General features: G+C 44.7%; 47 protein-coding genes (1 of these 47 running past the window's edge). 19 read left to right on the plus strand and 28 right to left on the minus strand.

Going from position 1 to position 57,671, the window contains the following annotated elements:
• Nucleotides 1–61: 61 nt before the first annotated feature.
• Nucleotides 62–1,459, plus strand: a complete 1,398-nt coding sequence (locus tag K339_RS0112580; protein WP_028523895.1) for an MBL fold metallo-hydrolase RNA specificity domain-containing protein — start codon at nt 62–64, stop codon at nt 1,457–1,459.
• 68 nt (nt 1,460–1,527) lie between these two features.
• Here the strand turns inward: K339_RS0112580 and K339_RS0112585 are convergent, their stop codons facing one another.
• The 11 genes from K339_RS0112585 to K339_RS0112635 form a co-directional block, all read right to left on the minus strand.
• A complete protein-coding gene (locus K339_RS0112585; RefSeq protein ID WP_028523896.1) occupies nt 1,528–1,824 on the minus strand; it encodes a DUF952 domain-containing protein in 297 nt (98 codons plus the stop codon).
• Nucleotides 1,821–2,891 carry a TerC/Alx family metal homeostasis membrane protein gene (locus K339_RS0112590; protein ID WP_028523897.1) on the minus strand — a complete coding sequence of 357 codons (1,071 nt, stop codon included), beginning with the start codon at nt 2,889–2,891 and terminating at the stop codon, nt 1,821–1,823. The genes K339_RS0112585 and K339_RS0112590 overlap by 4 nt, the downstream gene beginning before the upstream one ends.
• A gap of 133 nt (nt 2,892–3,024) precedes the next feature.
• Nucleotides 3,025–3,744, minus strand: coding sequence for an alpha/beta fold hydrolase (locus K339_RS0112595; protein ID WP_028523898.1), 720 nt, complete (start codon nt 3,742–3,744; stop codon nt 3,025–3,027).
• A complete protein-coding gene (clpX, locus tag K339_RS0112600; protein WP_028523899.1) occupies nt 3,744–4,982 on the minus strand; it encodes an ATP-dependent Clp protease ATP-binding subunit ClpX in 1,239 nt (412 codons plus the stop codon). Before clpX ends, K339_RS0112595 begins: the two co-directional genes overlap by 1 nt.
• 141 nt (nt 4,983–5,123) lie before the next feature.
• Nucleotides 5,124–6,413, minus strand: a complete 1,290-nt coding sequence (locus K339_RS0112605; protein ID WP_028523900.1) for an HlyD family secretion protein — start codon at nt 6,411–6,413, stop codon at nt 5,124–5,126.
• Between the two features lie 2 nt (nt 6,414–6,415).
• The gene (locus tag K339_RS0112610; protein ID WP_028523901.1) at nt 6,416–8,713 is read right to left on the minus strand and encodes a peptidase domain-containing ABC transporter; all 2,298 of its coding nucleotides are present in this window, start codon (nt 8,711–8,713) and stop codon (nt 6,416–6,418) included.
• Nucleotides 8,710–9,762, minus strand: a complete 1,053-nt coding sequence (gene gwsS / locus K339_RS0112615; RefSeq protein WP_084332197.1) for a grasp-with-spasm system SPASM domain peptide maturase — start codon at nt 9,760–9,762, stop codon at nt 8,710–8,712. Before gwsS ends, K339_RS0112610 begins: the two co-directional genes overlap by 4 nt.
• A gap of 1 nt (nt 9,763) precedes the next feature.
• Nucleotides 9,764–9,964, minus strand: coding sequence for a hypothetical protein (locus K339_RS0112620; protein WP_028523903.1), 201 nt, complete (start codon nt 9,962–9,964; stop codon nt 9,764–9,766).
• Nucleotides 9,961–10,863 carry a grasp-with-spasm system ATP-grasp peptide maturase gene (gene gwsG, locus K339_RS0112625; RefSeq protein ID WP_028523904.1) on the minus strand — a complete coding sequence of 301 codons (903 nt, stop codon included), beginning with the start codon at nt 10,861–10,863 and terminating at the stop codon, nt 9,961–9,963. The genes K339_RS0112620 and gwsG overlap by 4 nt, the downstream gene beginning before the upstream one ends.
• 35 nt (nt 10,864–10,898) lie before the next feature.
• On the minus strand, nt 10,899–11,942 hold the full coding sequence (locus tag K339_RS0112630) for a hypothetical protein (protein ID WP_157607575.1): 1,044 nt from the start codon (nt 11,940–11,942) through the stop codon (nt 10,899–10,901).
• Nucleotides 11,943–12,117: 175 nt separating this feature from the next.
• The gene (locus K339_RS0112635; RefSeq protein ID WP_028523906.1) at nt 12,118–12,363 is read right to left on the minus strand and encodes a hypothetical protein; all 246 of its coding nucleotides are present in this window, start codon (nt 12,361–12,363) and stop codon (nt 12,118–12,120) included.
• 206 nt (nt 12,364–12,569) lie between these two features.
• Here K339_RS0112635 and K339_RS33555 point away from each other — a divergent pair, with 206 nt between their 5' ends.
• Nucleotides 12,570–12,956, plus strand: coding sequence for a helix-turn-helix domain-containing protein (locus K339_RS33555; RefSeq protein ID WP_037300252.1), 387 nt, complete (start codon nt 12,570–12,572; stop codon nt 12,954–12,956).
• Between the two features lie 129 nt (nt 12,957–13,085).
• Here the strand turns inward: K339_RS33555 and K339_RS0112650 are convergent, their stop codons facing one another.
• The 3 genes from K339_RS0112650 to acpP form a co-directional block, all read right to left on the minus strand.
• Nucleotides 13,086–13,691 carry a superoxide dismutase gene (locus K339_RS0112650; protein ID WP_028523907.1) on the minus strand — a complete coding sequence of 202 codons (606 nt, stop codon included), beginning with the start codon at nt 13,689–13,691 and terminating at the stop codon, nt 13,086–13,088.
• Between the two features lie 64 nt (nt 13,692–13,755).
• Nucleotides 13,756–14,202: a nucleoside deaminase gene (locus K339_RS0112655; protein WP_028523908.1), complete on the minus strand. Its 447-nt coding sequence runs from the start codon at nt 14,200–14,202 to the stop codon at nt 13,756–13,758.
• Nucleotides 14,203–14,289: 87 nt separating this feature from the next.
• Entirely contained in the window at nt 14,290–14,529 is a 240-nt protein-coding gene (acpP, locus tag K339_RS0112660; protein WP_028523909.1) for an acyl carrier protein, read from the minus strand.
• Between the two features lie 492 nt (nt 14,530–15,021).
• On the opposite strand from acpP, the gene K339_RS33560 reads away from it, so the two are divergent.
• Together K339_RS33560 and K339_RS0112670 are read left to right on the plus strand one after the other, a co-directional pair.
• Nucleotides 15,022–16,521 (plus strand): glycoside hydrolase family 32 protein, encoded by a 1,500-nt coding sequence (locus tag K339_RS33560; RefSeq protein ID WP_037300255.1) that lies wholly within the window; start codon nt 15,022–15,024, stop codon nt 16,519–16,521.
• 51 nt (nt 16,522–16,572) lie between these two features.
• Nucleotides 16,573–17,502, plus strand: a complete 930-nt coding sequence (locus tag K339_RS0112670) for a carbohydrate kinase family protein (RefSeq protein ID WP_084332198.1) — start codon at nt 16,573–16,575, stop codon at nt 17,500–17,502.
• 122 nt (nt 17,503–17,624) lie between these two features.
• On the opposite strand, the gene K339_RS33565 is transcribed toward K339_RS0112670, so the two are convergent.
• The 6 genes from K339_RS33565 to K339_RS0112700 form a co-directional block, all read right to left on the minus strand.
• Nucleotides 17,625–18,905, minus strand: a complete 1,281-nt coding sequence (locus tag K339_RS33565) for a monooxygenase (protein WP_051397985.1) — start codon at nt 18,903–18,905, stop codon at nt 17,625–17,627.
• Nucleotides 18,905–19,573: a hypothetical protein gene (locus K339_RS0112680; protein ID WP_028523911.1), complete on the minus strand. Its 669-nt coding sequence runs from the start codon at nt 19,571–19,573 to the stop codon at nt 18,905–18,907. The genes K339_RS33565 and K339_RS0112680 overlap by 1 nt, the downstream gene beginning before the upstream one ends.
• 107 nt (nt 19,574–19,680) lie before the next feature.
• Nucleotides 19,681–20,358, minus strand: coding sequence for a hypothetical protein (locus K339_RS0112685; protein WP_028523912.1), 678 nt, complete (start codon nt 20,356–20,358; stop codon nt 19,681–19,683).
• 80 nt (nt 20,359–20,438) lie between these two features.
• Nucleotides 20,439–22,163, minus strand: coding sequence for a SusD/RagB family nutrient-binding outer membrane lipoprotein (locus tag K339_RS0112690; RefSeq protein ID WP_028523913.1), 1,725 nt, complete (start codon nt 22,161–22,163; stop codon nt 20,439–20,441).
• A gap of 40 nt (nt 22,164–22,203) precedes the next feature.
• A complete protein-coding gene (locus K339_RS0112695) occupies nt 22,204–25,494 on the minus strand; it encodes a SusC/RagA family TonB-linked outer membrane protein (RefSeq protein ID WP_028523914.1) in 3,291 nt (1,096 codons plus the stop codon).
• Between the two features lie 671 nt (nt 25,495–26,165).
• On the minus strand, nt 26,166–26,930 hold the full coding sequence (locus K339_RS0112700; RefSeq protein ID WP_028523915.1) for a patatin-like phospholipase family protein: 765 nt from the start codon (nt 26,928–26,930) through the stop codon (nt 26,166–26,168).
• Between the two features lie 87 nt (nt 26,931–27,017).
• Here K339_RS0112700 and nspC point away from each other — a divergent pair, with 87 nt between their 5' ends.
• From nspC to K339_RS0112725, 5 genes are all read left to right on the plus strand, one after another.
• On the plus strand, nt 27,018–28,175 hold the full coding sequence (nspC, locus tag K339_RS0112705) for a carboxynorspermidine decarboxylase (RefSeq protein ID WP_028523916.1): 1,158 nt from the start codon (nt 27,018–27,020) through the stop codon (nt 28,173–28,175).
• 145 nt (nt 28,176–28,320) lie between these two features.
• A complete protein-coding gene (locus K339_RS0112710; protein WP_028523917.1) occupies nt 28,321–28,731 on the plus strand; it encodes an RrF2 family transcriptional regulator in 411 nt (136 codons plus the stop codon).
• A 71-nt stretch (nt 28,732–28,802) separates the two neighbouring features.
• On the plus strand, nt 28,803–29,216 hold the full coding sequence (locus K339_RS0112715; protein WP_028523918.1) for a hypothetical protein: 414 nt from the start codon (nt 28,803–28,805) through the stop codon (nt 29,214–29,216).
• 181 nt (nt 29,217–29,397) lie between these two features.
• The gene (locus K339_RS0112720) at nt 29,398–30,147 is read left to right on the plus strand and encodes a hypothetical protein (protein WP_028523919.1); all 750 of its coding nucleotides are present in this window, start codon (nt 29,398–29,400) and stop codon (nt 30,145–30,147) included.
• A 12-nt stretch (nt 30,148–30,159) separates the two neighbouring features.
• Nucleotides 30,160–31,305: a M28 family metallopeptidase gene (locus K339_RS0112725; RefSeq protein WP_028523920.1), complete on the plus strand. Its 1,146-nt coding sequence runs from the start codon at nt 30,160–30,162 to the stop codon at nt 31,303–31,305.
• A 9-nt stretch (nt 31,306–31,314) separates the two neighbouring features.
• Here K339_RS0112725 and pnuC read toward each other — a convergent pair whose 3' ends face one another.
• Entirely contained in the window at nt 31,315–31,971 is a 657-nt protein-coding gene (pnuC, locus tag K339_RS0112730; RefSeq protein WP_028523921.1) for a nicotinamide riboside transporter PnuC, read from the minus strand.
• A gap of 141 nt (nt 31,972–32,112) precedes the next feature.
• On the opposite strand from pnuC, the gene glgB reads away from it, so the two are divergent.
• Nucleotides 32,113–34,146 carry a 1,4-alpha-glucan branching protein GlgB gene (gene glgB / locus K339_RS0112735; RefSeq protein ID WP_028523922.1) on the plus strand — a complete coding sequence of 678 codons (2,034 nt, stop codon included), beginning with the start codon at nt 32,113–32,115 and terminating at the stop codon, nt 34,144–34,146.
• Between the two features lie 79 nt (nt 34,147–34,225).
• Here the strand turns inward: glgB and K339_RS0112740 are convergent, their stop codons facing one another.
• Nucleotides 34,226–34,957 (minus strand): hypothetical protein, encoded by a 732-nt coding sequence (locus K339_RS0112740; RefSeq protein ID WP_028523923.1) that lies wholly within the window; start codon nt 34,955–34,957, stop codon nt 34,226–34,228.
• Between the two features lie 101 nt (nt 34,958–35,058).
• On the opposite strand from K339_RS0112740, the gene K339_RS0112745 reads away from it, so the two are divergent.
• Nucleotides 35,059–36,201 (plus strand): hypothetical protein, encoded by a 1,143-nt coding sequence (locus K339_RS0112745; protein WP_229598736.1) that lies wholly within the window; start codon nt 35,059–35,061, stop codon nt 36,199–36,201.
• 49 nt (nt 36,202–36,250) lie between these two features.
• Here K339_RS0112745 and K339_RS0112750 read toward each other — a convergent pair whose 3' ends face one another.
• Nucleotides 36,251–38,839, minus strand: coding sequence for a TonB-dependent receptor (locus K339_RS0112750; protein WP_037300261.1), 2,589 nt, complete (start codon nt 38,837–38,839; stop codon nt 36,251–36,253).
• 211 nt (nt 38,840–39,050) lie between these two features.
• Between K339_RS0112750 and K339_RS0112755 the strand changes: the two genes are divergently transcribed.
• The 5 genes from K339_RS0112755 (at nt 39,051) to K339_RS0112775 (ending at nt 48,771) form a co-directional block, all read left to right on the plus strand.
• Nucleotides 39,051–42,896: a PVC-type heme-binding CxxCH protein gene (locus K339_RS0112755; protein ID WP_037300264.1), complete on the plus strand. Its 3,846-nt coding sequence runs from the start codon at nt 39,051–39,053 to the stop codon at nt 42,894–42,896.
• Between the two features lie 68 nt (nt 42,897–42,964).
• A complete protein-coding gene (locus tag K339_RS0112760; protein WP_028523927.1) occupies nt 42,965–45,361 on the plus strand; it encodes a TonB-dependent receptor in 2,397 nt (798 codons plus the stop codon).
• A gap of 132 nt (nt 45,362–45,493) precedes the next feature.
• The gene (locus K339_RS0112765; protein ID WP_051397987.1) at nt 45,494–46,078 is read left to right on the plus strand and encodes a Crp/Fnr family transcriptional regulator; all 585 of its coding nucleotides are present in this window, start codon (nt 45,494–45,496) and stop codon (nt 46,076–46,078) included.
• Nucleotides 46,079–46,317: 239 nt separating this feature from the next.
• Entirely contained in the window at nt 46,318–47,604 is a 1,287-nt protein-coding gene (locus K339_RS33570; RefSeq protein ID WP_037300267.1) for a parallel beta-helix domain-containing protein, read from the plus strand.
• 66 nt (nt 47,605–47,670) lie between these two features.
• Nucleotides 47,671–48,771, plus strand: coding sequence for an SO2930 family diheme c-type cytochrome (locus K339_RS0112775; RefSeq protein WP_028523929.1), 1,101 nt, complete (start codon nt 47,671–47,673; stop codon nt 48,769–48,771).
• A 133-nt stretch (nt 48,772–48,904) separates the two neighbouring features.
• On the opposite strand, the gene uvrA is transcribed toward K339_RS0112775, so the two are convergent.
• The 5 genes from uvrA to K339_RS0112800 all read right to left on the minus strand — a co-directional run bounded on the left by uvrA (nt 48,905) and on the right by K339_RS0112800 (nt 56,712).
• Nucleotides 48,905–51,757, minus strand: coding sequence for an excinuclease ABC subunit UvrA (gene uvrA / locus K339_RS0112780; protein WP_028523930.1), 2,853 nt, complete (start codon nt 51,755–51,757; stop codon nt 48,905–48,907).
• Nucleotides 51,758–51,796: 39 nt separating this feature from the next.
• Nucleotides 51,797–52,183, minus strand: coding sequence for a hypothetical protein (locus K339_RS0112785; RefSeq protein ID WP_028523931.1), 387 nt, complete (start codon nt 52,181–52,183; stop codon nt 51,797–51,799).
• 2 nt (nt 52,184–52,185) lie between these two features.
• Nucleotides 52,186–52,731, minus strand: coding sequence for an ADP-ribosyltransferase (locus tag K339_RS0112790; protein WP_028523932.1), 546 nt, complete (start codon nt 52,729–52,731; stop codon nt 52,186–52,188).
• 79 nt (nt 52,732–52,810) lie between these two features.
• On the minus strand, nt 52,811–56,056 hold the full coding sequence (locus K339_RS0112795) for a S41 family peptidase (RefSeq protein WP_028523933.1): 3,246 nt from the start codon (nt 56,054–56,056) through the stop codon (nt 52,811–52,813).
• 14 nt (nt 56,057–56,070) lie between these two features.
• Nucleotides 56,071–56,712, minus strand: coding sequence for a hypothetical protein (locus K339_RS0112800; RefSeq protein ID WP_157607577.1), 642 nt, complete (start codon nt 56,710–56,712; stop codon nt 56,071–56,073).
• Between the two features lie 449 nt (nt 56,713–57,161).
• Between K339_RS0112800 and K339_RS0112805 the strand changes: the two genes are divergently transcribed.
• The 3 genes in view from K339_RS0112805 to K339_RS0112815 are tightly spaced (at most 20 nt apart) and all read left to right on the plus strand, a layout consistent with a single transcriptional unit that may run on beyond the window.
• Nucleotides 57,162–57,380, plus strand: a complete 219-nt coding sequence (locus K339_RS0112805) for a type II toxin-antitoxin system Phd/YefM family antitoxin (protein WP_157607578.1) — start codon at nt 57,162–57,164, stop codon at nt 57,378–57,380.
• Nucleotides 57,377–57,631 carry a Txe/YoeB family addiction module toxin gene (locus K339_RS0112810; protein ID WP_028523936.1) on the plus strand — a complete coding sequence of 85 codons (255 nt, stop codon included), beginning with the start codon at nt 57,377–57,379 and terminating at the stop codon, nt 57,629–57,631. Before K339_RS0112805 ends, K339_RS0112810 begins: the two co-directional genes overlap by 4 nt.
• Before the next feature lie 20 nt (nt 57,632–57,651).
• Nucleotides 57,652–57,671: the 5' portion of an alpha/beta hydrolase family protein gene (locus tag K339_RS0112815; protein WP_028523937.1), read on the plus strand. 1,249 nt of this gene lie beyond the right edge of the window; only the first 20 of its 1,269 coding nucleotides appear in the window; the start codon lies at nt 57,652–57,654; its stop codon lies beyond the right edge, outside the window.

Below are 57,671 nucleotides of genomic sequence, written 5' to 3' on the forward strand. Positions count from 1 at the left end.
CGAATGCAGATGGGGCTGCCCAATCCGTGTTCTATAAAATGCAGAATAAACTAAAAATTAGATGAAAATACAATTCTTTGGCGCGGCGCGCCGTGTGACAGGTTCGAAGCACCTGATTACGACCGAAAAAGGAACAAAAGTGTTGCTTGATTGTGGGATGTTTCAAGGAATTAATACCCAAGATCTCAATCAAAACTTTGGCTTTAAAGCCGATGAAATTGATTTTGTGGTGCTCTCCCACGCCCACATCGACCACACGGGGTTGCTACCTCGCTTGGTTCGTAAGGGCTTTAACGGCCCCATTTATTGTACACCACCTACGGCCGACTTGTGTAATATTATGTTGCTCGACAGCGCTTTTATCCAACAAAAAGACTTGGAGCGAATCAACGAGCGTCGCAAAAAGCGTGGTGACGAAGAGTTGGAGTTGTTGTACGACGAAAACGACGTGCGCAAAACCCTCGAATTGCTGGTGACAGTCGATTATCACCAAGATTTTTGGCTCAATACCGACGAGATAAAAGTACGCTTTACCGATACGGGGCATATTTTGGGAAGTGCAGCGGTGCATTTGACCATCAAAGACCAAGGCATTGACAAGCAAATTACGTTTTCGGGGGATGTAGGTCGTCCTGATGATAAAATCTTGCGCAGCCCCGAGGCATTCCCGCAAGCCCAAGTGATTATTTGTGAGTCAACCTACGGAAATCGTCAGCACGAACCTGAACCTGACATGAAGGCGCACTTGCTTCGGGTGGTTCGCGATACGTGCGTAACGCGAGGAGGAAAATTGATTATCCCTGCCTTTGCCATTGACCGCACCCAAGAACTCATTTATGCCCTCGACCAATTGGCCAACGAAGGACTTTTACCCCGTCTGAAAGTATTTATTGATAGTCCGTTGGCCATCAAGGCAACCTCTATCATGCGCAAGCATGATGAATACTTTAATCCTGATATTTTGGAATATATCGAGAAAGACGGCGATGCGTTTAACTTCCCTAACTTGCACTATGTGTCTGATGTACAGGAGTCGAAGGCCATCAACGACCTCAAAGAGCCTTGTGTAATTATTTCGGCATCTGGGATGGCTGAAGCGGGACGGATTAAACACCACATCAGAAACAATATCCTCAACCCTGATAACACAATCATGTTGGTAGGCTACTGTTCTCCTGATAGTCTTGGTGGAGCGCTAAAACGCGGTGATTCGGAAGTGCGAATTTTTGGAGAGACGTACCAAGTGAAGGCGAGGGTAGAGGTGATGGATTCGTTTTCAGCGCACGCCGATTACAACGAATTGATTCAGTTTTTGAAATGCCAAGACCCCGCGCAAGTGAAGACGCTATTTTTGGTACACGGGGAGTATGACAACCAAATCGCTTTTAAACATCGCCTCGAAGCGGAAGGCTTCCGACACATCGAGATTCCAGACCAGTATATGGTTTTTGAGGTGTAAAACTGAAAACTCCCCGAAAGTTCACACCTTCCCGAAAGTTTTAAACTTTCGGGAAGGTGTTTTATTAACTACGAAACAGGGGTTACTTCCACCACAGCTTCGCGATTGATACCACCGTAAATGTGCGGGAACAACTCTCCGTTGTGCGGAGCAGGTTCATAAAGCAGCGTTGAGGTAAGCTTTGACTCGTCGATGTGCAGCAAAACCAAGCCCGTGGCGCCCACATAATACCGCTCCAAGACACCCGCAATCTGCTCTTGTAAGCTACAATGGATGAATGTTTCAGCGTCGAATGTTTCACTGAAATAAGCCGCTTTATCTTCAAATTCAGCCCAATAAGCCGAGGAAACGATGTGATAAATCATGCTTTAGCGGGTGTTTTTTCTTTAGGGGGAAATAACAACGAAGCAATGACCGCCACGGCTAAAATTCCCACAATGATGTACAACGAGTACACCGTTTTGAAGCCCCATTTTTCCAAATAGCTGTGGGCAATCATCTTGGTTCCAATGAACGAAAGCAAGATGCCCAAGCCAGGCTTGAGGTAGTGGAACTTATCCATGATGCTCGACAAGAAAAAGAACATCGAACGTAGCCCCATGATGGCAAATACGTTGGAAAAGAAGACGATGTACGGGTCTTTGGTGATGGAGAAAATCGCGGGAATAGAATCCACGGCAAAAATCAAATCGGTGAAAGCAATCACAATTACCACCACAAAAATAGGTGTGATGTACCATTTTTTGAACCGCTTGTGATAGACAAAAAAGTGGTCGATGACGTTGCGTTTATACACATTGAAGTATTTTGAGGCAAACTTCACCGCGATGTGATCGTTGGGATTCATTTGTTCGTCTTCTTCTTTTTCGAACAAAATTTTCACCCCAGTGTAAACCAAAAAACCACCAAAAATGTAGATAATCCATTCAAATTGTTGGAGCAAGGCCGAGCCTACAAAAATGAAGATAAAACGAAGCACAACAGCACCCGAAATTCCCCAAATCAAGACTTTTTTGTAGAACTTTTCGTGGACACCAAACGAATTGAAAATCAGGATAAAGACAAAAATATTGTCGGCCGACAGCGAATATTCCACCAAATAACCTGTGATGTACTCCAGGGCCATGTTGTTTTCAAAGATTTGGAGACTTGCTTCAAAGTTATCGGGAACAAGGACAAGATGTTTGGCGTATTTATCTACAATTTCTTGTAAATGAGCCATATCCGACACGTCGTGGATGAGGTAGCCGTATTGTTTGATAAAGAAATAGAAGGCAACCGACAGCGCCACCCAAATGGCACTCCAGATACCTGCTTCTTTAAAACTAACAATGTGACTTTTTTTCTTGGAAAACACACCAAGGTCGATGAGCATTACGAAAATGACAAAAATCGTAAACGCTCCAAAAAATAGAGTTTCGTTCGAGAGCATATTTGTTTAGTGGGTAAAATAGCTTGAAAACATCCGCACGGAGGCTTTCGCAGGCACCGTTTCTAGGGGTAGAAGCGAGAACTGTTGGTCAAAGTTCCATAGATTCTTTCAGAAAGCCAAGAATAGCAGTCCCTTATTCGATATTTTTCAAAAACTCCGCCAACGCATTTGCGCAGGCTTCGGGCGCTTCAAACATACCCATGTGGCCTACTTCGGCCAGCACGAGCGTCTGCGCATTTTGGGAAAGTTCACTGAGCCCGATGTTCTTTTCAAAAGGAATAAATTTATCTTCTTTCCCAAAAATGAATAAAACAGGAAGGGATGTCGTCTCCAAAACTGCCGTACGGTCGGGGCGATTCATGATGGCTTTGAAGCCCGCAATCACCGCATTAGTAGGCAATTGGGAGTACGTTTGAACATGATTTGAAAGCGCCTCTGGATTCTTTTCGAGGTAGCTTTCAGCATACATGTTGGGAGAGGCCTGTTTAATAAACGCCGCCGCTCCGTGGGTTTCCATGAAACGGAGTGTTTTGAGGCGTTGCTCGCGCTTGGCGTCATCGTCGGCGTAAGCGGTGGAGTGAAACAACCCAAATCCAGCCAACAATTCAGGGTATTTTTCGGCAAAAGCCAACGCAATGTAGCCACCCATCGAATGCCCAACCAGCACACAGCGCTCAATGCCTTGCTCCAACAACCACTCTCGAAGCCCTGCGGCGTAGTCTTCGATGCTCACAAAGCGAGTTTCGGAGGCAAGTTCAGGGGTAAAAATAGGGTATTTGGGAAGGTATTTCTTGATGCCTTCCCAAATTGAACTATCAATACCGTGGCCGTGAAGAAGTACGAGCGGTGTCATTAGGCAACTGATTTAAGTACGTGCATAGAAGAGCGCTCAAACTTCTCGCGGGCGTAATCGAGCGTAAGGGTAAACTCGGTAACGTCTTTGTTGGATGGCAAATCGAACATTGCATCGGTCATAATGGCTTCGCAGATGGAGCGCAGACCACGGGCACCGAGTTTGTACGCCAACGCTTGGTCAACAATGTATTCGAGTACGTCGTTGTCGAAATGGAGCTTGATGCCTTCCATTGAAAACAATTTTTTGTATTGTTTCGTCAACGCATTTTTAGGCTCAGTCAAAATCTGACGAAGTGCATCGCGGTCGAGCGGATTGAGGTACGTCAACGCTGGAAGACGGCCGATAAGCTCAGGAATCAATCCAAACGACTTGAGATCTTGGGCTGCTACGTAGCGGAGCAAGTTGCCTTTGTCGAAAATTTCACCCAAACGACGGTCGGTTGTAAACCCAATCGGGCGCGAGTTGATACGTTTGGCAATGTGGCGGTCAATACCATCAAAAGCCCCTCCGCAGATAAACAAAATGTTTTCGGTATTAAGCGGAATGAGTTTTTGGTCGGGGTGTTTACGACCTCCTTGCGGCGGTACGTTTACCACTGAGCCTTCCAACAATTTAAGAAGCGCTTGTTGAACCCCCTCGCCACTCACATCGCGGGTGATGGAAGGGTTATCACTTTTGCGCGCAATTTTGTCAATTTCATCAATAAACACGATGCCGCGTTCGGCAGCTTCGGCATTGTAATCGGCCGCTTGGAGGAGACGCGTCAAGATGGTTTCTACGTCTTCGCCTACATAACCTGCTTCGGTCACGACGGTCGCATCCGCGATACAGAAAGGCACTTGGAGCATTTTGGCAATGGTACGGGCCAAATACGTTTTCCCCGTTCCTGTTTCCCCCACCATGATGATGTTCGATTTCTCAATCTGCACATCATCGTTTGATTTTGGCTGCATCAACCGCTTGTAGTGGTTATAAACTGCCACCGAAAGCGTCCGTTTGGCCTCGTCCTGACCAATGATGTATTGGTCGAGGTAGCGCTTCATTTCCAGTGGTTTAACGAGGTTAAACTTCGGGGTAGAAGGCTTTTCTTTTTTCTTTTTTGGGTACAACTCTTCTTGCACTACCCCGTATCCTTGTTCGATACAGAAGTTACAAATATGGGCATCGATGCCCGAAAGCAGGAGCTGAACCTCGTTCTTGCGTCTGCCGCAAAATGAGCAATTAATTGCAGCCATGGAAGGTGTCAAAATAGGCGAAGTATGATTTTAATATGCAAAGGTAGATGATAACAACCACAATCGCGAATAAGTTTATTTTGTACCTTTCAAATACGCAATAGAAGCGAAAATTGTTGCAGTGAAGAAAGAACGTAAAAACTACCTTTTTAACATTTTTCGGAAGTCGTAAAAAAGCCGTTCAATGAGACGTAAATCATCAGTTACGATTTCGCCAGTAGCCATCATTCCGTTGCGAAATGGAATTTTTCGTTTTGAAGAGGTAGCTAACCCTTTTGGAAAGCTGATTTTGAGTAAGTAGGTGCTATCTTGGGGTAATTCGGAAATGCTTTTAACTTGTCCAAGCACTGTGCCAAACTCTTGAAAAGGATAACTGGGTAATTTTATAATTACTTCTTGCCCTTGTTTTACTTTCCCAAAATTGTACTGTCCCAGATACATCTCTGCATGAAAGCCCGAGCTTTGGGGAAGTATATAAAACAAATCTTGGTTGGCTTTGAGGGTTTGACCTTCTTGGAGGGGTAACAAAAGGGAAACTTTACCCATCACTGGCGCACTCACTACATAGCGCTGTTTCCAAGCTTCGATGTCGCTTTTTAGGGTATTTATGGCCTGAAAAAGGCTGTTATATTGCTCAATCCGCGTTTTTTCTAAGTCCAGCAACTCTTGCCTTTTTTGATTTTGTGCCATTCCGTTGTTGTTGAAGGCCGTCTTGGCTTGGTCAAGTACCTGTTTTTTAGAAATAAAAATACTTTGCGAACGTCGTACTTCTACGTCAGCTACTACTTTTTCTTTTTGCAATTTTTGATTCATTTGGAGGTCTGTCTCGGACAGTTCTAAATCGCTTTTATGGTTGATAATCTGGGTATTAAGGTTGTCTTCGAGTATCGAAAGTTGCGAGAGATCGTTTTGTAATGCTGCTTTTTTTTGGTCAAAACTCCCCCCTTTCAAGAGTGCCTTGGAACGAACATAGTTTTCTTGAAACACCTGAAAAGATTTTTGTAATTCGCCCAATTGAAAATAAAAAGGTATAGATAACTGATACATTTTATGCAAATCATTGCGTTGGCTATCAATTACTAACGAATCCACAACGGCTGCCAAAGCAAGTACTTCTTCTGGGTCGGCGGTACTTTCCAAAAAAGCCAAATGTTGCCCTTTCTGAACAAAGTCGGCTTCTTTTGCGAAGAGTTTAACCAGTTTTCCATCAAGCTTGGCATTGACTGACTTAGGATAATTATCGCTTACGATGCGTAAATTGCCAGTTACTAAATCGGGATATTTGACAAACCATCCTATCAATACCAGTATTAGCAGTACAAAGAAAAATACAGTAATGCCCCACCGAACCAACCACGCAGGCGGCAGGCTCAAAATTTCATCTACTTCGCTACTCCGCAGGTGAATAGGGTTTTGTGGCTGATTTGGCATGATTAATTTCCCAATTCCAACTGATTTTTGACTAATTCGTAATACTTACCACGGCGGTTTGTGAGGGTGGTATGTGTGCCTACTTCTACTATTTCTCCTTTTTCCATTACGATGATTTGGTCGGCATTCTTGACCGTACTCAACCGATGGGCTACGACCACGACAGTTCGCTGACCTGCTGGTCCACTCTTGAAAAAATCCTCTAAGTTTTCCATAATCACCCGCTCATTGTTAGCATCAAGGGCATTAGTAGCCTCATCAAAAAACAAGAAAGCAGGGTCTTTATACACGGCACGGGCGATGAGCAAGCGTTGCCGTTGACCCTGACTAATACCATTTCCTTCTGCCCCTATTTTGGTATTGAAACCTAAAGGCAATGAATTGATAAAGTCTTGGATATTAGCTACTTTTACAGCATATAAAAGCCGAGAAATGTTCGGAGTTTCGTCGCCTACGGCAATGTTGTTGGCGATGGTATCTGAGAAAATAAACCCGTCTTGTAGTACTGTTCCGCACTGACTCCGCCAAAAACGAGCAGCTAAAGCCTGTAAGTCGCCGAAAGGAGTGGAAATAGTTCCAGTAGCGATAGGATAAAATTTCAATAGCAGTTTAAGAAGGGTTGTTTTGCCACTCCCGCTTGTACCCACAATGGCCGTAATCTTTCCTTCTGGAATAAATAGATTAACATCCTTCAAAACAGGCTCGTTGCCCGCCCCTGGGTAGGTAAAAGAAAGATTCTGTAGCAACAATCCAGCCCCCAAACCCCCAGTGGGGGCTTTAAAAATGGTATTGAAGCCCCCATTGGGGGTTTGGGGGCTTTCATCCTCCACCTCATGTATTTCATTTAATCGCTCCAAGCTTATCTTAGCATCTTGCCAATGTTGCATAAACTGGATCATTTGCTCCACGGGGCTGTTCATTTGCCCCACGATGTACTGCAAAGCCATCATTGCCCCAAGCGTAAGCTGCCCGTTGACTACTGCCGTAGCTGCCAAAAACGTGATGATGATATTTTTGCCTTCATTCAGAAACATTGCCCCTGCTTGCTGGTATTGCCCAACGGCCAAACCTTTCATACTGAGTTTAAACTGCTTTACTTGCAGGTTTTCCCATTGCCAACGTTTGAGGTGTTCAGCATTGTTCATTTTTATTTCTTGTACCCCCGTAATGAGCTGTATTAGGCTGCTTTGATTTTGGGAGGCCAATGCAAATCGCTTGTAATCTAACTGCCGACGGTATTTTAAAAACAAAACTATCCATGTCACATATAATCCACTAAAAAGTACAAACACCCCAAAAATGGCCAAATGGTAAGTGGCCAACACGCCTCCATAAATAATCAAACTCAATACAGAAAAGAGCGTACTGAGGGATGTACCCGTCAGAAAACTTTCGATACGGCTATGGTCGCCGATGCGCTGCATGAGGTCACCCGTTTGTTTGCTGTCAAAAAACCAGATGGGGAGTCGCAACAGCTTGGCCAGAAAATCCGATAAAATGCTGAGATTGATGCGGGTACTGATGTGCATTAGTATCCATGACCTGATAAAGTCCACGGACATCCGTCCTACAAACAGCATCAATTGAGCTGCCAATACTAAATAGATAAAATGCAAGTTGCGGGTTTGGATGCCCGTATCTACCACCGATTGTGTGAGAAAAGGCAATACTAATTGTAGCACGCTACCTACCAACAACCCCAGTCCTAACTGAACCAATAACCGTTTATATCGCCACAAATAGCCATACAGCGAGCCAATGCCAAGACTTTGCGTCTTTTGGTCAAGAGCGTCTTTATCTTCAAAAAACTTGGGTGTAGGCTCTAAAAGTAACGCAATGCCTACTTTTTCGCCATTTTCTTCTGATGTAGCCCAAGCCGATTCAAACTCGGCATGGGTGTAAGTGAGAAGCCCCTTGGCAGGGTCAGCGACTTGAACCTCACCGCGCTGCGGACCGCCCCCTGCCCCTCTCCTTGCAGGAGAAGGGAGAAAAAAGTTCCCCCATTGGGGGCGAGGGGGCTGTACTACCACAAAATGATTTTGTTGCCAATGCACAATACAGGGCAAGGGCGCATCTTGGAGAAGTTTTTTGAGCGACACTTTTACGGCCAGTGTCCTAAATCCTATTTGTTCGGCGGCTTGGGCAATGCCCAGTAGATTGACCCCGTCTTTGCCTATCTCAGTACGTTGGCGGAGCGATTGAAGGCTATGCGACACGCCATGGTACTTGGCTATCATCCGTAGGCACGTAGGCCCGCAATCCATCGCGTCAAGCTGTTTGTAAAAGGGAAATTTACTCATTTACCATGCAGCGGATTGTTAGTAGGGTTATCATCACCCCAAGTAGCTGTGTAGGGGTTGTAACTGCATTTGGCAGGCTTGGAGTAGATATTGTTGGGGTCCTGAATATATGCTCTACAGTCGGTGCAGATATGCCGAAATTCGCAATCTTTACAAACCTCTATTTGGTCTTTATGAATGTACCATACATCTTTAAATCCCTGTTTTTCAATAGCCTCACGGAGCGTAGTATCGCGTATGTTGCCATAGCTTTTGGTCATCGAAGGGCAATTTTTGATGTTACCTTCGACATCTATCGAAATCTTGCGATTGAGGCAGGTATTGTGCTTTTGGGATTCCAAAAAAGTTGTAAGATTGATTGAAAAGTAGTCCGTCGAGATTAAACCGCAATGGTTTGCGTTACTAATCTCTTGTTTAACAAAGACCACATTTCCCATGCCCGACGGGTCGGGGTTGATTTGATTGAATGAAGTACTATGTACTATCAAGTTGTGAATCCTTGGGTACTTATCTGTCAATTTTTTCAAGTTTTCGAGGATAGTTTCAGCACCGAATTTGATAAGTAACTCAACCGAAATGATACGTCGATTTTCAAGATTATCTAATAAATCTACATAGTAATTCAATGGTTTTTCAACATAAACCCTTAGTTGAAAGTGGCGACATCCTAAATTTTCAAATTGGTCTAAAATACGCGTATAATCGTGTTGACTTTGGGTATTTACATCAATGATGGCATTGGTAATCTCAAAAGGTACTTCCCAATCCATCGAAATATCTGGAAACAACTCCAAATCAGGCTCTTCGCAATAAAAACCAAACTCATTGCTTACTAAAAAATCAAAATATTCATCAATCGTTTCGTCGTATTGGTGTTGATAAGTCGCTTTTATAGCGCTGATAGCGCGTTGTTTATGCTCAGTAAGTATCTCATATAGTCCATTAGGCACTAAATGAAAACTACCTCGTTGTACGTCACAAATCATGCTTCGTTTAGTTCCTTTTACCAATAAACAGCAAGCATACAATCTAAAAAATGACTCTGCCATTCTATTCTTGCCAGTTGATAATTTTTGAATAGGGTTTTTCAAAAGCCTCGGCCAATGCCATGCCTTGATAAGCCGCAACGTAAAAAAAAAGATTCTTTTTGGGTGTTTCGTTTACAGCCACTTTGGTCAGGAGTTTGAAGGTGACGGGTAACCCATTTACACCTTTTAATTCGGGAATCTCTCCCATTTCTTTTTGGTTCATGCGTTTGCCAAAAAATCGGCGATGTATTTTTCGATGGGATAATTACACTTTTCAGATACCATGCTAATTTGTCCGTTGGGGTTACACTCCAAAAAAACATAGCGTTTATCCTTACTCACTATCATGTCAATAGCTCCCGTGTTGAGGTCGGCCAGTTGAGCAAATTTTCTTATTTTTTCTTCTACCTCACTTGGTAGTTTGTAAGGTACGATTCGATTGGGTTTTTGGTGGTTATAGTTGCGCCAATCCAAGGAAGTTTTAGGGTCGCTTTGCGACATAATGGCTCCTGCCCACATTTTTTCATGCACAAAAATCACCCTTAACTCATACTCTTTAGGAATTTCTTCTTGAAATAATGTAGGAAAAAACTCTTCATCTAACTCCTCCACTACCTCTGTTGATACGCGCTCGGTATGATTGTAGTAATACACGCCCTCAAAAGTGCCAGTGAATGAGTCTTTGATGGATTTGTTGATAACTGATGAATACTTTTTGATAAACTCTTGTGCTTCTATTTTTTGAGTAGTAATAAGCATATCGGGTACACCCAAACCCGCCTGCCTTGCCATTTCTAAATGCCAGAGTTTGTTGGGGAATCGCTGAAAATAATTGCCTATGTGAGGTTTTTGTTCCAGTTGATGGATTATAAAGTCGGAGGCAATAAAATGTTCAGAACTTAAATACGTTTTCAGTATCTCAATTTGTGCAGTATTGCTATAAACTATTCTTCCCTTTCTATACCAAAATGATGTAAAAAGGTTGTTTGTAGTAATTTTGTTTTGTATCTCTAAAAAAGGGTTTATTTCGCTTCTACACCAGCTTGTTTTTCTTTGCAAAAGTAAATATGATATCACAATATTTACGGATTTTTCAGAAACGGGTGCAAAAATGTAAATCATACAATATTTTCATTAATAAAAGGTAAAAGTAATTATTATTTTGGAGTACATTCTTTTACTTTATACGGCAAGTGAATACTAAATCTTTGCAGTGTACTTTCTGTCTCTTTATCGTAGCCTGGAATGATACCTATAGGAGCATAGAGAACAAAAGTTCTATTTTTTACACAATGATAAAATATTATTTTTTTTATTAAATCATCAATAGGTGGTAATGACATAGAAAGACGATTGATATTTATTTTTTCTTTTGTCCCAGAAAGTTTTGATAAATAAAAACCACAATTAAATTGTTCAATTAATCCTTGCTCTCCATAACCACTCCCCCCCTTTTGGAAACTATACCAGTTACAAAATAGCTCCGATTTAAGTTTTCCCGAATGAACAGCTTCTTCAAGATAAGAAGTAAAATCAAATCGTTTTTTTTGGTAATTGTGCCGTATTAATACATTGAAAGTAGGAAAAAAAACTATTGATGTATCTATTATGTTTACACCTATTAATTCTTCTGTCGGATAACCGTGCTTTTTAAAAATATTCATCATTTCTTTAGCCAAGTAGCTATCATTTTTAAATAAACTATCAGAAAATATATTGTTGCTTAGTTGTTTTGGAGCTTCGCAATAATAATTTTGATCTGCTTCAACCATTTTTTTTAGTGATATGGCTAAATTTTTATTGTATTTTTTCAAGAATTCTTTTCGTAAAAATGGGTAATTTTTCATAAATAAAGACCACCTTTTTTTGTCTTTTCTAAACTCCTTGTAGATAAATTTATGAAAGAAATCTAATTCACAACCTTTCAAAACAAGCCTTTGTGATAATTTTAGTGTACTTTGAAAATCACGCATCATTATTGAGCAAATAGAAGCGTTGTAAATATCTTGCGCAAATGGATATTCTACTAAATCTATTGCTTCTGTGTAATATTTAGAGGCAATAGAATAATTACTGTCACATATTGCAATTTCTGCGCTATTAATCAATGAGTAATAGTTTTTCAATTTAGAGGGTATTTGCGCCATGCTCCAAAAAGAATAAAATAATACAAAAAGGCAACTTATTGAGACATTTTTCATTGTTCTACAGAAATTAAGTAATAAAAATTTATAAAATATTTTTTGTTTGATAAAATTATAACTAACAGGGCAAAAAAAATTATTTTTACAAATCTTTTTTGCCCTGTTAAAGAGATTTAAGCCTTTACTGTTAATAAAGTAGTAACTTAGTACGAACAAATTATTAACATTAATGTCAATCACCAACTTCTAATCGTTCATAAGCAGTAGTTCTGTACCTTGTGTAAGTTACTGCACCGTCAGCTCCAATACTGTCGGCATCGTATTCACTCCAAACGTCAAATATAACTCCATTTCTAATTTCAGTTCCTCTATTTATAGCGCCACCACCTGTACATTCACCGCCTCCTTTGAGGTACATTAATCCTGTTATTTCATTTCCCTCAAATTTTCCAAACTTACTTTCTGTTAATTTTTCCATTATTTTTGTTTACCGAAGGGTTTTAGTCCCGCACTATTGCGAGTGGCTGCTTTCGGATGGAACAAACATAGAATTAATTTTAGTTAGAGCTGATACGAAAATTTGACAAAAAATATCAAAAAAACGGCTTTTTTATTTGTTTGGACAAACTATCTTTGTAATTTTGATTTTGTACAAATTTTTCTCTCACCTACAACAGCCAACACATGAGTAGTATTGGAGCAAAGCTGTGTCAATACCGCGCAGCCTCAAAATTGACCCAACAGGCTGTGGCCGAGCAACTTGGTATCAAAACCAACACTTACGGTTCTTGGGAAGCGGGTCATACATACCCCTCAGCTAGATATTTACCTGAGTTAGCCGCAATTTTTGGGATAAAGATTGATCAACTTTTCTCAGACAATAACGAAAATAAATTGAATAGTAGCACTATTTTAACCAAAAAAATGGATGAAAATGAGGCAATAAGGCTTGTTTTGCGGAGCAAGGAAGAGGTGATAGCGGCTAAAGACGTAATTATTGCTAACCAATTAGTACAAATCGAAACATTACAACAAGAATTGACTAATTGGAGACAAGAGAATATTGTATAAGGTATATGCTAGGCAGTTAATCGTATTTTTATTGTAAAAGTATATACCAAAGGGTTGGAAAAAATAAGCTATGCTTTGGTGTAAAACAGCCCAAAAGTTATTAAGCTTTTGGGCTGTTTTCGTTGGCAATTACGCTCCTTGGAAAGTAGCTTCGGCTTTGTTCCAATCTACCACGTTCCAGAACGCATCCACGTAGTCGGGGCGTTTGTTTTGGAACTTCAAATAGTAGGCGTGTTCCCACACGTCAAGACCGATGATCGGTGTGCCTTTTACTTCGGCAATGTCCATCAACGGGTTGTCTTGGTTAGGAGTAGAAGTAATCGCTACTCCTCCGTCTGCGGTTTTGATAAGCCACGCCCAGCCTGAACCGAAACGACCCAATGCTGCTTTTTTGAACTCATCTTTGAACGCATCAAATGAACCGAACTTAGCGTCGATAGCCGCCGCCAAATCACCTACTGGAGCGCCGCCACCGTTGGGTGAAAGGATATTCCAGAAAAAAGTGTGGTTCCAGTGACCACCGCCGTTGTTACGAACGACTGGTGAGATAGCGCCTGCATTGGCTACCAATTCTTCGATGCTTTTACCTTCGTTTGGTGTACCTGCCACGGCATTGTTGAGGTTTGTAACGTAAGTATTATGGTGACGACCGTGGTGGATTTCCATTGTCGTTTGGTCGAAATGGGGTTCCAACGCGTCAGATGCGTATGGAAGCGGATCTAATGTAAAAGCCATGTGATTGGTTGTTTATTTTAAAAGTAAGATTGTATGTTCGAGAGCAAAACATCATGCCCGCGTTTTATGTTCGCAGCTTGAGGAAAAAATTCTTCAGCAATTGCGTATTTTCTTCTTCAAGTACGCCTCGGCGAACCAACGTTTTGGGATGGAGCAGGGGCTGTTTGACGAGTGAAAAACCGCGTTTTTCGTCGGAAGCACCATAGACGACTTTACCAATTTGTGACCAGTACAGTGCGCCCGCACACATCACGCAAGGCTCAAGCGTTACGTAAAGCGTACAATCGCGGAGGTATTTTCCGCCCAAATACGAAGCAGCTGCCGTGATGGCCAAGATTTCGGCATGGGCAGTGACATCCGTCAGTTGTTCGGTTTGGTTGCGGGTTTTGGCAATGATTTTACGTTGGCATACGACCACCGCTCCCACGGGGATTTCGCCTGCTTCGGCGGCGGCTTCGGCTTCGTAAAGGGCCAATTGCATGTAGTATTCGTCCGAGAATAAAGGGTACATAGTCGTGTACAAGTAAGTCACAAAAATAAAGAGGATATGACCATCATAGCCATATCCTCTTAAAAGTGTTTGAATGGGTTGCTTACCTTAGGCGGCCATCGCAACGCTTTGTTCTTCTTCAAGGTACTGGATAAGTTTACTCAATGTAGTGAGTTTGTGATAATCTTCGTCGGGGATGCGCAAGCCAAACTCTTGCTCAAGCTTCATCATTAAGTCAACAGTGTCGAGGCTGTCAAACCCTAAATCTTTTACAAAATGTACATTTTCTGTGACGGCGCGGCGCTCAACGCCAAATTCTTCAAGGATGTTTAAAATACGATCTTTCATGGCACTGTACGTTATGGTGACTACTGGTTTCTACTATGCTTGTTTAACGTCGAGTTAGGCATAAAAATTTCACAAAATAAGATGAAACGAATGCTTGGCTGCCTGCGTTTTTCCCAACCGCCTTTGAGACAGTAAGATAGGAGAACCGTTTTTTGTAAAAAAAGTAGAATTTGGCTTTTTCGCTGCTTAATTTATTCTGAGGGGCTGAGTAGTCACTTGCAAAAAAAATGACGTATAGTTTGGAAAGATTTTTGTAAATTTCGCTTTGAGCGGCACAGTACCGCACAGTTATTTGAAACAAGTTTTTTAAACTTGCCCACTTTCTTCTGAAATTGATATTTATACTAAAAATACTGATAGGTTAAGGAACGAATGAAAGCAAATGGTAGTAGTTAATCACTACTACCATTGTCCATTTGGTTATCTTTTTTTTAGTAGCTTGCTCCCTCGATTTTTCTCCCTGTCGTTTTTTTTAAAACTAACACAGAATTTATGAAACAGCTATTGGTTAGCGTTTGCCTTTTGATGACTTTTTTTTCGGGATTGGCGCAAGATTTTCGACCAACGTTCCATTATACTCCTCCCAAAAATTGGGTGAACGACCCCAACGGACTGGTCTATCTTGATGGGGAATATCATTTGTTTTATCAGTACAATCCTTTTGGTAACAAATGGGGGCACATGAGCTGGGGACATGCCGTGAGCAAAGACCTAGTGACGTGGGAGACTCTACCCGTTGCGCTACCCGAATATCCCAATGCAGACGGCACAACGACCATGGTGTTTTCGGGCTGTGCGGTGGTCGATAGCCTCAATACCTCAGGCTTTTTTGAGGAAGGGTTTCATAAAGGGCTGGTAGCCATCTACACGTCGCACATTGAAGGAAAAGCACAGCACCAAAGCGTTGCGTATAGCAGCGATAAAGGGCGGACATGGCAACTGTATGAGAAAAACCCTGTGCTAGATTTGGGAATGAAAGACTTTCGTGACCCCAACGTAATTTGGTATCCTGAACACAATGCTTGGATTATGACGGTGGTAAAACCGCTGGAATACACCGTACAGTTTTATGAATCCAAAGACTTGAAAACGTGGGCGTTGTTGAGCGAATTTGGCAAACAAGGCGATATGACCAAGATTTGGGAATGTCCTTCACTGCTTAAAATACCCGTGGAAGGGAAAGGTAAAAACCAATCGAAGTGGGTATTGATGATTTCGAGTGGGCATCGGCAAAAAGGGTATTTGGCGATGCAGTACTTTGTTGGTGACTTTGATGGGAAGCAATTTGTTTCTCAAAAACAGGAAGAAATTTTATACGTGGACGAAGGGAAAGATTTCTATGCGGGGATTCCGTTTAATAATCTTCCCGCAAAAAATAAAAAGCCAATCATGATAGGTTGGGTAAACGACTGGGAATATGCCAATGATATTCCTACGGGCGATACTTGGCGAGGTGCGTTTTCAGTACCGCGTGAGATGTCGCTACGCATGACACCCAACGGTTATCGGCTTTTTCAACGACCTATTTCTGTGTTGCAAAAAGTGATGAGTAAAAAGGCGTTAGTGGCTAAAAATACGGCCATCAGTGGTGTATGGAAAGTGCCTTTTCAAGGAGATTCGTACGATTTGCAGCTGGCGATTCAACCTCAAAAATCAGAAGGGTTTACACTTAAATTGCTTCAAAGTGGAGAGGAAGCGACCGTATTGCGGTATGATGTGGCTACCCAAGAGCTTTCGCTCGACCGCACAAAATCGGGCTTGACCGACTTTCATCGCCGTTTTTCGGGCATTGATCGGGTAAAAGTACCGCTCCGAAAAGGTAAATTGTATGTGAGGGTATTGGTAGATAAATCAATCGTGGAGGTGTTTGCCCAAGGCGGAGAAAAAGTAATGACCAATTGGGTGTTTCCCACCAAAAACGCGGGAGAAATCTCAATTGCTTCAGAAGGTAGCAGCGTTAAAGTAAATTCCTTGTCTATCAAGACCTTCTAGTTTGCAAATCACGAAAGCATTTCTAACTTGCAGACCATTACTAATATACCTATGATGAACAGAAAATACGCTTTAGTATCGGTCGGAGAACTGCTGGCCGACCTTATCGGAACGGAGTTTACCCAAAACTTAACTGACACCACTACCTTCCAACGTTTTCAGGGAGGAAGCCCCGCCAACTTAGCCGCCAACATGGCACGTTTGGGCAACCAGACCGCGTTGGTGTCGTGCGTCGGTACCGACAATGTGGGCAATTATCTCATTGAGAAAGTGGCCGAAACGGGCGTTGATACAACTTATATCGCCAAAGATGCCTTGGCTCCTACAAGTATTGTGCTGGTGTCACGTACCAAAGGAACGCCCGATTTTATTGCGTACCGTACGGCCGACCGAATGATTCAACGGGAACATATTTCGGACGAGTTACTCCAAAATGCGTCGTTTTTTCATACTACCTGCTTTGCCTTGAGCCAAGAGCCTGCCCAAAGCGCCATTGTAGATGCGGCAGCAAGGGCGCAAGCTGCTGGCTGTATCGTAAGCCTAGATGCCAATTATGCACCGCCTATTTGGCCTGACCGTGCGCAAGCCCAACAGGTGATTGCGGATTATTGTAAAAACGGCGCTTTTGTGAAACTCAGCGAAGACGACGCCGAGCGAATTTTTGGCGAAGTTCGCTCAAATGCAGAGATTATTCAGACTTTCCACCAAATGGGGGCGCAGTTGGTTTGTCTTACGTTGGGAGGAAAAGGAAGCATTGTTTCGTCTAATTATGGCAAAGACTACGTCGAAATAGAAGGTCGCCCCATTGAAGTAAAAGACGCCACGGGTGCGGGTGATTCGTACTGGTCAGGGTTTTTGACGGCGTGGCTGGACGGAAAAACACCTGCCGAATGTGCCCAAGCAGGTGCCAATATCGCCGCGCTGAAAATCAGCACCGTAGGCCCGCTTCCTGCCAAAGTCGATAGGGCTATTTTATACTGATTTTGTTGGATTGGATTGATTACATCGGGTTGTGAGCAACCCTCCACGCCAAACGGGTTGTGAGCAACCCGACTCACCGTGGAGAGGGTTGCTCACAACCCGACGCCCGACGTGTCAGTCAGTTACTTGTTAGCAGTAATTTGCAATCGATTTTCGTCGCCTGTTCGGTAGGGAACGTAATAAATCACCATTTCCATCATTTCGGAGGTGGTATTCCAGCCAAAGCTTACGTCGCGGGCTGGTTTGAAGGGATTGAGGAGGTTTTCTTCCGTATTGTCATAGGCTGCTTCGGCCAAAATAACGGTGCCTCGGGGTACTTTCACGAGCTTTTCAAATTGGTAGGTCATTTGCCAATTAAAATCCCAATTGTCAATTTTAATAAACGGAGCCAAGTCGCCGTCGGGCGTGATTCCAAACGACTTGAAGGTTTTGCCTAAATAGTGCATGTGGGGCAAAATCGAAATCGCTGAAATGTCCTCTTTGAGCGGGCCTAAGCTCATAAAAAATGACGCTTTTTGGTTTGCGCGAATCAAAAAAGGTGGGTTGGTGATGTGCTGCTCGTGAAGAATCAATGACTGAACTTCGCGCTCGACGGGCTTACGGGTGTAGTAAAGACGGATTTCTGATTGATCGGTTTGGAAGGTGGCGGAGGGTGAATAGTGCATGTACAAAATCAGGTTGGAATGCGCCCTGATTTTCTTAGCAACGCCATCAGGAAACTGAATACGGTCATTGCCAGGCACCCAGCCGTACAGAAACTCATCGGCCATCGGAATCTTTTGAAATTCGGCCAATTTTGGGTCAGCGCCGTGCATTCCTTCCAAACCCGCCATACGTCCACTCGTATCGACCATCACACGGCTGTGGTGTACCACTTTGCGGTTGCCAGGCAAAAACTCGATGGCTTCCACCATCACATCTTCGGTCAGGCCAGTCGGAATATGAAAGTACCTAAACTCCTCAACGCCCGTATTGGGAACCGTAAACGCATTTTGCATTTTTAATATCAGGTCAGGTTGTCGATTTTTTGTCATACCGACGAAGGAGGTATCTTTCTCCTTTACCCTCTGCTTCTTCCCTTCCACACTCCCTTGCGCTACCCATTGCTGAATCAACGCAATTTCTTCATCAGTAAGTCCGCGTTCGTTGGCATAATGCTGAAAAGAGCGGTCGGCAGGGAAAGGAGGCATGTAACGAATTTGAGTGACTTTAGCCACAAACTCCGACCGTTTGGCTACTTCTTGGTAGGTTTGAAGACTAAAAGGCCCAATGCCACCAGGGCGGTGGCAACCCGTGCAGTTTTTGGCAATGATGGGTTGGATGTGCTCATAAAAAGTTAACTTCGTTTGAGCCCACGAGTTAGTAATAAAAAACAGTAAAGAGAGCGTTAACCCCAGTCGCATTATTTGAGGGCATCAAAATTAGCCAACTCCATTGTTTCTTCTCCCATGACCAAGGCATAAACACCCATTTTTGTGAGCATTCTCAAATGGTTTTCACTGATAGACCAAGAAGCAAAGATGGTCACTAAGTTTTTGCCTTTAAATTCTGGGAATCGTTTTTTGAACTCTTCAATACGAGCGGGTAATTCGTTAATGTCGTCGTTGCGAGGTGAAAATTTGGCTTCTAAAAAGAATACCATATTTTCAGTCTCGGTGACAGCATCGGCTTCAAACGAGTCAGCGCGGTTGGCTGGATTATAACGCGTCCAGCGCACTAAATGGTTGACTAGATTAGGTTCATTGAAATATTCTGCGGCGATACGAGGCAGGTTGGGGGCGGCAAAATCTTCCACAAACGTACCCAACTTACGACTCAAATCGCCCATTTTCTTATGGAGGTCTTTGGTACTGGCCCGCATCTCATTCTTGAACTCAGACATCCCATTTTTGAACTCAGACATCTCGGCCTTTAGTTTAGCGGTATCGGCTTCCATACGGTCGCCTATTGCCCTTATATCTGCGCGCAGTTGGCGATTATCCCGCTCCGTAATAACAATATAATCTGAAAGAATATCTTCTAAAGTAGCCACCTTGCGGCTCATTCGTCTTACTTCCCCTTCAAGCTCCATAGGTACATTTAGATAAGATTAGAAATCAAAAATAAATAAAACCCTCCCAAAAACAAAAATAGCAGACCCCGAAGAATCTGCTATTGATACAAGTCATTTACAAGTGCTTATTTCACTGAAAAGTTCAGGCGGCAGTTTGCGTTGGCTTGTGATACTGGTGTAGGGTCAAGGCAGATACTGTCTTCGTTCCATACTTTGAACACCAAACCAGTAGAGGTTGTCAATTCCCAAGTGACTACAAAAGCATCGGCAGCAGCACCTGTTTTAGCACCTTGCAAACGAGCACCCGCAGGGCGAGGGCGAGCAGGGTTATCAAATACTTTGACTGCATTTACTTTATCATACTTAACAGTTGCATCTTTGTAAAGGTTATAAATTTCCGCAGGAGTAATGCTAAATGTATTCCACTGACGATTTCCAGCAGGTGCATCAATGGTTTTTACCACTTTCCCGCCGCTACCCAAAGAGACTGTTTTAGGGTTGCCATCAGGGTCGGTATATGACTCAATCATGTCAACTTTGACAGCAATCTTGTTGACTGTTAGTTGATTGTCGAGAGACACCCAACGAATTTTAAAATCAATTTTAGCACCGTCTTGGCCTGCAAGAGGGAATGTTTTTGCATTGGCTGCAATATTAGCTTTTCCAGCTTCAGCTACTCCGTCAAAAACGCCCCAACCATGGACACCCGGCTCCCAAGGTTTGTTTGGGTTCAACGATTCATCACGGCATCCTACCAAAAGGAAAATCGCCAGAGATAGTGAATATATAAGTGTTTTTTTCATTTTTATCTTTCTTTATGTTTAGAGAGTGCAGAATGTCAAGAGGAAAATTCGACATTCTGCATTCTAAATTCGACATTTTCTTAGAATTCCCACTTTACTTTAACTTTGTCCCAGAAGATTGGATCGCGGTCAAATATCACATCTGTGATGTACTTCGATGCGTTAGGGTTCAATGCACCTTCTGACTGAGGATAAGGCAAACGCAACGCGTACTGACGTGGTGGCTTAGAAATTGGGGTCATGATACCCACCGAGAACTGCTTAAATTGGCCTTGGATAGGATAACCCGTGCGGCGTTGGAAGTTCCACAAATCCATTCCTTGTCCCCAAGAGCAGAACCAAAGTTGTTTGGCTACGACGTTTAATTTCGCCGAATTACTTGCAGCAGCGTCATAAAGACCTAACCAAGTTTTTACGTAAGCGTCCACATCAGCTGTAGCTGGTGCTTTGGCGCGGGTTGGATCCGACTTTAGCCCTTGTGCTACTACTACTGCCATTTGCTCGCGCATGGCTGCTTCAAACAACGCTTTTGCGTCGCCTGTTACACCTGTGTTATCCAAAATCGCCTCGATTTGGTAATACTTAGTATTCCAGCTGTGGATGATAGGCCATTGACCATCACCACCCGTGTTAAGGGAAGCCTGGCCAGTAAGTCCTACGGCAGCGACACTGCGGTCAGAATACACTCCACCAGCAGGATAACAACCTGGCGTAGCGCGAAGCGTTCCATCGGCAGCAGCTCCTGATACGTCTCCACGGTCACGGCCAAAGAAACCAGCGATGTAAGCCAAGTCAGCCGCAGGAAGATCGCCTGTGATACTAAAGGCTTTTTTATACTCATCTAAGAATGTAGCGCGCAATGGCAAGTAAGAACCACCAAAAGGAGTAGTACCACGGTCAGTTGGGTTGTTTTGATCCAAGATACGGCTTGTCTGACGATAGAAATAGAAAGGCAAGCGTGGATCTTTGTTTAGAAGCATTTCTCCCATCAACTGGTGGTTGATGTAGCTTGGGTCACCAAGGCCTGCGTACGTTGCATACCAAGGGTGGGTGTTTCTTTCAGGAGCTACTTGCTTAGAATACAAATACGACCAGTTTTGAGCGGCAGTAGTAATGTAACCACCTGCTTCAAAAGCAGCTTTCAATTCGGCATTTCCGTTGGCACGGCCTTTACGAGACGTAAGCAACAAGCGGAGCTTCACCGATTTTGCAATACGCGTCCACGTAGCAGCGCTACCACCACCAAAGTAGTCGTTTTGTACGGCTACAGCTTGTGGTTTTGCCAATTCTACAACTGCTTGGTCGCACAATTTTAGCAGGTCTTCATAGATTTCCGAATCCTTATCAAACTTAGGTGTTTTGTTGGGTTCAGTGGCATTTCCTTTCCACGCTTCGCTGTAAGGAATATCGCCAAACATATCCACCATGTGACCTACCGAAAACGCTTTCAAGGTCATGGCAATGCCTCGGTAAACGGGGTTTTTACCATCGGCTGATGCTTTCAACATTTCTTCGATGGTCTGAAGCTCACGGAAACGCGCATTCCAAGTGCCTTGGTAAGACGTGTTGCTAAGGTTATAGGAGTCACTAACCGTGCTTAGACCCGCAAAGCCCATGGCATCATTGTTGACCGCTGCGTGCGCATTAATGGCGGCGTTTTCGGCTACAGGTAACAAAAGGGCTAGTGAACCTGTCGCTGGGCGGTTGGGGTCGGTGTTAATATCCAATTCTGTCAAAGTACAAGAACTTGCAATGGCAATAAGTCCTCCTAGCGACAGTGTTTTAACTATGTTTTTGTAATTCATTGTATGTCTCTTTTGAATGATGAATGAATTGGGCTACTGGTTAGAACGTTGCCGTTAAGTTCACCCCAAAACGGCGTGTTGAAGGGGAAGCTCCCAAGTCAAATCCTTGAATGTTTGAATCCGAGAAGTTTGACAAAACTTCAGGGTCAAAGTTCAAACCTTGTAACATGTTTGGAGCGTAGAACCACAAGTTACGTCCTGATACTGAGGCACGGAGCCCACCAAATACTTTGAGGTATTTTTTCAAGAACGTTTTAGGAACTTCGTAACCCAAAGAGATTTCACGAAGACGTACTACTGAAGCATCGTAGATGTTTACTTCGTCAGCACCGTATGCACCATAACCGTCCGAGAAGTGGTATTGGAAGGCAGACATCGCAATCGTGTTTTTGATAGGCTTACCGTCGTCGCCCAACAATGGCTTGTACGTAGCTGGATCGCCCAATACACCTGGGATTACGCGCATACCTTCGCGATTTTCAGAGTTTTTCAACTGACCACGCAACAACAACGATGCCGCAGTAGATGAGAACAAGCTTCCACCTGCTTTGTAGTCAAGCAAGATATTCAAGTTAAATCCTTTGAAAGATATTGTGTTTGTCCAACCTACAGTATATCTTGTGTTAGGGTCTCCAATGATGGATGCACTCGCCGCGCGGATTGGCAAACCAGTATTGGGGTTAATCAACAAGTTGCCGTTTTCGTCGCGGGCATTGATTGAGCCGTAGATTTGGCCATAAGGCAATCCATTACGGAAGATAGTTCCCAATGACGAAAGACCAGTACCACCGATGAAGATTTCGCCTCCAGGGCCTGCATCTTCTACTTTAGAACGGATACGTGTGTAAGCTACAAATGAAGTCCAAGTAAAGCCGTTACGCAATTTTACTGGAACAAGCGTTAAACCCAATTCCCATCCTTTGTTTGAGATTTTACCTGCGTTGGTAATTTCCGTGTTAAAACCAGTGGTGTTTGGCAACTGGCGCGTTACAATCAAATCGGTAGAAACACGATTAAAATGCGCTACGTCAATACCAATGCGGTTGTTCAAGAATTGAAGTTCGGCCCCTAATTCTACTTCAGAAGTAAATTCTGGTCGTAGAGTAGCGTTGTTCAACTGGCTTGGTAGAGACGCGGTTGAAATGGCCGTACCATTGTAAAACGTACGACTCAAGTTGTAAGCCGTATTTACCTGATATGGATCGGCATCTTTACCTACTTTAGCGTAGTTAGCTCTGATTTTACCAAAATTGATAATATTCTTAGGAAGCGCTAAGATGTCTGTAACGATAAGTGATCCCGAAATAGCAGGGTACAAATAGCTATTGTTAGCCGCAGGTAATGTAGAAGAGTGGTCTTGACGAACTGATGCTGTAATAAACGCATAGTTGCCATAACCCAAGGTCAATTCAGAGAAAATACCGTACAAACGACGTTTACGAGAATATTCGTAGGCAGTTTGGGTCAAAGTAGCTGCAGTTGTCATTACGTTTGGATCAATTACAGGAGACCCAGCTACGCCTGACTCACTATAGCTACGTTCGTTAGGGTTAAAACCAACCAATAGCTTTGCGTTGAACTTTTCTGTAAAGTCATGTTGGGCAGTTGCTAAGAATGTAAAGTCAACCTCAGTATTGGTCAAGTCTTGACGTAAAACTGAACCCAATGGCTGGAAAGTACCGCCTGGGCGAATGGTGTTACGGCGAATTTCTGAGTAAGTGTTCAAACCACCGCGAGCCGTCAAATTCAACCAAGGCGTTACGTCGTAGCTCAATGCCATGTTTCCATACACACGATTTACGCTTGAACTATAGAGGTTGTATTTCGCAGTCCAAAGTGGGTTATCCAACGCACGGAAATAAACGTTTGAGCCGTCCACTGGGTTTTCAAATGGATAACCAGCGAGGTCAAAGTTACGTGGCTGATAAAACAAGCGACCGTAGATCGAACCCGCAGAAGCAAGTCCGCCGTAGTCGGCGTAATAACCAGCACCTGATTGTGGGCTTGTTTGATTGGTGCGTGTGTAAGCGACACTACCACTAACGTTCAAACCATTGACCAAGGTAGCATTTCCACCAAAGCTAAGTGTTGTACGATCAGTGGATGAATTTGGGATAATCCCTTCATTTTTGGTACGCGACATAGAGGCGTTCAACGAAGTTTTGTCACCAGTAGAGTTGATTTGAACGCCGTTTTCGATGACATTACCCGTACGGAAGAATCCACCGATGATGTCATAAGGCTGCAAAGGTACGGCAATACCACGGCCATTTGCTTGTAATAACTCAGGGAAAGCTGTTTTATAACGTGCTGCGCCATAAGCTACCGTTTGGTCCACCAATGGGTGAGGAATGGTACCTGCAGGATAATCTGGATCGATAATTTTTGAATAACGTTCAAAACCAAGTGCGGCGTTGACGCGATCTACTTCAGAAGGGAATACAGTTCCCCAGTTACCGATAAACCCACCGTTATACGTCTGGTTTGAACCTTGGGTATAAGTATTTTGATAGTCTGGAATAGAAGAAATCTTTTCCATTGAATAAGAAGAATTGTAGGTTACTTCCAATCCTTTACGGGCAGACTTGCTACCTGCTTTTGTGGTAATAACGATAACCCCGTTGGCAGCACGCGAACCGTAAAGTGCCGAAGCCGCCGCACCTTTCAATACCGTCATTGACTCAATGTTGTTAGGGTCAATGTCATACGCACGGTTTGAGGTTACTGTATTTTGGTTGTAACCTTGGGTAGAGTTTACTCCGTTGTCAAAAGGAATACCGTCCACAACGAAAAGGGGCTGGTTGTTACCTGTAAATGAGTTGTTACCACGGATGGTGATACGAGTTCCCGCACCTGGGGCACCGTTACCTGCTGTGATGTTAACCCCTGGCACTTTACCACTCAATGCACGAAGTGGGTCAGGCTCAGAACGTTGCTGTAAGTCAGAACCTTTTACGTTAGAAACGGCAAAGGCCAACGCCTTCTTGTCGCGCTGGATACCAACCGCCGTTACTACCACTTCCGACAATTGCTTGGTGTCAGCTGCCAAAGTAACGTTGATTTGGGTACGGTTGCCAACCGAAATTTCTTGAGAAACTGTACCAACAAAGCTAAACACTAATGTAGAGCTGTTAGAAGCATCTATTGAATAGCTTCCATTCCCGTCGGTATTCACACCTTTCGACGTACCCTTTACTACTACCGACACACCTGGCAGGGCACTCCCGTCCTCTGCCGAGGTCACTTTTCCTGTAATCTTGCGATCTTGAGCCACTACTGTGACACAACCTGCGCATATCAACAGGAAGCTCAGAAATAGAATTTTCCTCATAGGGATGTTTGATTTGATTTAGTTTGGTTAGATAAGTGAAACATTAGTTATGGTTAAGAAAATCGCGTGAGCGCAAAAGCAAAAACGGCTATCTAATCATCGACAGAAATACCTATAGAATCCACACCATAGAATAACTATATAAGACTACTATGGTAAGAACGTAGCTTGTGTTATTCGATGTTTTGAATCTGTCTGTCTGTCTGTCTGTCTGTCTGTCTGGAATGAAAAATAGCAGCGCTATAAGAAATACGAAGAAATTGAGAAAGTAGAGTTTTGGGTCATATCAAGATTTAGTTAGGTTAAGAAAATTCCGTTCGTAAAGTAAATCAAATAATCCAAGAAATCAAATAGGAAGTAAATTCTGCGAAAGTGCCAATTTGCCAAAAATCATCTATGGAAAAATGGGTACTTTGGAAAGAAAAATTTGCTATTATAAGCGTTTTTAAGCGAATATTCTAGGTATTTTAGGCGAATAATAAGCCATGGTAATCCCAGTGCAACGTTTTTTTTTCGATGCAAATTTAAAATAAAATTCTTCAAAAAATACAATAAAAAAGTAAAAAAAGAATGTTAAATTTTATTGACACCAAGGTGTGTCATTGAGGTTTTCGTCTTTAAAAAAAGGTAGTTCGTCTATTTAGTGTGTCAATTTGATGAAATTGGAAGCCTTACTTTTTGGAGAGGGAAGAAAGAAGCATTGGTTGCTTGAGGGCACAACGATAACCTATCTGAAAAATCTCACGAGCTTTGCGCACGTCGAAAATATCATAACGGCCTACTTCTTTGGGTTCGAGCACAATATCACAGCGTTGGAGCCTTTCTTGGGTTTTGTTGCGAACAGCCAAAAGCAAACTCCGTTCAATGATGGTGCGCGTAGAGTTGAGGGGTTTGTCCAAGGAATGTGGGTTACAGTTGGAAGCGATGAGAAAATCTGCCTGGCGGTCGAGTAGGGGTTCAATGGGAAGGTTATTGAGAACTGCCCCATCGACTAACATCCTTTTTTGAAAATTAACGGGGGCAAAGATACCTGGCAGGCAGCTTGAAGCCATAAGTGGGCGAATGAGCTCGCCCTGGTCAAAATAGACGATTTCGCCTTGTTCGATGTCAGTAGCCGCCACAATGAGCGGTGTTTTGAGCTGGGCAAACGAATTATGGGGGAGTAATTGGAGGTATAAATCTTCAACTTTGTCCATTTTCAGTAACCCTGGGGCTGAAAATGAGGGACGTAAGTATTTGAGAAAATTGGTCTTTAACAGAATTTGCAATACTTCGTCGGGGCTATATCCGTGAGCTACCAAAGTACCTGCAATGGCTCCTGCGCTTGTGCCAGCAATAAAATCGGGGACGATTCCTTGTTCGTTCAATGCTTTAATAACGCCTAAGTGCATGATGCCACGGGCGCCTCCTCCCGACAGTACAAGTCCGATTTTCATATTATAGTTTTATATTTGTCGTCTGTATCGCAACAAATTTGTATAAAATAAAGATTCAATCATTCGTCACTCGACAATATAAATAACATGTCTATTGATTTTACAACCCTTCCGTCGCCTTGTTTTGTATTGGAAGAGCGCTTATTGCGTCAGAATCTACAACTTATCAAAGGAGTGATGGACGAGGCTGGCTGCCAAATCATCTTGGCTTTGAAAGGTTTTTCGATGTTTAGTGCTTTCCCGATTGTCAAGGAATATTTGCCTGGCGCAACGGCGAGTTCGCTAAACGAAATTAAACTGATTAATGAGTATTTAGGATACCCATCGCATACCTACATTCCAGCCTATAAAGACAACGAGTTTGATGAAGTATTGGAGCGCAGTAGTCACATTACCTTCAATTCGCTTTCTCAATGGAACCGTTTTAAAGACAAAGTAAGTGCTTACAATGCCACTCACCCAGAGGCAAGTGTCTCGTGTGGGATTCGGGTCAACCCGCAGTATTCGGAAGTAGATACTGACATGTACAATCCATGCGTGCCTGGCTCACGCTTGGGCGTGACTCGCGACCACTTTGGAGAAACGCTTCCTGAGGGTATTGAAGGTATTCATTTTCATACACTTTGCGAAAACGGCTCGGATGTGCTTGAGAGAACATTGGAAGCCTTGGAAGCGCGGTTTGGAGATTTGTTGCACCAAGCCAAATGGCTAAACATGGGCGGTGGCCACCTAATGACGCGTGAAGGCTACGATATTCCAAAACTCATTCAATCGGTAAAAAGGTTAAAAGAAAAATACCAATTAGATGTTATTTTAGAGCCAGGTTCGGCGATTGCTTGGAGAACGGGCTATTTGACTTCCACGGTTTTGGATATTGTCAATAGCCAAGGGATTGAGGTGGCGATTTTAGATACCTCGTTTGCGGCGCACATGCCCGATACCCTTGAAATGCCTTACAAGCCGCGTATTTTGGGGGCTTACCATGAGCCACAGGTAGGAAAACCAACCTATCGCCTGGGCGGAATGACTTGCTTGGCGGGGGATTTTATGGGAGATTATTCCTTTGACCAGCCGCTCGAAATCGGGCAAACGTTGGTATTTGATGACATGATTCACTACACAATGGTCAAAACGACGACCTTTAACGGGGTAAATTTGCCCTCGATTGGTATATTTCAGCAAAATGGTACTTTTAAACTTGTCAAAGAATATGGCTACGATAGTTTCAAAGATCGTTTGAGTTAGGCCAAGTATAATGTACTCAAATTTAATAGACTATAGAAAAAAGTCGTAAAAAATATGAGTTGAACATGATAATCTATTGTTCAAATCGACTAGATTTGCAAAAAAGTCTTTTTCGTTTATAACCCTCAACCATAATGATTAACTCATGATTTCTAAAAAAGCCAAATACGCCCTCAAAGCTTTGAAAGTTTTGACTGAAGAGCACGGCAAAGGCCCTGTGCTTATTTCTCATATTGCAGAGCGCGAAAATATACCTAAGAAGTTTTTAGAGGCTATTCTGTTGGAACTGCGTAATCACGGTATTTTATCAAGCCAAAAAGGCAAAGGCGGAGGGTACATGCTGAGAGTTGATCCAGAACGTGTCAATTTTGCGCAAGTGATTCGGGTTATTGATGGGCCCATTGCCCCAACGCCGTGTGTGTCTTTGCATTTTTATGTAAAATGCGACGACTGCATCGACGAAGCTACCTGTGCTCTACGACCTATCATGGAAAATGTTCGGGATGCAAACTTGGGCGTATATGAAGCAACAACGCTTTCAATTTTTGTGAAATAGTTGAAAGTCTGGTATTTAGTCAACAATTAACAGATAACAGTGGCTCGCCACTTTAAACAACCCAATCCCAAATGGAAATTCTCGTTCGTGCCCACTCAGGCTTGCGATATGTCGTATTAGGGCTTTTGATAGCGGCTATTATTACGGCATTCGGTAAGAAAAGTGAAAGCAATGCCCCGTATTCTAAAGTGTATTTGTTTGCCATGATTGCGACGCATACACAATTACTTATCGGTTTGATTTTGTACTTCATGAACATTGGTGTGAAAGTACGATTTGATATGATGAGCGATAAATTTTACCGCTTTTTTGCCGTTGAGCACCTTGTTGGGATGCTTATTGCCGTAGCTCTTATTACGGTCGGCAACGCCCAAGGAAAAAAAGGAAACCACGCAAAGGTGTTTACGTTTTACTTAATCGCACTCGTAGTTATTTTCTTGTCTATTCCTTGGCCTTTCCGCAACTTGGGTTCAGGTTGGTTTTAGTACGCGTTCAGACGCCAGTCAGATCGAACCTGCGATTTTAATATTCAGTCTGACTTAGAGGCTACAAACAAAAATTGGCCAAATAAAGGTATGCAACCTTTATTTGGCCAATTTTTGTTTGAAAAGCATCTGACATTTTCGTATATTAGCCACAGATTCAGAATTTTAACCCTCCCTGCCCATGAAACACGGTTACGCGCTTGCTGGATTGTTGTGGTGGTTTTCGTTGTCGTCAGGATTTTGCCAAAACCGCCTTTTTAAAGGACACTGGTACGTAGGTACCGACGTTGGTATTTTAAGTAGCCAAACCCGCATGGTGGCGGGGGAACTCCAGAAATATAGCTCAGGAGGGTCGGGGATTATGCCCATCTACGGCCTCAAAGTAGGAAGAATCTTGAACCCTTATTTTTCGGTAGAAACGGGGGCGTATGCTTTACCGCTCAATCTTGTCTATCTATACCAAACCGACCGAGTCATTGGAACCAACTCCTTTCGTTTCTTGAGTATCCCTATTCGTGCCAACTGGCGAGTACGGGTTTTTCATGATAAACTGGAAGCACACCTCGGTGCAGGGTTACAATACGTTCGTTCTAATACACCCTATAATTTTACGAAATTTAGTGGCCTAATCACGTCGCGTGGGCATACATGGACTGATTCGTTGGCGTATTCAGGTTCGGTTGGGGTGGTTCGCCAACATTCAATCAATGCCGAACTCAATGCAGGTATTCATTGGGCATTGTCACGCCGTTGGACATTGAGCATGTATGCGCGTCAAATGTTCGGAATGATGAACATTGCGCAGATGGAAGTGGCGATTAAAAATAACCAAGAACCCACCGATAAAGCAAGGTTTGTCTCCAAAGGCGCGGGCTTTACTACTGGTGTAGGTATCCGATACAACCTTGCTCCTAAACGACGTTTCAACTAGCCCCCAGTACGAATGGCTTTACAAACATCCTCACTTTTAAGACAGCTCACTGCTTTTTCGCACCGTGGTGTTGGAAGTAGCTCAAACACAAAAACGGCGACCCTCATTGCCGAAATCCTTCACAAAAACGGCTTTACCGTTGAAAAACAAGCATTTCAAACCCCAGCGACTTACGTTCCTATTATTTATTGGTTGATTGGGGTTTTGGCGATTGGGCTGTTGAGTGTACAGTGGTGGGGAATAGTTTCAGTGCTTTTGGTGGCTATCGCTGCGGTTAATGGAGTTCTCTACTTCGATTGGCGGCCCTCTTGGTTGCTATACGCCCCGCCTTTGGTGCGTGCCGAGAACGTGATTGGGCGTTATGGAAAAAAAGCCAATGGCCAAAAAGTGATTTTGATGGCACATTTCGACTCTGCTCCTGTCTCTTTTTTGTACCGACGCCAAACCAAAGATGGCTTTCGTAATTCCATTCGGGCAACTATGATTTTGATGGCATTGTCGGTTTCGGTTGTAGGGTTAAGTTATCATTTGCCCCAAAACCAGTATCTATTGGTGATTCGGGTGTTGTTAGTTACTTATTTTCTGGGGCAAGCCATTTTGGGAACGGTAGGGTTTTGGCAAAAAGGGTTTACCAACGGTGCGAGTGACAATGCCACGGGTGTGGTGGCTGCGTTGGCAACTGCGGAGAAGTTGAAGGCGTTACTGAAAGATACTGAGATAGAAGTCGTACTTACCAATGCCGAAGAGGCAGGCATGATAGGAGCCTATCATTACTTTCAGAAAAAGTTTGATAAAAGCCGCCAAAATTACCTTATCAACTTCGATACCTTGGGTAACGGCCAGTTGAATATCATTACAAAAACAGGCAGTTTGTCGTTGATTGAATACAACAATGACCTAACAAAAGCGGCACTGGCATTGATTGAAACCCAGCCCCAATTTAAAGAAATAGCCGTAGGCGACTGGCATACGGCTGATTTTGACTCCGCTTGGTTTGTCAGAGCAGGGATTCCTTGCATGACGCTCTCGGCCTTAGACGCCGAGGGAACCATGCCTAATATTCGCCGCCCAGAAGATACCATTGACCATGTGGACGAAGCTCCCATGCACCAAGCGATAGATTTTGCGGTGGCGATTGCCCAAAAAATTTCTCAGTAATTATTGGCTCTATTTGGAATAATTTCGGTATTCCTTTGTCCAGTTGTAAGCCCCAAAAGCGGCGATAAAACAGAAAATAAAGTAAAGCAAAGCATACAGCTTCACGTCTTTGAGGGAATACATGTAGGTAGAAATGGCATCGACCAAAAGCCACACGTACCATGCTTCAATTTTTTTGCGAATGAGCATAAAAGTAGCGACAATGCTCATCACCGTAGTGAAAGAATCCATGTAAGGAAACGCGCTGGGCTGACTAAATAAGGTAGGAAGTAATCCGTGCAAGTTTTTGGCAAAAGTGCCTAAGAGTGCTGTACAAATAAGCCCACCGACGCCCAAGAAAAGCCATTGTTGAACCGATAATTTACTAATCCTAAGTTCGTTTTTGAGGTTAGCTTCTGCTGCCTGCGGGTATTTCCATTGCCACCATCCGATGAGGTTGGTAATGAAAAAGAACACCTGCAAAAACATATCGGGATATAATTGTATCTGATAAAACAACACAAAAGCCAGTACGACGTTGACCAAGCCAATGATCCAGCTCCACACATTTTCACGGGCTGAAAGCCAAACCGCCACGCCACCAGTGATTGTTGCCCAAAATTCGAGGTGGCTCATTTGGTAGCCTAATGCCTCAAAAAAGATGTTATTGATGTCAAAAAAATCCATTTGTGTAGGTAGCCCGTTAAAGATGTAGGGTGAGTATTTTAATGTGAAAAAGATTTTTTAAACTTAATAGTACAATTATGGCTCGAAAAAATCTATTTTGCGGCATATAACCTATAGTGAACCAACTCTAAGCTCAATATTATGGCAAAATCAACCAAAACAAAAAAAGAAGTTGTAGCCGAACCCTCTGTCCCTAAAAAAACGCGCAAGAAAGCCGAACCCGTTATAGAAGCAGCAGAAACTGCCGAAATAGCCGTGGAGTTGAAAAATGTTGAAGAATATTCCCTGTTTTCCGAATTTGATATTTACCTTTTTAAATCAGGAAAGCACTACAAACTGTACGAAAAACTCGGTTCGCACGTCGTCGAGTTCAAAGGTATCATTGGTACTTACTTTGCAGTATGGGCACCCAATGCGCGTTTCGTCTCGGTGATTGGAAATTTTAACGGCTGGAACCGTGGAAGCCATCCACTAAGCGCTCGCTGGGATGGCTCGGGTATTTGGGAAGGGTTTATCCCCAATATTGGTCGTGGCGAAGTTTACAAATACTTTATTCACTCCAATAACCACGGCCAAGACCTCGAAAAAGCGGATCCGTTTGCTTTGTGGTGCGAAGTTGCACCCAAGACGGCCTCGGTGGTTTGGGATACGTGGTACGAATGGCAAGACGAAGCCTGGATGCGCGACCGTCGCAAGAATAATGCCCTCAATGCACCAATGTCGGTCTATGAAGTGCATTTGGGCTCGTGGATGCGTGACCCCGCTGATCCAGAGCGTTTCCTTAATTATCGCGAGATTGCCGACGCAATGGTGCCTTACGTCAAGGAAATGGGCTTCACGCACGTAGAGTTTATGCCCATCATGGAAGCGCCCTATCCGCCATCGTGGGGGTATCAAATCACAGGCTATTTCTCGTGTGCGTCGCGCATGGGAGCGCCGCAAGATTTGATGTACCTGATTGAAAAACTTCACGAAGCGGGCGTTGGGGTGTTGATGGACTGGGTGCCTTCTCACTTCCCTGGCGATGCGTACGGCTTGTACAATTTTGACGGAACACACCTCTACGAACACGCCGACCCACGCAAAGGCTATCACCCCGACTGGAAAAGCTACATCTTTAACTATGGCCGCAACGAAGTGCGCTCGTTTTTGATTTCTAATGCTTTGTTCTGGTTGGAACGCTACCACGCCGATGGTTTGCGGGTAGATGCTGTGGCGTCGATGCTGTACCTCGACTACTCACGCAAACACGGCGAATGGATTCCCAACGAATTTGGAGGTCGTGAAAACCTAGAAGCGATTTCGCTCTTGCGCGAAATGAACGAAGCGGTTTACAAAGAATTTCCTGATGTTCAAACCATTGCCGAAGAATCGACGGCATTCCCTGGAGTTTCTCGTCCCGTGTATTTGGGCGGCTTGGGATTTGGAATGAAGTGGATGATGGGCTGGATGAACGACACCTTGAAGTATTTCGAAAAAGACCCAATGTATCGTCGTTGGCACCAAGACCAAATCACCTTTAGTTTGGTCTATGCCTTCTCCGAAAACTTTATGTTGCCACTTTCGCACGATGAAGTGGTGTATGGAAAGGGCTCGCTGATTGGAAAAATGCCAGGTGATGATTGGCAACGTTTTGCCAACCTCCGTTTGTTGTTTACGTACATGTACACGCACCCTGGAACGAAGCTAGTATTCATGGGTGGGGAGTTTGGACAAGAACGCGAATGGAATTTCCAGCAGTCGCTCGACTGGCATTTGCTCAACCATGGTTCGCACCAAGGGATGAAAGCCTGTATGAAGGCACTCAACCAAACACTGCGTAGTCAGCCAGCTTTACACGATTATAACTTCTCACCCGAAGGGTTTGAGTGGATCGATGCCCAAGACCGCGACAACTCGATTGTGATTTATATGCGCAAAGGCATTAATCCAAGCGATACGATAGTGGTTGTGCTCAACATGACGCCAACGCCACAGTATCAATACCGCATAGGTGTTCCTGCGGCGGGTAGTTGGGAAGAAGTGTTTAACAGCGATTCGACTACGTATTTTGGTAGTGGCGTGAGCAATACCACGCCGATTGAGGCCGAGCCTACCAAGTGGCATGGGCGGGAGCAGTCGATGTTGATTACGATTCCACCGTTGGCGGGTATCGTGTTGAAGAGAAAAAGCTAAAGAAGATAACTGATTTTGTTGACGCTTCCCCAAACTCTTTGCAGAGTTGGGGAAGCGTTTTTATTTGTAAGGTATTGAGTTAGAAGAGTAAACTTAAACCTCCTCCAAAGCTCAATAAACCTATTGGGTGTACTTCTCTGATTTTGTCATCTACCTTATCTTCACCGATGGTGAGGGTGCTGGTGAGGTTGTTGTACGACGCACGTGTGCTGATGTAGTCGGCATGGACGGCGAGGGCAAAATTGCGGGTTACTTTCACACGAATGCTGCTGCCAGCACCCACAGAAAATGAACCGCTTTTGGTTTGAGAGGTTTTGATGGTCAAAGGCACATCATAAAACTGCCCTTTGAGCTCTGTCGATGGACGCTCAATCCAAGAATAACCACCTGTGACGCGGGCATCGAACATCAAAAGTCCTTTGGATAACGTCAGGTAAGGGCCTACCATAAAGTGCGAGCAGTTCCAAGTACCTCCCGAAACACTCCAACTTCCGCCAGAGTGACTTGTTTGGATATTTTGTACTAACTTTTGGGTACTTGATTCATTTAAACAATTGGTAAATGAACCTACCACCCCCAAACGGCGCGTAAGACGATAACCTCCTGTGATTTGCATCGAAGTACCACGCAGGGCCGAAACGTCCGAAGGAGCCGTGGGGTCGCCCTTCATAAGCGATTTGACTGGCATACTTATCCCGCCCGAAAGATTGATAAAACCACGGTGGTCGATGTGTGATAAAATAAAAGTTTGTTGGCCAAAACTCATACCAGCGATGAGCATAGCAACAACCGATGTATATACTTTTTTCATTTTATTGTATGGATTAAGGTTACTTGATTAGGGTCTATCAAACTCCGTGCCAAACTTTTAAATCGCTGATTTACAGTTGCGATTTGGTGCCAGTGTTTTTGATGAAAAAGATTTTGCGATATTCGTACATGGATTTAACTAGCGCAGAACTACTGGAGAGAATCATCGGAAAAATTGCAGCTTTGCAGTCGAAAGGGGAAGGTTGTTTTGATGAAGGGCTTTTTCCCGCCCAGCGCGTCAACCGCGCGATTGGGTACGTAAGGCAAGATACGACGGTGTTTTTTACGGCCGTTGTTGTGTTTACACTACAAAAAATAAAGTCAACGCTGCCCAAGAAAGCCCAACAACAGGTAGAGGTAATTGAAAAAAAAGCTTTAGAAACGTACCCGCTTTTTCAAAACAAAGATGGTCTCAAAACGTATAATTTTTGGAAAACACGGCCGTCCAATCATTTTCCAAATGGCTATTTATTTCGCCGATTCGAACATTTTCGGATTCCCGATGACGTGGACGATACAGCCATGATTTATCTGACTTCATCGCCTACTGATGAGGAAGTGTTGTGGCTTAAAGAAAAGCTAATTTTGCACGCAAACCTGACGAAGCTACAAGTAAAGAATACCTACCCCGACTATCGAAATTTACGGGCGTATTCCACTTGGTTTGGCAAAAATATGTACATCGAATTTGACGCTTGTGTCTTGGCCAATTTGATGTATTGTATTTATGAATACCAACTTCCGCTCAATCGACACGACGACGATAGTTTGACCTATATTCGGTCAGTGATTGAGACCAATCGCTACCTAGAAGCACCTTTTCGCTGTGCGCACGAATATCCAAGAACGGTTCCGATTATTTATCACGTAGCTCGGCTCATGGGCGCTTTTACCATTCCAGCGTTGGAACCCATTCGGGCAAAATTGATTGCAGATACGCAGCAGTTGTTGACTCAAAAACAACCGATTTTGGACGAAATTGTGCTAAAAACATCATTAATGCGCTTAGGCGTGACAGCGGGGATAACTGTGAGTCGTGATATATCAACCTTGACGAAGGCTGACTTTGAAGGGTTTTACTTTTTTATTGCGGGTTTATTGACGGCCTACGAACACCCGTGGCTTTACCGCTGGGCCAATTCGCCACTGGTGCAAATGCGTTGGGAGTGTGAAGCGCACTGTTGGGTTTTAGTGGCGGAGTATGTTGCGTTGTTTCACACGCAGATGCGCAAAGAAACAAAGTGATTTCATTTTGCTTCTTTGCGCATCTACGTGATTAAGTGATTGCGCAGAATTAGAAATTAAAACGAAGTTTACCAAAGAAAGAGCGACCCACGTAGCCCATTTGTACAGATTCGTACATGCCTCCCGTTTCGCTTTCGTTGGGGTTGTGGTTGTTGGTATAAGTGCCAAGTAGGTTGGAGCAACCGAGGATTAACCGAGTACCTTTTTTGAGCAAAAATCCGACGGAGGCATCAGAAATAATACGGGCGTTGTAGATGTTTGAGATGTAATTTCCTTGGTCGTCTTGGCCGTGGCTTTTGATGTCAATTTTGGAAAAACCAATAAAACGAAGGTTTGCATTAAACTTGGGTTGTTGAAGGGCAAAAGTTAAATTGAATTTATATTTTGGCGCAGCGTATAAAACGTAAGACTGATCACGTTCCGAAAAATAGTAGTCTTCTTTGCCTGCCAAAGACGCCGTTGTGTTGATTTTTCCCAAAGACAGGTGGTTATAATTCATGGAAAACATCGTTTCGAGTTTTCCTTTTTCACCAATTTCTGAAAAAGCCGTTCCTACAATGTCCACCCCATAACTTTGTGTACTCAAGGCGTTGGTGAAAAATAAGGCCGATTTTACGTCCAAAGGTTTGAGGTATTTGGCAAGATCGGGGTCGTCTTCGCTAAAATCTCCTGTCAATAAAATACGGTTTTTGACCGACACATAATAACCGTCCACGGTTAGGCTAAAGTTGGTATTGGGCTTAAAAACAGCACCTGCACTGGCGTTGATGGCGGTTTCTTGCTTGAGTGGCTTGACTCCAAGGGCGCGCGTAATGGAGCTATTGTTGGCAGCCAGTACTTTTTCAAATGAGACTCCATCCACAACGTCGTTGAAAATAGAGCTAAAATGCGACTGGGCCAACGAAGGCGCGCGGAATCCCGTACTGGCTGACCCTCTGAGGGCGAAGGTTTCATTTACTTTCAGTCGAAATGAAACTTTGGCATTGAGGGCATTTCCAAAATCGCTATACCGCTCAAAACGAGTCGCAAAAGTGGCTAATAGCGAGCGCGTAAGGTCGGTTTCTAGGTCGGCATAAGCACCAAAATTGGTACGGACAGCATTCACTTCGTTGTCGGGTCGATAGCCTGGGAATGTCTGAGCGCCGCCAGGCAAATCGGCGGCGTTGGGGTATTTTTTCCAAGAAGCTTCTTCACCTGCAAACACGTAATAGTCTTCAACCCGTAATTCTGTGCCCAATGCTACGTGGGTCGTACGCAGGCCATTCCGAAATTTGCGCGTCAGGTGCGCTCCTGTCACGTTTTGCAATAACCCAAAGCCACCTGCATCAAACGACCGAGGGGAATTGGCTCCCAACGACGCGTTGAGGGTATTGGCAACGGTATAGTGCATTTGGTTTTGGCCAAAAGTATTGTTGATGTCAAAGTTCCAAGCATTATTGGTTTTGGTTTTGACGCCTACCGAAAGCGTTCCATCCCAAATTTGTGACAAAATACGGGGTTCAAAACCATTGGGATAAATTGCTTTGATGTTTCGTTCGTTGTCGGCCTCATATGTCCAAGAATTAGCATCCGTACTGCGTGACTGTACCCCACCAAAAGCATAGAAAAATAGTTTTTTCTGACGGTTAAAAGGCGCTTCAGTGTTAAAATACACACTATAACTGTTCACTTTGGCATCGCCAAACTTAGCACGAGGTACTTCATTATAGGCACTGCTCGAAGGCCGATACAAACGCCCTCGGCCTATATAATCGGCGGTTACATCAAAAAAACCGTCGTTTTTAAGTACTTTCCCGTAGTGCAAACTGTAGTTTTGAGAAAAGCCGTCTCCTTGGTCGGTAATGCTGTGGTTGGTATTGACTTTTAGTCCATTGGTGCTAGATTTCAGTACAATGTTAATAACGCCTGCAATGGCATCTGAACCGTACTGGGCACTGGCGCCATCGCGTAATATTTCGACGCGGTCAATCGCCGCTACTGGAATGGTGTTGAGGTCGGTAGGAGTATTTCCACGGCCTGTGGTTCCAAACAAGTAAATAAGCGAAGCTTGGTGCTTACGTTTACCATTGATAAGTACCAAGACTTGGTCTTGTCCAAGCCCCCGCAAAACCGACGGGTCAACGTGGTCGGCACCATCCGAACCCGACTGGCGGTTGGAGTTGAAGGAAGGGAGTACAAAATGGAGTAGTTGGCTCAAATCCAACTGTCCAAAAGCATCGGCAAACTGCTCAATTTTGAGGTTGTCGATGGCCACGGGGGTGTCCGTGTACGTGCGGGTATTGGCGTCGCGCGTGCCGACCTCGGTTTCTTCCTGCGTCAGGTCACTCGAAACGCGCATGGAGATGTTGAGTTGATAATCAACAACGCCAAAACGAATAAGGGTGCGGTAGGTGACGTAGCCTGGCATTGTAACTCGGACAAAATACTCACCTCGGCTGACGGGGATACTGTACCTTCCGTCGCGCCTTGTGGGGGCTGAGACATCAAGTCCTTCGACTGTAACCTGGGCTCCAATGAGGGGTTTCCCTGTTTGATTTTCATACACGCGCCCCGTGAGTTGTTGGGCAATGACGGTAGAATAGGCAATAACGAGCAAGAGTAAAGTTGTAATAACTTTTCGGGTAGAGAATAGCAGCATGATGGATTAGAGTAGTGTTGAGGTCAATAATTTCTACTTTGTTAAAGTGGTATTTTATGGGTTACGTCTTGACTTTGGTATATGTCTCATTTTTGAGCCACCTAAAAAGTAGCGTTATATTAAATCAATTGTTTGAAAATAACAATGATTTGTAGAAGGAACATTTTGTATTTGAATGCTTTTAAGAATAAATAGACTTAATTCAATAGATATGAAGAGATTATCTGCGTTTTTGGGATTTATTTTATGTTTGTTAATAGGAATGGCATTCGTTCCAAAGGAAAAACAACAGCTGAAAACTCCGCCAAAAAAGTCGGTGTTACATGCTGTTTACGACTCAAAAAACTCGACCATTTCGGTGGCTCGTTTAGGTATAAAGCAGTCGATTTTGGTACAAAATGTAAAACCCGACCATCGCCCTTATCTACATCCGATTATCGCCCCCGACGGGAAAGGGATTCTAACGGAGTACAGTCCGGGTCATCACAAACACCAAACTGGAATTTACTGGGGCTTTACGCGGGTCAACGGCCGCGATTATTTCCATCATCCCGAAGGCGATTATTGGCGTAAAGTTTCGGCCAAGGTCATCAAAGCGCAGGGAACAGAAGTGAAATGGGAAACGGTCTATGACCTGCTCGACGACAAAGGCAATGCCGTACTGACCGAAACCCAGACGTGGGTGATGCGGGAGCAGGATGGTCGCTATTTGCTGGATTTGGAATGGGCGGGAGAAGCCCAAACCGACGTGACCATCGGTAAGTACGACTACGGCGGATTGTTTGTACGGATGCCGTGGAAGCAAGGTATCAAAGGAGAAGTAGTCAATGCCGCGCGTCAGAAAAATGAGAAGGCCGAAGGGCAGCGCGCGGGCTGGGTTGATGTGGGAATGCAAATAGAAGGTCGTTCCGATCTGGCACACATTGCGGTGCTCGACCATCCCGAAAACAAGGGCTTCCCGCAGCATTGGCGGGTGGACGGGCAGTTGGGGATTGGCCCTGCCAAAGCGCGCCTGAGCGACTGGCAGATTCCGAAAGGCAAGGTAGAGGTCATTAAACACCAATTGGTGATTTATACGGGTGAGCTCAAAGATGTGAAAATGAACAACACGTGGAGCGATTACAGCGGACAGGAAATGATGTACTCGTTGTGGGGAATTGCGCAACAGGAAGGACGGGATGCAAAGTTTCTGACGCCCGAAGAAGCCGTTGCCAACATGACCCTCAAGGAAGGATTTAAGGTAAATACGTGGGCGTCGGAACCGATGATGACGCAACCGATGGCGTTTTGCTGGGATGATCGGGGGCGGCTCTGGATTGCCGAAAACCGTGATTATGAATCGCGGGGAAGCGGTTTTTCAAATGCTGGAAACAGCCGTATTCTGATTCTGGAAGATACCAACCACGACGGCGTAGCTGATACCAAAAAAGTGTTTCTGGAAGGCATCGCCTTTCCTGCGGCCATGGCGGTGGGTTTCGACGGGTTATATCTGGGCGCTCCACCAAACTTGCTCTTTGTACCTGATCGTAACCACGACGACGTGGCCGACATGAACGATATTGAAGTACGCCTGACGGGCTGGGGAATTCGTGACCGCCACGAAACGCTGAACAGCCTGCATTGGGGGCCTGATGGCTGGTTGTACGGTTGTCAGGGTTTTGCAACGCCGTCGAAAGTGCGTAAACCGACGGGAAAAGGAAAACTGTACCGCCACAAAGACCCGTTCCCCGAAGATATTCTGCAAGGCGAAGGGGTGGATATCAACGGTGGCGTGTGGCGCTATCACCCGACAAAAGACAAGTTTGAAGTGGTGGCGCATGGATTCAGCAACCCGTGGGGAATAGACTACAATGCTAAAGGTCAGCTGTTTATCAGCGCCTGCGTTATTCCGCACATGTGGCACATCATTCTGGGCGGAATTTACCACCGTCAAGGGGGACAGCACTTTAACCCTTACATCTACAGCGATATACGAACCATCGCCGACCATAGCCACCGTTCGGCGCACGGTGGGGCGCGGGTGTATCAGTCGGACGCGTTTCCTGAGGAGCACAAAGGGCGGATTTTTATGGCTAACATCCACGAACACGCTGTCCTTTCGGACGTACTTGAGCCTCGGGGTTCTGGATTTGTGGCCAAACACGGCGACGAATTGTTGATGGCCAACAATGCCCAATGGGTGGGATTCAGCATGGAAGTAGGCCCCGACGGCGGTTTGTACGTGCTCGATTGGCACGATGCCGATATTTGTGGAAAAGAAGTTGTCAACGGCGAAACGGGACGGATTTTCCGAATTATGCCCAAAGAATCACTGGCTAAAAACTGGGACGGACGCTACGACGATTTGTCAAAACTCTCGGATAAACAACTAGCAGCCTTACAAACCAGTCCGAGCGATTGGCACGCCCGCCGCGCACGGGTGATTTTGCAGGCGAGAGCAGTGAAGGGGTTGATTGCCGCCGATGCGGTAACGGAACTCCAGACAATTTATCGGGAACACGCTAATGCCGATATTCGCCTGAAAGCAATGTGGGCATTGCACGTAACCAACCGTTTGTCGGTCAATGATTTGCAGGCATCACTGGCCGACAAGGACGAATACGTTCGGGCGTGGGCAATTCAGTTGTTGTGCGAAGATAAAGCTCCGAACGCGGCGGCATTGAGCGCATTTGCAAAAATGGCCAAAGATGACTCTTCGCCCGTCGTGCGGCTGTATTTGGCATCGGCCATGCAGCGAGTGGACACCGAAACGGCGTGGAAAATAGCGGAGCAGTTGGCCAAACACGGGGAGGATTCGGAAGACCATAATTTGCCCAAAATGATTTGGTTTGGACTGGAACCTTTGGTGAAAACCAACCCACAACGCGCGTTGGCAATTGCGGAACAAGCACAGGTACCGTTGGTTTCGAAATACATTGCCCGTCGGTTGATTGACGCCAACTCACCCGAGAGCGTAGTCGGAGCGTTAATCAACGTTGACAAAGGTAAAGGCAAGCCAAACGTCATCAGCATGTTAGAAGGGATGCGCGACGGTTTAGAAGGTAGGTTTGACCTGAAAGCGCCCGCTAACTGGGCTGCTTTGTATGCGAAACTGAAACAAAGCGGCGGAGAAATGGCGCAATTGGCCTTGCAGATTGCCCAACGTTTTGGCGATACTGAAGCCACGCAAAAGTCGATGGTGACGCTCAAAAACAAAAATGCGCCGTTGGTACAGCGGCAGCAGGCGTTACAGGCCATTGCTGTTCGCAAGCGCGAGGAACTGGTGGCCGAAATTCCCGCCTTGCTCAACGAACCAAAACTGCGTTTAGATGTGATTCGGGCCATCGCTGATTATGACAAAGAACCGCTGGCTAAGTTGCTGATTACGAATTATAAAGACTTCAATGTTTCGGAAAAACAACAGGCCATTCAAACCCTGTCGTCGCGACCTAAATACGGCTGGCAGTTGACGCAAGCCCTTAAAAATCAGACCATCCCTAAGCGGGATGTGCCCCCGTATGCTGCGCGTCAATTGCTGCGGGTAGTCGGAAGTGGTTTTATTGAGGTGTGGGGGCCTATCGAACAAGAGCCATCGCTGGAAAAATCGTACGCCAAATACCAGCGAATGATTACCGAAAAAGCCGTGGCAACTGCTAACCCAGTGAAAGGAGAGGTTGTTTTTCAGCGAACGTGCGGTAGTTGCCACAAAATGTACGGCAAAGGCGGTAACATCGGCCCCGATTTGACAGGCTCCAACCGCGCCAGTCTTGATTACCTGTTGTTTAATGTGTTGAACCCAAGCGGTGAAATTCAGGACGACTACAAACTCGTGGTCGTCACTACCCGCGACGGACGAACCTACTCAGGCAACGTTATCGCCGAAAACGAACGTCAGCTGACGATGCGGATTGTGGGGCAAGACGCCGTAGTGGTCAATAAATCCGCGATTCAGTCGCGGGAAGTCATGCCAACCTCACTGATGCCCGTCGGTTTATTCGACAACCTCACCGAGCAGGAAGTGCTTGATTTGGTCAAGTACCTGCGTTCGGTAAAAGGCGAAAAACAAGCGAAGAAATAAGATTTTCCCCTCCCGAAAGTTCAAACTTTCGGGAGGGGAGGTCAAAGCTACTTATCCCCCTACGTCCTATGCGAAAATACCTTTCCCTGACTTGTTTGCTCCTAGTGAGCAGCTGTTTAAGTGTATTGGCACAAACTAAGACGCAGACCATACGCGGGCACGTGATTGACCGTGTCAATCGACAGCCGATGGTCGGCGTGTCGGTCGTAGTGGTTGGGACAACGCAAGGTACTCAGACCAATGCGCTGGGAGAATTTGTATTGTCCAACGTGCGTATCGGACGGACGTCCGTAAAGTGCTCAATGGTGGGATACGAAGACTATACGACAGAGGAATTTATCCTGAACTCTGTGCGGGAAGTTGTGTTGAACGTTGAATTGAAAGAAAACCTCTACAACTTACAAGAGGTAAAAGTCGTATCATCCCAAAACCTCAGTCGGCCTGTCAACGACCTCGCGTATGTCAGTGCGCGTTCGTTTACGGTCGAAGAAACCGAGCGGATTCCTGCGTCGGTCAACGACCCAGGGCGGATGGCGTTGGCGTACCCAGGTGTAAAAGCGGGACGCGATGAAAACGAAAACAAAATCATCGTACGGGGCAACTCTCCCTTTGGTATTTTGTGGCGTTTGGAGGGAATCGACATTCCCAATCCCAATCACTTTGCCCAGCCAGGTTCGGGAGGGGGAGGAATTTCGGTATTCAGTGCTCAGTTGCTCGGCCGCTCCGATTTTTTTACGGGAGGAATGCCCGCCGAATACGGGAATGCGTTATCGGGGGCTTTTGACATTCGTTTTCGAGAAGGAAACCAACAAAAACGAGAATATCGGGCTAAAGTTGGGGTATTGGGGTTGGATTTTTCAACCGAGGGAGCGATTAAAAAAGGCCGTTCGTCGTACTTGGTCAACTACCGTTATTCGACGTTGGGGCTGCTGAGTCAGATGGGTTTTTATTTGGTGGGCGAACGCGTCACGAACCTGTTTCAAGATTTATCGTTCAACTTGGCTTTTCACAGCAAAAATGGCAAACGTACGACCACGGTATTTGGATTAGGGGGACTGAGTGAAGAACACTATATGCCCGTAGAACCTGCCGAAAAACGAGTAGCTGGCAAAGCTGATAACTGGGAAGACCGCGTCCGACCTGCCAACATGGGGGCGTTGGGCGTGACCCACACGGCCAATCTCAGCGAAAAATCGTCGATAAAATACGTCGTGGCGGTGATTGGAAGCGGCATTAAACGCAACTCAGATACGCTCAATTTGCAGAATGTACGCTTTCGGTACGATACCCAGCAGTACGATGAGTTTCGGCTAGCAGCCACTGCCGCTTATAATTATAAATTTGATGCCAAAACGCGCCTAAAGGCAGGGCTTATTGCCAATTATATCAAATTTTCATTCTTCAAAGAAACCGCTCCGCGCGCTTCCGTGACCGATATTAATGTTATCAATGCTGGGCGTCAGCAGTCGGTGAATGGGAAAGGAACGACCCAAACGGTACAAGCCTACGCCCAAATTGTCCGTAACCTTACCGACCGATTGGTGATGAATGCGGGGCTTCATTCGATGTTTTTGACCTTAAATAATACAACTTCGCTGGAGCCACGTTTATCGTTTCAGTACCGTTCGCCCAAAGCCCATACGGTGAGTTTGGCTTATGGCCTTCACAGTCAATTGTTGCCGATGAGTACCTATTTTTACCTCAAAAAAGACACCATTGCGGGTAAAATTGTGGAATCTTATCCCAATAAAAATGCAGCTTTTCCGCGTTCACATCACCTGATTTTAAGCTATAATTACGTCACTCCGAGCTTATGGAAGTTGTCGACCGAAGTATATTTACAATTATTGCGAAAAGTACTCGTAGAGCCTACCGCAAGTTCGGCGTATTGGATGCTTAATGGCGCGGATGGCTTTCCTGAATTTACAACGGTGGCGAAAGGAAAAGGGAAAAACTACGGTATCGATGTGTCGGTCGAGCGGTTTTTCTCGAAAAAATACTATTTGCTTATCACAGGTTCATTGTTTAACTCAACGTACCAAACCGCCGACGGTAAAACGTACAATTCGGCCTTCAACGACCGATTTAGCACTGCGTTGACTTTTGGGCGAGAGTTTACGTTTAAAAATGGTTCGGTATTTCAACTAGGCGCTCGTTCGATGTACAACGGCGGGTACCGTTATACTCCGATTGACGCGGCGGCCTCGGCTAAAGCCAAGCGTTTTGTCCCGCTCGCAGGCGCTGATTATGCTGCCCAAGCACCTGCATATTTCCGCGTTGACGGTCGGGTGTCGTACCGTTCCAACCGCAAAAAGTACGCAACGGTGCTTTCACTCGATGTCCAGAATGTGACTAATTATATCAATTACACCAGCACCAGCTACAACGTCGCGACCAATACCCTCGAAGCCCGCCGCGCTGGAAACGGATTTGTCCCAGTGTTGAGTTATCAAATTGATTTTTAGGGGCTTGTGTGTCGTTGGTAGTCGATTCTTGTCCGTATAAAAGGTATGAAACTTTCTTTGTGAGCTTTGTACAAATACATAGTGTTCTTAGTGGTTAAAATAAATTGAATGCTGAAACTGAGGGCTCTTGCGATGGAATCGAGACAAGACTTTATTACTTACTTAGAAGGTTTTATTCCTTTGTCGTCGGAAGCGAAAACGGCATTATTGGACGCATTGCAAGTACGGCAATACGCTAAGCGTGAGCATATTGTGCCGCTAAACGGGGTCAACGATGTCATTTCTTTTATTGCCAAAGGGTGTGTGCGAGAATATTACCTCAACAACCAAGCGGAAGAGGTGGTGGTGTGGTTTGGGATTGAAAACGACATCGCGGTGTCTTTGCCAAGTTTCATAGCCAAACAGCCTAGTCATACTGCCCTTCAGGCGATAGAACCTACCAACGTAATTCAGCTGAGTCGCGAGGGATTATATCAGCTTTACGACCGATTTCACGAGATTGAGCGTTTGGGGCGCATCATTGCGGAACATTATTTGATGAATAGTGATTCGTATATCCAAGAACTTCAAACCCAAAATGCGGCCGAACGTTACCACAACTTAATGGCGCAAAAACCACAAATCCTACAACGGGTACCATTATCCATGATTGCTTCTTTCTTAGGAATCAGCGGTGAAACTTTGAGTCGAATCCGTGCTAAACGAGCAAATTATTGATTTTTAGTTGCTTAGGTTTTATGTTTTGCGTCAGAGACGTAGTGCCATTGTGACCCAAATGATAATTTGGGTCAAGTTCACAAGCTCGTCCCGACATAATGTCGGGACGAAATCGGTACAAAGTCTCTGACTTTATGCTACACGGGCAAATAATTACGATTTTTTGACAAATGTCAAGGAACAGTCTCCCTATAACACTCTATTTTTGTCACACAACCACTAAACCCATTGCCTGTACCATGAACTTCTTAAAAACCCTCGTTGGAGCTGCTATGGTCGTAGCTTTACTTACTGCCTGTGGCTCCCAAGAAACCCAAAAAAGTAAGTTAGACATTGCTTCTTTGCCAAAAGCTACGCCCGAACAAATGGAGGCGTTGGTTGCGAAGTTTATTGAAGCAAAAGAAGGCGAGACCATTGAAATTCCTGAAGGGTTTTACGAAATGAATACCCAATTGATTTTAGATAAAGTTAATAAGGTGACCATCAAAGGGGCAGGAATGTACAACACCGTGATGTCGTTTAAAAATATCAAAACGGGCGGTGAAGGGATGAAAATAGCGGGCGATGGGATTACGCTTCAAGATTTTACGGTGATGGATGCCCCTGGGGATTGCATCAAAACGCAACATTGCAACAGCATTACTTTTCGTGGGGTCAACACGACTTGGACCAACGATAAAAACTCCAAAAACGGTACTTACGGCATTTATCCCGTTCAATGCAAAAATGTACTGGTAGAAAAATGCGAGGTTTCGCACTCGCGCGATGCGGGGATTTACGTAGGGCAGTCCGAAAATATCATTGTACGCGACAACTACGTGTTTGAAAATGTAGCAGGCATTGAGATTGAAAATTCGGACAATGCCGAAGTGTATAACAACCTCGCCGAAAACAACACAGGAGGAATTTTGATTTTCAATTTGCCAGGTTTACCCAAAGCCTTTGGGTCGCGTACGAAAGTATATAACAACACGCTCAAAGAAAACAACCATGAGAACTTTGCCGAAGTAAGCAACGGTCAAAATGGCAATGCCGTTACGATGATTCCTCCTGGGAGTGGGATTATTGTGTTGGCGGGAAATGAGGTAGAGATTTTTAACAACAAAATCTTGAACCATAAGACGTACTCGATTGCGATTGCGAGCTATCACATTACCGAATTGCCCATTCCGAATCACCCAGGTTGGTCACCATTTACCACCAACGTGTCGGTGCATGACAATACGTTTGAGCGAACATTCGGGGTGCCTGACTTGACCAAAGAAATGGGGAAATTGGTGGCGGCGAAGTGTTTTAAGTCGCAGGATGTGATTTATGACGGAATCATCGACGAGAAAAAGGGAAAATCGGCGGAGCAAAACCCCATGAATATTTGTATCAAGGAAAATCAAAAGGATTTTCGGTTTTCGCGCTTCTTAATTCCTGCCAGTGGGGCAGTGACTGAGATTGAGGTCTTTAACGATGTCAAGCCGTTTGCGGCGTGTAATGTAGAGGTGAAAACGGATGTGAAGAACCTAAGCCTATAAGGTTCTCGAAACCTAAACCTATAAGATTTTTAAAACCTTATAGGTTTGAGATTAATACTTTAAACTATGTTCAAATCAAAACCCCTCTGGCTAGCGCTGGTAGCAATAACCCTAAGTTGGTTGTACAGTAGTTGTAGGGTGCAAAACCAAGCAACGGCGCACCCTTCTCAATTAAATTTTAGCGAATTTCCCTTGAAAAAACTGTCAGACTACGGATTTTACAAGGGCGAGCTAAAACAATTGACTCCCAACGACAACGTGCTCGAATACGAGCCCATAGCGACATTATTTACCGATTATGCCTTCAAAAAACGCTTTGTGTGGATGCCAGAAGGAACGTCGGCGACGTTTGATGTCAACCAACCCAACGAGCCCCTCGATTTTCCCGATAAAACGATTTTGGTCAAAAACTTTTACTATCCACATGATTTCTCTAAACCAACGGGCGAGCGACGAATTTTAGAAACTCGCCTTTTGGTAAAAGATCAAGGAACTTGGAAAGCCTATCCGTATCGTTGGAACGATGCCCAAACCGAGGCTGATTACAAAATTACGGGCGAAACGATTCCCGTAAGCTGGAAAGACGAAGCAGGGCAAGCGCATCAAATCAATTACGCCATTCCTAACAAAAATCAGTGCAAAAGCTGCCACAATCGGAAGGATGTTTTTATGCCTATTGGGCCAAAAATCAAGCAGTTGAACCACGAGCTCGCGTACCAAGACGGGAAAGAAAATCAGTTGACACGTTGGCAAAAAGTGGGTTACCTGAAGGCCAAAGCCGAAGACATTGCGAAAGTAGTGCCGTTGGTAAGCATGAACGATGCGAAGGCATCACTCGGTGAGCGTGCTCGGTCGTACTTGGATGTCAACTGTGGGCATTGCCACCACGCCAATGGTCCCGCTTCTACCTCAGGGCTTTACCTGAACGTTGAAGAAAAAGACCCGTTTCATTGGGGCGTGATGAAATCGCCCGTCGCAGCAGGAATGGGAGCAGGGCCGTACCGATTTGACATCAACCCAGGAAAAGGAAAAGAGTCGATTTTGACGTACCGTATGAACTCCGTACATCCAGGCGTAATGATGCCTGAAATTGGCCGAGTGAGCATCCACAAAGAAGGCGTAGCGCTCATTGAACAGTGGATTGATGGGTTGGGGAAGGGGAAATAGGAGATACGTCTATGTATCTATAGGTTAAAAAAATAGAGCCTTATTCGTTGCTCCAGGGGAGCTAAATCTTAGTAGAAAAAAATGAATTGTATCTTTATTTGCCTTTTTCTACTAAGATTTAGCCTCGCTGAGGCTACGATAACTCCATTTTCAAAAACTTCCCTGTAAAGCTTTCCTTTACCTTCGCTACTTGCTCTGGAGTGCCTTCGCCGATGATGCGCCCACCGCCATTGCCGCCTTCTGGGCCAAGGTCGATGACGTGGTCTGATACCTTGATGACGTCCAAGTTGTGCTCAATAATCAGTACCGTGTTTCCCTTGTCGGCGAGTTTGTCTAAGACATGAAGTAAATGTTTAATGTCCTGAAAATGAAGCCCCGTCGTAGGTTCGTCCAAAATATAGAGCGTTTTTCCCGTATCTTTTTTAGAAAGTTCTTCGGCCAGCTTTACACGTTGCGCTTCGCCACCCGAAAGGGTAGTAGCGTGTTGGCCAAGTGTAATGTAGCCTAAGCCCACGTCGTTGAGGGTCTGTACTTTACGGTGGATTTTGGGGATACTTTCAAAAAACTCTAGCGCTTGTTCTACTGTCATGTCGAGGACATCGGCCACGGATTTGCCTTTGTAGCGTACTTCCAAGGTTTCACGATTAAAGCGTTTTCCTTTGCACGTATCACAATCGACATAAACGTCGGGCAAAAACTCCATTTCGATTTTTTTCATTCCCGCACCTTCGCAATCCTCACAACGCCCGCCTTTTACGTTGAACGAAAAACGCCCAGGTTTGTAGCCGCGAATTTTGGCTTCGGGAAGCTCGGCAAACAACGTACGGATTTCGGAAAATAAGTTGGTGTACGTAGCAGGATTGGAACGCGGTGTACGTCCAATCGGCGATTGATCCACCTCAATTACTTTGTCGATATGCTCCAATCCTTCGATGTTTTTAAAGGGAAGAGGCTCGCGTTTTGAATTGTAAAAATGGCGGTTGAGAATGGGGAACAACGTCTCGTGAATGAGGGAAGATTTACCACTGCCACTTACGCCCGTTACACTCACCATTTTGCCAAGCGGAAGTTTGAGCGTTACATTTTTGAGGTTATGCCCCGTTGCGCCTTTCAACACAATGGCATTACCGTTTCCTGCGCGACGTTTTTTAGGAATTTCGATGGCGCGGCGGCCACTCAAAAAGTCGGAAGTAAGGGAGCCGTTCTCAAGAAACTCAGCGGGAGTTCCGTGTCCTACCACTTGCCCGCCGTGGCGACCCGCGCCAGGGCCGATGTCGAGGATGTAATCTGATTCGAGCATCATGTCTTTGTCGTGTTCGACGACGAGGACGGTGTTGCCCAAATCCCGTAGTTTTTTTAGCGAATCAATCAGACGAACGTTGTCGCGTTGGTGCAATCCAATACTGGGTTCGTCCATGATGTAAAGCACACCCGTAAGCTGCGTCCCGATTTGAGTGGCCAGACGAATGCGTTGCGCTTCCCCACCCGAAAGGGTTTTCAAAGGACGGTTGAGCGTTAAATAATCCAAGCCCACGTCCAATAGAAAGCCAACTCGCTTGCGAATTTCCTTGAGCACTTCACGGCCAATCAACCGCTGACGTTCGGTGATACGGTCTTCCAGTCCGTCGTTGATCCAGCGGCTCAATTCGCTAATATCAGCTTCGGCTAGTTCGGCAATATTTTTATCCCCAATTTTAAACCAAAGCGCTTCTTTTTTCAAGCGGGCTCCTTTGCAATCGGGGCAGGTATTGATGTGCATAAAATCCTTGAGCCATTCCTGAATTTTCTCCGTTCCGTTTTCTTGCTGACGGCGCAAAAAAGGAATAATACCCTCGTATTTGGTGTTCCATTCGGTACCTTCGTACTTTTTGGAAGGTACGGGTACAGGCTCGTCGGTGCCGTTGAGCATAATGTCAATGGCCTCGGGGGGATACTTTTCAATCGGGGTATTGAGGTTTACCTTGTAAGGTTTGAGTAATACTTCAAGTTGTTTGAATATCCACAAATCACGGTACTCGCCGATGGGAGCAATAGCGCCCTTGCTGAGGCTGAGGGTTTTATCGGGTAAAATACTTTCTTCCGTAATTTCCTCAATCACCCCCAGTCCTTGGCAAGTAGGGCACCAGCCGTAAGGGGAGTTGAAAGAAAAACTGTTGGGCGCAGGGTCGTCATAACTGATTCCCGACTCAGGGTCCATGAGGTTTTGGGAGAAATAATGCACTTGGTTTTTGGCATCCAAAAGCATCATTACACCTTTACCTTGCTTGAGGGTAGTCCCTACCGATTGGCTAAGGCGAAAACGGTCTTCAGCTGATGGAATCAACCGATCAATAACAATTTCGATGTCGTGAATTTTGTACCGATCGAGTTGCATTTTGGGCGTAATCTCTTGCACTTCGCCGTCCACCCGCACTTTGGTGTAGCCTAGTTTAGCAATTTGGACAAACAATTCGCGGTAGTGCCCTTTCCGTCCTTTGACAACGGGGGCGAGTAGAATAGACTTTTGATTCTCAAACTGACTGAGAATTTGGTCGATGATTTGGTCTTGCGACTGCTTAATCATCGGCCGCCCCGTGGCGTAGCTGTAAGCATCGCCTGCTCGGGCGTACAAAAGCCGCAAAAAGTCGTAGATTTCGGTTACTGTCCCGACCGTAGAACGGGGATTGCGCGAGGTAGTTTTTTGTTCAATGCTGATGACAGGACTGAGCCCTTCGATTTTGTCCACGTCGGGGCGCTCCATGTCGCCCAGAAAACCACGAGCGTAGGCCGAAAAGCTCTCCATGTAGCGACGTTGGCCTTCGGCATAAATGGTATCAAAAGCAAGGGACGATTTACCACTGCCGCTGATACCCGTCACCACCACGAGTTTATTGCGGGGAATGGTGACGTCGATATTTTTTAAATTGTGTTCTCGGGCCCCCATAACCTCAATACGGTCGTGGCCTGTGAGTTCGATGTCTGTTAAAATAGGCTGATTGTTCTCCATGAATTGGTAACGCAAAACGAAACCGTAAAGTTACCAAATCTATTGGGAGGGCGTATTGGAGACTAGCTTTGTTTCGAGCGAAGATTGAAATTTTTTGTGTAAACGCCACTCGGGAGTAGTTGTTAACTCGTTTTCGTTGTTGACAGTTGCTTCCGCTGTAGGAAGGGATGAATTTGAGGTTTGGGCTTCGAAGAAATCTTGAAGCTGATCTAACAGATTAATCAAACGAGCCTTCGTATGTTTTGATAAATGTTTGTCTCTCAACTTTTGTTTTACATCATTCATAAAATCAATAAGAATCTCTCTATTAATACGCATGTCGGCTTCATCGTAACTTTCTTGGTAAGAAATACGCAGCGATTCTAAGAGAGTATGAGAAAACAAATCAGGCTTTTCTTCCTTAGGTTTGTGGGCAAGTACAGCCATAATCAAATTTCGTAAAGTACTACATTTAACAAGTTACCACGTTCGTCTTGCAAAATATCAACAACTTCAAAAGAGGTGTTACACCGAAAAAGTACTTCACGTTCATTTTGAGAGTCGTTTATCCCAAAGTTAGCAATATGTTCAATCATTTTACCCGTCTTACTGTAAATTTTTACCGACGTTTTACCAAACATATTCGCAATCTGTTTACTCCTGCTTGATGAAAAAAACTGCCTTTTGGTTATGACCTGACCGTTCGCAAATGCGCTGATGTATATTTCTGCCTGCATTTTTGATAAATCTTCTCCTCTGTAAACAACTCCCTCATAATCTGGCAATTTTGACAAACACTCATTAAGAAGTTGAGCAAACAGTGGTAAGTTCTGGCCTTGATTTAACCGCAGTAGTTCATTTACATCTTCGTATCCAGTGTCAGAATATTTGTAAATAATTGCTTTCTCAAAATTTGTAAGTAAAGGCTCTGGTTTATTTTTTACCAATTGAATCTCTTGTTGTAAATAAACCGTAGCATATTCCTCTACTGTCATATTGTAATTCTTATTGTTCAAGAACCCTGTTGACGGTACTTAATTAGGTATGGTAACAGGGTTCTTGAAAATAATTTTTCTACTTCACCTCTTTCACCAATTCTTCTACGGCACGTTCTAGCTGCTGGTCTTTGCCTTTGCCTACTACGTCGTACTCGTTAGAAACCTTGATGTTGGGTTCGGTTTGGGCGTTTTCTAGGTACGTACCCGCCATGCTTTTCACTCCCACGGGTGGCACGCCCCAACGAATGCTTGGGTCTTGCAATGTTTCCCAACCTGCAAACGTACAAGTGCCTGGTACGGGCATCCCGACGAGCTTATTGAGTGAAGCCGCTTGTGTCATGTGGGCATAACAGTGGCCGTCGGAATAGTTGGCTTCGTTGGCCAACGAAATACTCGCTTTACTCCAACGATAGCTTGGTTCCGAATAAATGACACGTTTGTCGGTGGAGTTGTACATATACGTTTTACCCGAAAAGAAGGTCGCTAAATCCGATACCAAATCGCCGCCGCCGTTGTTGCGGGTATCGACGACAATGCCTTTTTTGAGCGCATATTTACCCATTACTTCGTCGTACGTAACGCGGAAAGGGCCATCGGCCATGCCAGGAATGTGAATGTATCCCAGTGTTCCGTTGCTCTGTTTTTCTACTTCATCTTGATTGCGGCGTACCCAGCGTTTGTACAACAATTGGCTTTCCTCACCCACCGAAATGGGTTTTACCACTACTTCACGACGTGCTGTACCTTCAAGCAAGGTCAGTAAAACATTTTTGCCCGACTTACGATTCAAAAACTGCGCATAGTCACGGTCGGGGGTAAGGGTTTCGCCGTCGATGGCTTCGATGATGGTTCCTGCTTTGATGTTTAAGCCTGCTTTGTCAAGTGGACCGTCTTTTATTACTTCTTCTACGCGCATTCCCGTGCCTGTAAAATTTTGGTCGTAAAAAACACCCAACGCAGCCGTAGCATCGGCTCCCGCAGTTCCTCCTCCAAAATACGAAGCGCCTGAGTGTGAGACGTTAAGTTCTCCCAATAACTCTGAAAGCAATTCCGAGAACTCATAGTTATTCCCGATATGAGGAAGGTGTTTTTCGTAATCGGGTTTGTAGCTATCCCAATCAACGCCGTGGAAAGTAGCCGTGTAAAAGGTAGTTTTGGTACGGCGCCATACGTGCTCAAACATAAACGCCCGTTCGGCCGCTACGTCGAGGTTCATTTCGCCGCTGATGCCAATGCTTTCTTGTTTACCAGAAGTAGGGTCAATTTTAGAAATTCGCCCGTCGGAGTTCAAGAAAATAGATTTCTGCTCTTTGTCCCACACCATGCTGCCACCGCCGTTGGCATTAAGTGCCACGAGCTGTTTGGTTTCGCGGGTGCGTAGGTTAGTGCTCCACAGGTTATAACCTTTTTCAAAGCGCGAAAGATAATAAAGCATATCGCCGTCTTTGTTGATAAGGGCATCCGATAAGTTGGATGAATGAATGGTCAAACGGGCTTTGCGCAATTCTAGCCCGTCGAGGTCAATCACCACCGTCGAATCTTTCTTGGCATCTTTCTTTTTGGTCGTATCGGCTTTTGCTGCTTTTTCTTCTACTTCTTTGGCCAAAGCAGCCTCTTCTTTGCTCAATTTAAACTTGTCGAAAGCGGCTTGGGTGAAAAACATCGCATAAACGTCTGATTGAGAATTACCACCCTGTGAAAGGCTTTTTAAACCTTCGCGGTTGCTAAACCACAACATAGCTTTTCCACCTTGTACCCACTTTGGACTTTCGTCTTCAAAACCACTTTGGGTAAGGTTGGTGATTTTACCTTTGCCGTCGGTAGAAATAAGACCCACTTCACCTTCGCGAAGGTTGGGGATTTTGTAATCAAACAAAAACCATTTTCCGTCGGGGCTCCATTGAAAATACTGGTCGTGGTCGCCCCACGAAAACAAGTCTTGGTTGGTCAGAATTGTACGGGTTTGTTTGGTGGCCAACGTTAGAATTTTGAGCGTCGCGCGGTCTTCAACAAAGGCGACTTCTTTGCCGTCGGGAGAATACTTTGGTAGGTAATTTTCTTTCTCATTCGCAATGAGTTCGCTTTCTTTCAATAAAGTCGAAGCATAGAAGTACGGTTCTTCTTTGCGACTAATGCGCGTCTCGAAGATTTTCCAACGGTTGCCCCGCTCCGATGAATACACCAAGGCTTTTCCATCGGGTGAAAAACTTACGCTCCGCTCTTGGCCCGCGCTGTTGGTGATGCGTTTGGTGATACCGCCTTCCACTGAACTGACAAACACTTCGCCGCGAAAAATGTAAGCGACTTCTTTTCCATTGGGTGAAACGGCCATGCTGCTCACCCCACCATTAACCGAAAGTACGCGGTCGTTGTTGGCGCGAGTATCGGCTGCAATAATAATGTTGACCTTCTTAGGAACTCCCCCTCCCTCAACAGAGGAGGGGCTAGGGGTGGGGTTAAGTGTAAAAATGTCGCCATTAAATCCAAAGCAAAGTACTCCGTCGTTAGCACGGCTTAAAAAACGCACAGGGTGTTTTTTGAACGAAGTAATGGCTTGGGACTGAGCCGTATTGTCCAAAGAAAGTTTGTGAATATTAAACGAACCATTGGCTTCGCTTAGGTAAAAGAGCGTTTTGTCATCGCTCCAAACGGCATTACGGTCTTCGCCCGCGAAATTGGTGATTTTGGTATGTTTCTGGGTTTTGGTGTCATACACCCAAAGGTCTCTTGCGATGGCAGACGTGTGGTGCTTACGCCAACTGTTTTCCCCACCTTTGCGGTCATGATAGACAAACTTGCTGCCGTCGCGACTGTACTTGACGTCTTCAGCGGGAGTGGTCAGGAGTTGTTTTACGCGGCCTCCGTTTATTGAAACACTGTACAATTCGGTCATGTAGCCCGCAGGGTACTGACGGTTGGTGGCCAAATCTTGCCGAGCACTTCCGAAAATCACGTTTTGATTATCGGGGCTAAAATCATAAGGAAGTTCATTGGCAGAATGGAACGTAATGCGCTTGGCTTCCCCACCTTCTACAGGAATGGTGAATACATCGAAGTTGCCGTGGCGGTCGGAGGCAAACGCAATCCGTTTTCCGTCGTGCGACCAGACGGGCATGTAGTCGTGGGCTTCGTGAAGGGTGAGGGGGATTGCTGTCCCACCCGAAGCAGGGACTTTCCAAATGTCCCCTTTGTAGGTAAAAACAATGGTTTTCCCATCGGGAGAAATGCTAGGATAGCGGAGCCAAGAAGGGGGTGTTTGTGCGTGGCTCAACGTACTCCATACCACTAGACAGAGCGTAGAAAAGTTAAAAATGTTTTTCAATGGACAAATAAGGTTTAATGATGAAATGTAAATGGGAATAAAAAAGGGCCTAACCAGAAAAACCAGCATAAATATCCTAATAGACAGGCGATACTACCAAAAAAGAGCAAAGAAATTCGCTGAGATAGCGACCAATGGTTGAAAAGAATCTTAAATCCCCAATAAATGTATAGGCAAATAAGAACCACAGAAACGCCAAATTCAATACAGCGGTAATAATAAAAATTGCCCAAAATAGGCAACGGAATGGCCATAAAACGTTGTTTATGTTCCAAAAACCAAAAAGGGCTGTGAACAAAATTAGCTGCCCATACTCCCGTAAAATGGACAGCAGGAAAAAATAAAATAGCTCCTAAAAGTAAGTAGTAAAAATGCTGAGTACGGCCTCCTTTGTTACTTATAAAATATCCCAATAGGGCGAGGGTGGTAAAGATTATTCGCATCATAAAAGAGCGTGCGACATGCATCCAACTGTGAGGAGGGCAACCTAACACTCCAAACGCACTAGGCTTTGAGTCAGTAAATCCGATGATGCATCTGTCGAATGCTAAAAATGTACAATTGCTAAAGATAAAATAGAGGGTAGGTGCAACAAAGCAGATAAGTATTATTCCGTAAAGTTCTCTTTTATTGTGAAATAGTAGCTGAGTGTTCATAGATAAGCATAGAAACAAAGTAGCCTCAGAGAGGTGACACCTTAATAGAAAAAGAGAGCAAAAACCTCCAAAAAGCCCCATCGGGGTGACACCTTTTACCTTTTCTACGAAGATGTAGCTCCTCTGGAGCAACAAATTGTGGCTTTTTATTTTGTGATGTGTTGAACTTGGCGGGTAAATGGTTATGAATCAAAGGTAAAACAATAGATTAACTTTGGTAAATTGTTAACATATTTTAAAGGTTATTTAGGTTGGCTTGTGAAGCTTCCCCACTGTGTTTTCCAATGCCGAGTTGAATATTCTGCTGTGTTTACCTAAAAATGTAAAAAAGATCCTGCCTTTGTCAGTATCAATTTTACGGGGAATCACAGTGCTCAAAAAGACGATAACAGCTTAATTTGGCGAAGCTACTGCTAGAACTTATATTTGTTTACCAAACAATTATGAAAATGAAAATTGAGTTAGAAGTTCCTGACCATAAGGTAGCTTTTGTAATGGAGTTGTTGACAAGTATTCCATTTATCAAGGCGAAACTTTCTTCAAAAAAAGCAAAACAGGATACAACTGAGTATTTATTGAGCTCGGAAACTAACAAAGAACGTTTACTTGCTGCGATTGAAAGGTCAAAAAATGGCGAAGTTGTTGCACATAACCTCTTAGAAGAATGACGTTGTCATGGGATAGAGAGGCATGGGAAGACTATGTTTTTTGGCAACAAGTTGATAAAAAAGTACTAAAACGCATTAATGACCTAATCAAGGAATGCCTTCGGACTCCATTTGAGGGGAAAGGTAAGCCAGAAGCCCTGAAGGGTAATTTGAGTGGTTATTGGTCACGTCGTATAACGGATGAACATAGACTTGTCTATGAAGTGAAACAGGATAGTGTTCATATTATTCAGTGTCGTTTCCATTATTGATACTGTAAAACACATAACCAATGAAACAGATAGCTATGGC

The organism is Runella limosa DSM 17973, assembly GCF_000482465.1.
Classification (GTDB): domain Bacteria; phylum Bacteroidota; class Bacteroidia; order Cytophagales; family Spirosomataceae; genus Runella; species Runella limosa.

Excerpts from the sequence above, each read along its gene's own strand:
- K339_RS0112580 (WP_028523895.1), top strand. The coding sequence starts at position 62 with ATGAAAATACAATTCTTTGGCGCGGCGCGCCGTGTGACAGGTTCGAAG.
- K339_RS0112585 (WP_028523896.1), bottom strand. The coding sequence starts at position 1,824 with ATGATTTATCACATCGTTTCCTCGGCTTATTGGGCTGAATTTGAAGAT.
- K339_RS0112590 (WP_028523897.1), bottom strand. The coding sequence starts at position 2,891 with ATGCTCTCGAACGAAACTCTATTTTTTGGAGCGTTTACGATTTTTGTC.
- K339_RS0112595 (WP_028523898.1), bottom strand. The coding sequence starts at position 3,744 with ATGACACCGCTCGTACTTCTTCACGGCCACGGTATTGATAGTTCAATT.
- clpX (WP_028523899.1), bottom strand. The coding sequence starts at position 4,982 with ATGGCTGCAATTAATTGCTCATTTTGCGGCAGACGCAAGAACGAGGTT.
- K339_RS0112605 (WP_028523900.1), bottom strand. The coding sequence starts at position 6,413 with ATGCCAAATCAGCCACAAAACCCTATTCACCTGCGGAGTAGCGAAGTA.
- K339_RS0112610 (WP_028523901.1), bottom strand. The coding sequence starts at position 8,713 with ATGAGTAAATTTCCCTTTTACAAACAGCTTGACGCGATGGATTGCGGG.
- gwsS (WP_084332197.1), bottom strand. The coding sequence starts at position 9,762 with ATGGCAGAGTCATTTTTTAGATTGTATGCTTGCTGTTTATTGGTAAAA.
- K339_RS0112620 (WP_028523903.1), bottom strand. The coding sequence starts at position 9,964 with ATGAACCAAAAAGAAATGGGAGAGATTCCCGAATTAAAAGGTGTAAAT.
- gwsG (WP_028523904.1), bottom strand. The coding sequence starts at position 10,863 with ATGATTTACATTTTTGCACCCGTTTCTGAAAAATCCGTAAATATTGTG.
- K339_RS0112630 (WP_157607575.1), bottom strand. The coding sequence starts at position 11,942 with ATGAAAAATGTCTCAATAAGTTGCCTTTTTGTATTATTTTATTCTTTT.
- K339_RS0112635 (WP_028523906.1), bottom strand. The coding sequence starts at position 12,363 with ATGGAAAAATTAACAGAAAGTAAGTTTGGAAAATTTGAGGGAAATGAA.
- K339_RS33555 (WP_037300252.1), top strand. The coding sequence starts at position 12,570 with ATGAGTAGTATTGGAGCAAAGCTGTGTCAATACCGCGCAGCCTCAAAA.
- K339_RS0112650 (WP_028523907.1), bottom strand. The coding sequence starts at position 13,691 with ATGGCTTTTACATTAGATCCGCTTCCATACGCATCTGACGCGTTGGAA.
- K339_RS0112655 (WP_028523908.1), bottom strand. The coding sequence starts at position 14,202 with ATGTACCCTTTATTCTCGGACGAATACTACATGCAATTGGCCCTTTAC.
- acpP (WP_028523909.1), bottom strand. The coding sequence starts at position 14,529 with ATGAAAGATCGTATTTTAAACATCCTTGAAGAATTTGGCGTTGAGCGC.
- K339_RS33560 (WP_037300255.1), top strand. The coding sequence starts at position 15,022 with ATGAAACAGCTATTGGTTAGCGTTTGCCTTTTGATGACTTTTTTTTCG.
- K339_RS0112670 (WP_084332198.1), top strand. The coding sequence starts at position 16,573 with ATGATGAACAGAAAATACGCTTTAGTATCGGTCGGAGAACTGCTGGCC.
- K339_RS33565 (WP_051397985.1), bottom strand. The coding sequence starts at position 18,905 with ATGCGACTGGGGTTAACGCTCTCTTTACTGTTTTTTATTACTAACTCG.
- K339_RS0112680 (WP_028523911.1), bottom strand. The coding sequence starts at position 19,573 with ATGGAGCTTGAAGGGGAAGTAAGACGAATGAGCCGCAAGGTGGCTACT.
- K339_RS0112685 (WP_028523912.1), bottom strand. The coding sequence starts at position 20,358 with ATGAAAAAAACACTTATATATTCACTATCTCTGGCGATTTTCCTTTTG.
- K339_RS0112690 (WP_028523913.1), bottom strand. The coding sequence starts at position 22,163 with ATGAATTACAAAAACATAGTTAAAACACTGTCGCTAGGAGGACTTATT.
- K339_RS0112695 (WP_028523914.1), bottom strand. The coding sequence starts at position 25,494 with ATGAGGAAAATTCTATTTCTGAGCTTCCTGTTGATATGCGCAGGTTGT.
- K339_RS0112700 (WP_028523915.1), bottom strand. The coding sequence starts at position 26,930 with ATGAAAATCGGACTTGTACTGTCGGGAGGAGGCGCCCGTGGCATCATG.
- nspC (WP_028523916.1), top strand. The coding sequence starts at position 27,018 with ATGTCTATTGATTTTACAACCCTTCCGTCGCCTTGTTTTGTATTGGAA.
- K339_RS0112710 (WP_028523917.1), top strand. The coding sequence starts at position 28,321 with ATGATTTCTAAAAAAGCCAAATACGCCCTCAAAGCTTTGAAAGTTTTG.
- K339_RS0112715 (WP_028523918.1), top strand. The coding sequence starts at position 28,803 with ATGGAAATTCTCGTTCGTGCCCACTCAGGCTTGCGATATGTCGTATTA.
- K339_RS0112720 (WP_028523919.1), top strand. The coding sequence starts at position 29,398 with ATGAAACACGGTTACGCGCTTGCTGGATTGTTGTGGTGGTTTTCGTTG.
- K339_RS0112725 (WP_028523920.1), top strand. The coding sequence starts at position 30,160 with ATGGCTTTACAAACATCCTCACTTTTAAGACAGCTCACTGCTTTTTCG.
- pnuC (WP_028523921.1), bottom strand. The coding sequence starts at position 31,971 with ATGGATTTTTTTGACATCAATAACATCTTTTTTGAGGCATTAGGCTAC.
- glgB (WP_028523922.1), top strand. The coding sequence starts at position 32,113 with ATGGCAAAATCAACCAAAACAAAAAAAGAAGTTGTAGCCGAACCCTCT.
- K339_RS0112740 (WP_028523923.1), bottom strand. The coding sequence starts at position 34,957 with ATGAAAAAAGTATATACATCGGTTGTTGCTATGCTCATCGCTGGTATG.
- K339_RS0112745 (WP_229598736.1), top strand. The coding sequence starts at position 35,059 with ATGAAAAAGATTTTGCGATATTCGTACATGGATTTAACTAGCGCAGAA.
- K339_RS0112750 (WP_037300261.1), bottom strand. The coding sequence starts at position 38,839 with ATGCTGCTATTCTCTACCCGAAAAGTTATTACAACTTTACTCTTGCTC.
- K339_RS0112755 (WP_037300264.1), top strand. The coding sequence starts at position 39,051 with ATGAAGAGATTATCTGCGTTTTTGGGATTTATTTTATGTTTGTTAATA.
- K339_RS0112760 (WP_028523927.1), top strand. The coding sequence starts at position 42,965 with ATGCGAAAATACCTTTCCCTGACTTGTTTGCTCCTAGTGAGCAGCTGT.
- K339_RS0112765 (WP_051397987.1), top strand. The coding sequence starts at position 45,494 with ATGGAATCGAGACAAGACTTTATTACTTACTTAGAAGGTTTTATTCCT.
- K339_RS33570 (WP_037300267.1), top strand. The coding sequence starts at position 46,318 with ATGAACTTCTTAAAAACCCTCGTTGGAGCTGCTATGGTCGTAGCTTTA.
- K339_RS0112775 (WP_028523929.1), top strand. The coding sequence starts at position 47,671 with ATGTTCAAATCAAAACCCCTCTGGCTAGCGCTGGTAGCAATAACCCTA.
- uvrA (WP_028523930.1), bottom strand. The coding sequence starts at position 51,757 with ATGGAGAACAATCAGCCTATTTTAACAGACATCGAACTCACAGGCCAC.
- K339_RS0112785 (WP_028523931.1), bottom strand. The coding sequence starts at position 52,183 with ATGGCTGTACTTGCCCACAAACCTAAGGAAGAAAAGCCTGATTTGTTT.
- K339_RS0112790 (WP_028523932.1), bottom strand. The coding sequence starts at position 52,731 with ATGACAGTAGAGGAATATGCTACGGTTTATTTACAACAAGAGATTCAA.
- K339_RS0112800 (WP_157607577.1), bottom strand. The coding sequence starts at position 56,712 with ATGAACACTCAGCTACTATTTCACAATAAAAGAGAACTTTACGGAATA.
- K339_RS0112805 (WP_157607578.1), top strand. The coding sequence starts at position 57,162 with ATGAAAATTGAGTTAGAAGTTCCTGACCATAAGGTAGCTTTTGTAATG.
- K339_RS0112810 (WP_028523936.1), top strand. The coding sequence starts at position 57,377 with ATGACGTTGTCATGGGATAGAGAGGCATGGGAAGACTATGTTTTTTGG.